Source organism: Bradyrhizobium sp. 76 (assembly GCF_023073025.1).
In the GTDB taxonomy this organism is placed as follows: Bacteria; Pseudomonadota; Alphaproteobacteria; order Rhizobiales; family Xanthobacteraceae; genus Bradyrhizobium.
The window spans coordinates 1-57,671 of record NZ_JADPIS010000149.1 but is presented as its reverse complement, the minus strand read 5'-3'; the positions used below and the strand labels follow the sequence as shown (position 1 = coordinate 57,671).

50 protein-coding genes (1 of these 50 running past the window's edge) are annotated in these 57,671 nt (G+C 64.7%); 29 read left to right on the top strand and 21 right to left on the bottom strand.

The window, feature by feature from the left end; genetic code table 11:
• The 8 genes from IVB48_RS35745 to IVB48_RS35710 form a co-directional block, all read left to right on the top strand.
• On the top strand, positions 1 to 412 hold the end of the coding sequence (locus tag IVB48_RS35745) for a hypothetical protein (protein ID WP_247407649.1). It extends 995 nt beyond the left edge of the window; only the last 412 of its 1,407 coding nucleotides appear in the window; its start codon lies off the left edge, out of view; it ends in the stop codon at positions 410 to 412.
• Between the two features lie 19 nt (positions 413 to 431).
• Positions 432 to 1,190: a hypothetical protein gene (locus IVB48_RS35740; RefSeq protein WP_247407647.1), complete on the top strand. Its 759-nt coding sequence runs from the start codon at positions 432 to 434 to the stop codon at positions 1,188 to 1,190.
• 170 nt (positions 1,191 to 1,360) lie between these two features.
• A complete protein-coding gene (locus IVB48_RS35735) occupies positions 1,361 to 1,561 on the top strand; it encodes a hypothetical protein (protein WP_247407645.1) in 201 nt (66 codons plus the stop codon).
• Positions 1,562 to 1,628: 67 nt separating this feature from the next.
• On the top strand, positions 1,629 to 2,279 hold the full coding sequence (locus IVB48_RS35730; RefSeq protein ID WP_247407643.1) for a hypothetical protein: 651 nt from the start codon (positions 1,629 to 1,631) through the stop codon (positions 2,277 to 2,279).
• A 917-nt stretch (positions 2,280 to 3,196) separates the two neighbouring features.
• Positions 3,197 to 4,192 carry a nitronate monooxygenase gene (locus IVB48_RS35725; RefSeq protein WP_007593350.1) on the top strand — a complete coding sequence of 332 codons (996 nt, stop codon included), beginning with the start codon at positions 3,197 to 3,199 and terminating at the stop codon, positions 4,190 to 4,192.
• A gap of 25 nt (positions 4,193 to 4,217) precedes the next feature.
• The gene (locus IVB48_RS35720) at positions 4,218 to 5,189 is read left to right on the top strand and encodes a zinc-binding dehydrogenase (protein ID WP_247407641.1); all 972 of its coding nucleotides are present in this window, start codon (positions 4,218 to 4,220) and stop codon (positions 5,187 to 5,189) included.
• Positions 5,190 to 5,398: 209 nt separating this feature from the next.
• Complete coding sequence (locus IVB48_RS35715) at positions 5,399 to 6,772, top strand: cation diffusion facilitator family transporter (protein ID WP_247407639.1); 1,374 nt, start codon at positions 5,399 to 5,401, stop codon at positions 6,770 to 6,772.
• A 226-nt stretch (positions 6,773 to 6,998) separates the two neighbouring features.
• The gene (locus IVB48_RS35710; RefSeq protein ID WP_247407637.1) at positions 6,999 to 9,329 is read left to right on the top strand and encodes a PAS domain-containing sensor histidine kinase; all 2,331 of its coding nucleotides are present in this window, start codon (positions 6,999 to 7,001) and stop codon (positions 9,327 to 9,329) included.
• Between the two features lie 3 nt (positions 9,330 to 9,332).
• Here the strand turns inward: IVB48_RS35710 and IVB48_RS35705 are convergent, their stop codons facing one another.
• Positions 9,333 to 10,226: a LysR family transcriptional regulator gene (locus IVB48_RS35705; RefSeq protein WP_027569133.1), complete on the bottom strand. Its 894-nt coding sequence runs from the start codon at positions 10,224 to 10,226 to the stop codon at positions 9,333 to 9,335.
• A gap of 223 nt (positions 10,227 to 10,449) precedes the next feature.
• On the opposite strand from IVB48_RS35705, the gene IVB48_RS35700 reads away from it, so the two are divergent.
• The 5 genes from IVB48_RS35700 to IVB48_RS35680 are packed head-to-tail and all read left to right on the top strand — an operon-like array spanning position 10,450 to position 16,418.
• Complete coding sequence (locus IVB48_RS35700; RefSeq protein WP_247407635.1) at positions 10,450 to 10,926, top strand: formate dehydrogenase subunit gamma; 477 nt, start codon at positions 10,450 to 10,452, stop codon at positions 10,924 to 10,926.
• Positions 10,923 to 12,479, top strand: a complete 1,557-nt coding sequence (locus IVB48_RS35695; RefSeq protein ID WP_247407633.1) for an NADH-quinone oxidoreductase subunit NuoF — start codon at positions 10,923 to 10,925, stop codon at positions 12,477 to 12,479. Before IVB48_RS35700 ends, IVB48_RS35695 begins: the two co-directional genes overlap by 4 nt.
• 10 nt (positions 12,480 to 12,489) lie before the next feature.
• On the top strand, positions 12,490 to 15,363 hold the full coding sequence (fdhF, locus tag IVB48_RS35690; RefSeq protein WP_247407632.1) for a formate dehydrogenase subunit alpha: 2,874 nt from the start codon (positions 12,490 to 12,492) through the stop codon (positions 15,361 to 15,363).
• Positions 15,364 to 15,367: 4 nt separating this feature from the next.
• Entirely contained in the window at positions 15,368 to 16,195 is an 828-nt protein-coding gene (gene fdhD, locus IVB48_RS35685; protein WP_247407630.1) for a formate dehydrogenase accessory sulfurtransferase FdhD, read from the top strand.
• The gene (locus tag IVB48_RS35680) at positions 16,185 to 16,418 is read left to right on the top strand and encodes a formate dehydrogenase subunit delta (RefSeq protein WP_247407628.1); all 234 of its coding nucleotides are present in this window, start codon (positions 16,185 to 16,187) and stop codon (positions 16,416 to 16,418) included. Before fdhD ends, IVB48_RS35680 begins: the two co-directional genes overlap by 11 nt.
• On the opposite strand, the gene IVB48_RS35675 is transcribed toward IVB48_RS35680, so the two are convergent.
• From IVB48_RS35675 to IVB48_RS35615, 13 genes are all read right to left on the bottom strand, one after another.
• Complete coding sequence (locus tag IVB48_RS35675) at positions 16,375 to 19,362, bottom strand: bifunctional [glutamine synthetase] adenylyltransferase/[glutamine synthetase]-adenylyl-L-tyrosine phosphorylase (RefSeq protein ID WP_247407626.1); 2,988 nt, start codon at positions 19,360 to 19,362, stop codon at positions 16,375 to 16,377. The genes IVB48_RS35680 and IVB48_RS35675 overlap by 44 nt on opposite strands.
• Positions 19,359 to 20,819 (bottom strand): ATP-binding protein, encoded by a 1,461-nt coding sequence (locus tag IVB48_RS35670; RefSeq protein ID WP_027569126.1) that lies wholly within the window; start codon positions 20,817 to 20,819, stop codon positions 19,359 to 19,361. The genes IVB48_RS35675 and IVB48_RS35670 overlap by 4 nt, the downstream gene beginning before the upstream one ends.
• On the bottom strand, positions 20,803 to 21,483 hold the full coding sequence (locus tag IVB48_RS35665; protein ID WP_035963061.1) for a response regulator transcription factor: 681 nt from the start codon (positions 21,481 to 21,483) through the stop codon (positions 20,803 to 20,805). Before IVB48_RS35665 ends, IVB48_RS35670 begins: the two co-directional genes overlap by 17 nt.
• 281 nt (positions 21,484 to 21,764) lie before the next feature.
• The gene (locus IVB48_RS35660; RefSeq protein WP_027569124.1) at positions 21,765 to 23,348 is read right to left on the bottom strand and encodes a Do family serine endopeptidase; all 1,584 of its coding nucleotides are present in this window, start codon (positions 23,346 to 23,348) and stop codon (positions 21,765 to 21,767) included.
• A gap of 229 nt (positions 23,349 to 23,577) precedes the next feature.
• Positions 23,578 to 24,060 (bottom strand): cytochrome c-type biogenesis protein, encoded by a 483-nt coding sequence (locus IVB48_RS35655; RefSeq protein WP_027569123.1) that lies wholly within the window; start codon positions 24,058 to 24,060, stop codon positions 23,578 to 23,580.
• A gap of 4 nt (positions 24,061 to 24,064) precedes the next feature.
• Positions 24,065 to 26,047 carry a heme lyase CcmF/NrfE family subunit gene (locus tag IVB48_RS35650; protein ID WP_027569122.1) on the bottom strand — a complete coding sequence of 661 codons (1,983 nt, stop codon included), beginning with the start codon at positions 26,045 to 26,047 and terminating at the stop codon, positions 24,065 to 24,067.
• Positions 26,044 to 26,571, bottom strand: coding sequence for a cytochrome c maturation protein CcmE (gene ccmE / locus IVB48_RS35645; protein WP_247288840.1), 528 nt, complete (start codon positions 26,569 to 26,571; stop codon positions 26,044 to 26,046). Before ccmE ends, IVB48_RS35650 begins: the two co-directional genes overlap by 4 nt.
• A gap of 37 nt (positions 26,572 to 26,608) precedes the next feature.
• Positions 26,609 to 27,724 carry a c-type cytochrome biogenesis protein CcmI gene (ccmI, locus tag IVB48_RS35640; protein WP_247407624.1) on the bottom strand — a complete coding sequence of 372 codons (1,116 nt, stop codon included), beginning with the start codon at positions 27,722 to 27,724 and terminating at the stop codon, positions 26,609 to 26,611.
• A 131-nt stretch (positions 27,725 to 27,855) separates the two neighbouring features.
• Positions 27,856 to 28,125 carry a hypothetical protein gene (locus tag IVB48_RS35635; RefSeq protein WP_007593394.1) on the bottom strand — a complete coding sequence of 90 codons (270 nt, stop codon included), beginning with the start codon at positions 28,123 to 28,125 and terminating at the stop codon, positions 27,856 to 27,858.
• A 99-nt stretch (positions 28,126 to 28,224) separates the two neighbouring features.
• On the bottom strand, positions 28,225 to 29,625 hold the full coding sequence (locus IVB48_RS35630; protein WP_247407622.1) for a hypothetical protein: 1,401 nt from the start codon (positions 29,623 to 29,625) through the stop codon (positions 28,225 to 28,227).
• A 161-nt stretch (positions 29,626 to 29,786) separates the two neighbouring features.
• Positions 29,787 to 31,163 carry a sensor histidine kinase gene (locus tag IVB48_RS35625; protein ID WP_247407620.1) on the bottom strand — a complete coding sequence of 459 codons (1,377 nt, stop codon included), beginning with the start codon at positions 31,161 to 31,163 and terminating at the stop codon, positions 29,787 to 29,789.
• Between the two features lie 121 nt (positions 31,164 to 31,284).
• Entirely contained in the window at positions 31,285 to 31,956 is a 672-nt protein-coding gene (locus IVB48_RS35620) for a response regulator transcription factor (protein WP_027569117.1), read from the bottom strand.
• 230 nt (positions 31,957 to 32,186) lie between these two features.
• Positions 32,187 to 32,342 (bottom strand): hypothetical protein, encoded by a 156-nt coding sequence (locus IVB48_RS35615; protein ID WP_007593402.1) that lies wholly within the window; start codon positions 32,340 to 32,342, stop codon positions 32,187 to 32,189.
• A 232-nt stretch (positions 32,343 to 32,574) separates the two neighbouring features.
• On the opposite strand from IVB48_RS35615, the gene IVB48_RS35610 reads away from it, so the two are divergent.
• The 7 genes from IVB48_RS35610 (at position 32,575) to IVB48_RS35580 (ending at position 38,167) form a co-directional block, all read left to right on the top strand.
• A complete protein-coding gene (locus tag IVB48_RS35610; protein ID WP_247407618.1) occupies positions 32,575 to 33,555 on the top strand; it encodes a Ku protein in 981 nt (326 codons plus the stop codon).
• A 57-nt stretch (positions 33,556 to 33,612) separates the two neighbouring features.
• Positions 33,613 to 33,849: a hypothetical protein gene (locus tag IVB48_RS35605; protein WP_027569115.1), complete on the top strand. Its 237-nt coding sequence runs from the start codon at positions 33,613 to 33,615 to the stop codon at positions 33,847 to 33,849.
• 173 nt (positions 33,850 to 34,022) lie between these two features.
• Positions 34,023 to 34,205 (top strand): hypothetical protein, encoded by a 183-nt coding sequence (locus IVB48_RS35600; protein ID WP_027569114.1) that lies wholly within the window; start codon positions 34,023 to 34,025, stop codon positions 34,203 to 34,205.
• 191 nt (positions 34,206 to 34,396) lie between these two features.
• A complete protein-coding gene (locus IVB48_RS35595; RefSeq protein ID WP_027516964.1) occupies positions 34,397 to 34,561 on the top strand; it encodes a Flp family type IVb pilin in 165 nt (54 codons plus the stop codon).
• Positions 34,562 to 34,745: 184 nt separating this feature from the next.
• Positions 34,746 to 36,308: a hypothetical protein gene (locus IVB48_RS35590; RefSeq protein WP_247407617.1), complete on the top strand. Its 1,563-nt coding sequence runs from the start codon at positions 34,746 to 34,748 to the stop codon at positions 36,306 to 36,308.
• A 171-nt stretch (positions 36,309 to 36,479) separates the two neighbouring features.
• Positions 36,480 to 37,475, top strand: coding sequence for a glycosyltransferase family 2 protein (locus tag IVB48_RS35585; protein WP_247407615.1), 996 nt, complete (start codon positions 36,480 to 36,482; stop codon positions 37,473 to 37,475).
• Positions 37,476 to 37,483: 8 nt separating this feature from the next.
• Positions 37,484 to 38,167: a class I SAM-dependent methyltransferase gene (locus IVB48_RS35580; RefSeq protein WP_247407613.1), complete on the top strand. Its 684-nt coding sequence runs from the start codon at positions 37,484 to 37,486 to the stop codon at positions 38,165 to 38,167.
• A gap of 1 nt (position 38,168) precedes the next feature.
• On the opposite strand, the gene IVB48_RS35575 is transcribed toward IVB48_RS35580, so the two are convergent.
• The gene (locus IVB48_RS35575) at positions 38,169 to 39,614 is read right to left on the bottom strand and encodes a hypothetical protein (RefSeq protein ID WP_247407611.1); all 1,446 of its coding nucleotides are present in this window, start codon (positions 39,612 to 39,614) and stop codon (positions 38,169 to 38,171) included.
• A gap of 195 nt (positions 39,615 to 39,809) precedes the next feature.
• On the opposite strand from IVB48_RS35575, the gene IVB48_RS35570 reads away from it, so the two are divergent.
• The 4 genes from IVB48_RS35570 to IVB48_RS35555 all read left to right on the top strand — a co-directional run bounded on the left by IVB48_RS35570 (position 39,810) and on the right by IVB48_RS35555 (position 46,414).
• Complete coding sequence (locus IVB48_RS35570) at positions 39,810 to 40,229, top strand: hypothetical protein (RefSeq protein ID WP_247407609.1); 420 nt, start codon at positions 39,810 to 39,812, stop codon at positions 40,227 to 40,229.
• A gap of 101 nt (positions 40,230 to 40,330) precedes the next feature.
• Complete coding sequence (locus IVB48_RS35565) at positions 40,331 to 42,076, top strand: thiamine pyrophosphate-requiring protein (RefSeq protein ID WP_256468941.1); 1,746 nt, start codon at positions 40,331 to 40,333, stop codon at positions 42,074 to 42,076.
• Between the two features lie 114 nt (positions 42,077 to 42,190).
• Entirely contained in the window at positions 42,191 to 44,692 is a 2,502-nt protein-coding gene (locus IVB48_RS35560; RefSeq protein WP_247288822.1) for a GAF domain-containing protein, read from the top strand.
• 78 nt (positions 44,693 to 44,770) lie between these two features.
• A complete protein-coding gene (locus IVB48_RS35555; RefSeq protein WP_247408793.1) occupies positions 44,771 to 46,414 on the top strand; it encodes an alpha/beta-hydrolase family protein in 1,644 nt (547 codons plus the stop codon).
• Positions 46,415 to 46,417: 3 nt separating this feature from the next.
• Here IVB48_RS35555 and IVB48_RS35550 read toward each other — a convergent pair whose 3' ends face one another.
• The 3 genes from IVB48_RS35550 to IVB48_RS35540 all read right to left on the bottom strand — a co-directional run bounded on the left by IVB48_RS35550 (position 46,418) and on the right by IVB48_RS35540 (position 49,978).
• Complete coding sequence (locus IVB48_RS35550; protein ID WP_027569105.1) at positions 46,418 to 47,998, bottom strand: MDR family MFS transporter; 1,581 nt, start codon at positions 47,996 to 47,998, stop codon at positions 46,418 to 46,420.
• Between the two features lie 207 nt (positions 47,999 to 48,205).
• Positions 48,206 to 49,297 carry a M12 family metallopeptidase gene (locus IVB48_RS35545; RefSeq protein WP_247407608.1) on the bottom strand — a complete coding sequence of 364 codons (1,092 nt, stop codon included), beginning with the start codon at positions 49,295 to 49,297 and terminating at the stop codon, positions 48,206 to 48,208.
• A 165-nt stretch (positions 49,298 to 49,462) separates the two neighbouring features.
• Complete coding sequence (locus IVB48_RS35540) at positions 49,463 to 49,978, bottom strand: YcgN family cysteine cluster protein (protein ID WP_247407606.1); 516 nt, start codon at positions 49,976 to 49,978, stop codon at positions 49,463 to 49,465.
• A gap of 294 nt (positions 49,979 to 50,272) precedes the next feature.
• Here IVB48_RS35540 and IVB48_RS35535 point away from each other — a divergent pair, with 294 nt between their 5' ends.
• From IVB48_RS35535 to IVB48_RS35520, 4 genes are all read left to right on the top strand, one after another.
• Positions 50,273 to 52,561, top strand: coding sequence for a PBP1A family penicillin-binding protein (locus IVB48_RS35535; RefSeq protein WP_027569102.1), 2,289 nt, complete (start codon positions 50,273 to 50,275; stop codon positions 52,559 to 52,561).
• 9 nt (positions 52,562 to 52,570) lie between these two features.
• Complete coding sequence (locus IVB48_RS35530; RefSeq protein WP_007593444.1) at positions 52,571 to 53,149, top strand: DUF1214 domain-containing protein; 579 nt, start codon at positions 52,571 to 52,573, stop codon at positions 53,147 to 53,149.
• Entirely contained in the window at positions 53,146 to 53,730 is a 585-nt protein-coding gene (locus IVB48_RS35525) for a DUF1254 domain-containing protein (protein WP_247407604.1), read from the top strand. The genes IVB48_RS35530 and IVB48_RS35525 overlap by 4 nt, the downstream gene beginning before the upstream one ends.
• Before the next feature lie 398 nt (positions 53,731 to 54,128).
• Positions 54,129 to 54,272, top strand: a complete 144-nt coding sequence (locus IVB48_RS35520; protein WP_247407602.1) for a hypothetical protein — start codon at positions 54,129 to 54,131, stop codon at positions 54,270 to 54,272.
• Positions 54,273 to 54,308: 36 nt separating this feature from the next.
• On the opposite strand, the gene IVB48_RS35515 is transcribed toward IVB48_RS35520, so the two are convergent.
• From IVB48_RS35515 to IVB48_RS35505, 3 genes are all read right to left on the bottom strand, one after another.
• On the bottom strand, positions 54,309 to 54,704 hold the full coding sequence (locus IVB48_RS35515) for a response regulator (RefSeq protein WP_247288815.1): 396 nt from the start codon (positions 54,702 to 54,704) through the stop codon (positions 54,309 to 54,311).
• Between the two features lie 312 nt (positions 54,705 to 55,016).
• Positions 55,017 to 55,205 (bottom strand): hypothetical protein, encoded by a 189-nt coding sequence (locus tag IVB48_RS35510; RefSeq protein ID WP_027569099.1) that lies wholly within the window; start codon positions 55,203 to 55,205, stop codon positions 55,017 to 55,019.
• Between the two features lie 235 nt (positions 55,206 to 55,440).
• Positions 55,441 to 57,402 carry a PAS domain-containing sensor histidine kinase gene (locus IVB48_RS35505; protein ID WP_027569098.1) on the bottom strand — a complete coding sequence of 654 codons (1,962 nt, stop codon included), beginning with the start codon at positions 57,400 to 57,402 and terminating at the stop codon, positions 55,441 to 55,443.
• Here IVB48_RS35505 and IVB48_RS35500 point away from each other — a divergent pair.
• On the top strand, positions 57,403 to 57,671 hold a 269-nt coding region (locus IVB48_RS35500), incomplete at its 3' end, for a hypothetical protein (protein WP_247407601.1).

Genomic DNA, 57,671 nt, shown 5'->3' with positions numbered 1-57,671 from the left:
CGAGGGCAAGACGCTTGCCGACCGCCAGAATGCGCTGAACGATTTTGTTCTCCAGTCGCGCCAGCGCCTCGGCGCGTTACAGGAAACGCTGGCGACGCTGAACGCCTTCAAGGCGGAGCTGTCGAAGTCGCAGGCTGACCTCGTCCCACTGAAGGCGCCCGTGTTCGGAATCGAGGCCATGATCGCGGACGTCGGCACCACGCGCGACCTCCTCGCCAAAACCGTCGGCGAGATCGAGGCGAGCGGCGACGTCAGCCTCGCCTCGCGCGTCGACGCGCTGACCAAGAGCAAGCGCGAGGTCGAGGACCGCCTCGCCCGCATCTTCGACAATTTCAACGCGCTCGACGGCCTGCGAAAAGACATCGGCGGCATCTTCTCGACCATCAGGAACAGCCTGAACCGGATCGGGTGAAGGCACCCGATCCTTCGGGATGGTTCGAACCGCGATCCCCATCCGCGCGACCAATCCGGACATGCGCTTGATCCTCGGCCTCCTCTCCGCCCTGCTCGGCGCGCTCGCCGGCTGGTCCGCCCTTGCCGCACTGGTGATCGCGCTGGCCGGGCCAGACCGCGATGGCGGCATCGCCATGGGCGCCTTCTTCGACATCGGTCCGATCGGCGGTGTGGTTGGCCTGATCGCCGGCATCTGGCTGTTCGTGCGCTTCGGCCTGGTCCGGAACGCAACGCCACAGCCGCCCACGGAAACCTCCGACACTGCGCCTCACCGCACCACGCAGCTCTCTGCGCCCTTTGCTCTGACCATTCTGCTCATCGCGGCAATCCTTGGCTATTGGGGCTGGTACGAACTCATCCGCTCGCCCTATCTCAGTCACGGCTACATGACGCTCCACATCGAGTTTCGCCTTCCCGCCGGCATGACGCTGCAGGACAAGGCGGAGGATGTGCACATCGAGGTCGAGGAAGCGACAGGTTGTGCCAATGCCAATTTGCCTCCGAACTGGCGCGCGCATGAAGGCGAGCGCAAAGCGATCATTGCCTCCACGTCGTTGACGTACAAAACGCGTCACCGCGCCGTCAGCCTGACGCTTCCGGGTTCGCCGACGCAGAGCTGGCCGATCGATCTCCCCTCCGATCCTGATCCCACCCCTGGCTTTTCACCCTGGCGCGTGGCGGGCGATGCGTCACCCGCGAAGATCGAGATGCATTTCCGCCTCAGCGCCGATCACTGACCAACGAGCGGCGCGAAGGCGAACATTCAGACACATCACGTCTCCGCGCGCCCGGTAGATGCCGCCAACATGTCGCGCGGATGCCGCACTGTGGACGCATTCGGCCGCCCTTCTGTGAGGCGTGTCTGGGGGCACGGCGGTGCCGTGTTTGGACCAAACCTTCTAGGGGTATGACTGTGAAGAAGATTGTATTTGTCGTGGGTGCTACGCTTGCTCTGGCGACGGTTGCGAATGCTGCGGATCTGCCGCGCCGCCAGCCCGTTCCGGTCTATTCGGAGCAGGCGCCGATCGGCAAGATGCCGATTGGCAAGAGCCCGGTTGGAAAGGCCCCGATCGGGAAGGCGCCCGGCCCCGTCGCGGCGCGCTACTGACGTGCAGCGAAATACGCAGAAGCAAGCGTAGACTCTGCGTGAGTGGCCGACATTCGAGGGGCATAGCGTGACGAACAAACCTGATCGATCGGGACCCTGCATCCTTGCGGGATTCGCGCTCGCGGCCATGCTCGCGTGCACGACACCCTCGGCCTCGGCCCACGAAGCGAACAAGCGCGTTGCTGACGCAAACGCGCTTGCCACGACCGAGACCGCATCACGGCCGGCGCCGCAAGCGAATCGACGCGCAGTCGCGCGCGCGGAGAAAGGTCCGTACTACGTCGATTTCCGCGCCCGCACGGCCGCGAGCTGGGGCCACGCCTTCGTCTGGTACGGCAAGACCAGCGAGCGCGCCGTCGAGGTCGCAGGGCTCACGCCGGCCGGCGACACCTGGGCCTATGTGCTCGGTCACCTCACCTGGGTGCCGGCGGAGACCGGCGCGAGCTACGGCGATCTAGACCCCGATTACCTGACCGCGAACTACCGCGTCTATTTGAACGAAGCGGACGCCAAGCGCGTGTTTGCCTATATCAAGAAATTGCAGGCGAGCTCGCCGGTCTGGAATGCCGAGACCACCAATTGCACCGGCTTCATCGGCGACATCGCCGAGTACATGGGATTGAAGGTCCCCAACCGCTGGCAGCGCCCGGAAAACTTCGTCAACAGCCTCAAGGAAATGAACGGCGGCCGCCAGATGGTGCGGCTGTCGACGGAGTAGCTGAAGCCGTCTTGCCCGTCGGGCAAAACACCCGCGCAAATTCCCGCGTCGCGTGTCAATCTCGGCTCGCCAAAATATTCTACTTTACCAAAATTCGGATTTGTCGTACGTGAGCGATACCCTGACCCGGGACAAGGGGCGCATCGCGATCGTCACGAACCGCGGGTTGGGCAGCGATGGACGCGACGGCGTCGGGCGCGGCGAGCCTTGCAGGGCGGGAAACCGTGAGCACAGGCTTTCGCGTCTACGACACGGCGCCGACAGCGTCTTCGCATGGTTTCGGGTGCGAGCACACGCCAGCTCCCGAAGTCCCTGCGAGGACGTGCGCGGACGAACAAGTCGTGTGGTCCTGACGCCCGGGGTCTGTGCGTCAAGTCCTGCGGTGATGTGGCGGTCCAACCGGGCGCGCGCATCGGTCATCTGCATGGCGACGGGGGCAATAGTGCATCGCTCCCCGGGGAGAGCACGAAGGACACGTTAAAACCATCGCGCAGGGAAGGCCGGGCGATCCGGCGAACCTGTGGTCCACCCCGTGTGCATTTCTATCGTGCACGGATCTGCGGGTGCCAGCCGGCGCCCGGCCTTCCCTGCGCCCTTGTCACGACGAGGGCGATGCGATCAGGCAAAGCTCGGGCGAATGCGCAGCGAGAGGGCGGAGGCATGCCTTGCGACGGAAATGCAAGTTGATGGTCTCCGAAAGCCCCTCATCCTCCGTCGGTGTTGAAGCAGCGGCGCACAAAAACCCTCGCGCCACCCGGTGCTATCCCCTCAATTATCCGCCCTGCGGAATCCCCCCACTCCCCGCATGATCGCCCCGCCTCCACCGCACGCCCTTCCAATAGACTTTTCCCGACCCGGGCGGCATCCTGCCGCCATCAAACGATAACAGAGCGCCACACAGGCGGAGGAAACAGACCATGCTGCAGACACGGTTCACCAAGCTCGTCGGTGTCGAGCACCCGATCGTCCAGGGCGGCATGCAATGGGTCGGGCGCGCCGAGCTGGTCGCCGCCGTCGCCAATGCCGGAGCGCTCGGCTTCATCACGGCGCTGACCCAGCCGACGCCGGAGGACCTCAGGAAGGAGATCGCCCGCTGTCGCGATCTCACCGACAAGCCGTTTGGCGTCAACCTCACCATCCTGCCCGCGATCAAGCCGCCGCCTTATGCCGAATATCGCGCCGCCATCATCGAGAGCGGCATCAAGGTGGTCGAAACTGCCGGCAACAAGCCGCAGGAGCACGTCGACGAGTTCAGGAAGCACGGCGTCAAGGTCGTGCACAAATGCACCAGCGTCCGTCACGGGCTCTCGGCCGAGCGCATGGGCGTCGACGCCATCTCGATCGACGGGTTCGAATGCGCCGGTCATCCCGGCGAGGACGACACCCCCGGCCTGATCCTGATCCCGGCCGCCGCCAACAAGATCAAGATCCCGATGATCGCCTCCGGCGGCTTTGCCGACGCCCGCGGCCTCGTCGCCGCACTGGCGCTGGGCGCCGAAGGCATCAACATGGGCACGCGCTTCATGGCGACCAAAGAGAGCCCCATCCATCAGCTCATCAAGGAGAAGATCGTCGCCAATGACGAGCGCGAGACCGAGCTGATCTTCCGCACCATGCGCAACACCTCCCGCGTCGCCAGGAACGAGATCTCGACCAAGGTCGTTGCGATGGAGAAGGAAGGCGCCAAGTTCGAGGATATCCGCGAGCTCGTCGCGGGCGCCCGCGGCAAGATGGTCTACGCGACCGGCAACTCGGACGAAGGCATCTGGTCGGCGGGCCAGGTCCAGGGCCTGATCCAGGACATCCCGACCTGCGCCGAACTGATCTCCCGCATCGTGCGCGAAGCCGAGGCCATCATCCGCAGCCGGCTCGAAGGCATGATCGTTCATCCGACAGCGCAGGCTGCGGAATAATCACTGCAAGAAGCGAGAGCAATACATGAAGGCTTATGTCTACGGCCCTGGCGGCGCTACAATTTCCGACGTCGCTCAACCAAAGCCTGAAGGCACGCAGGTGCTGGTCCGGGTCCGCGCCTGTGGACTCAATCGCGCCGACACCGGCATGCGCAAGGGCCACGCCCATGGCGCGGCCGGCGGCGCCGGCACCGTGCTCGGCATGGAATGGGCCGGCGAGGTCGCCGCACTCGGACCGGATGCCAAGGGCGTCAAGGTCGGCGACCGCATCATGGGCTCGGGCGGCGCGGCGTTTGCCGAATATACGCTGGCCGATCACGGCCGGCTGTTCCGCGCACCCTCGAACATGAACTTCGAGGAAGCCGCCACCCTGCCCGTCGCGCTCGCGACCATGCACAACGCCGTCGTCACCATCGGCGGCGTGCAGCCCGGGCAGGCCGTGCTGATCCAGGGCGCAAGCTCCGGCGTCGGCCTGATGGCGATGCAGATTGCGAAGCTCAAGGGCGCGAGACTCGTGATCGGCTCCTCGACCGATGCCGCCCGCCGCGGCCGACTGAAGGAGTATGGCGCCGACCTCGCGGTCGACTCCTCCGACCCCTCATGGGTCGACGAGGTGCTGAAGGCGACGAACGGCGAAGGTGTCGACCTCATCGTCGACCAGGTCTCGGGCAAGGTCGCCAACCAGAACCTCGCGGCGACCAAGGTCAAGGGTCGAATCGTCAATGTCGGCCGGCTCGGCGGCACCCATGCCGATTTCAACTTCGACCTGCACGCGGCCCGCCGCATCGACTATGTCGGCGTCACCTTCCGCACCCGCACCATCGAGGAGGTCCGCGAGATTTTTGAGGAGGTCCGCAAGGACATCTGGGGCGCGGTCGAGTCGCGAAAACTGCAGCTGCCGATCGACAAGGTGTTTGCCTTCGACGACATCGACAAGGCGTTCGAGCACATGGAGGCCAACAAGCATCTCGGCAAGATCGTCGTGACGGTGCCGTAACATTCCTGGGGCCAAAGACCTAGGTCTAGTAGGGTGGGCAAAGCGAAGAGTGCCCACCATGCGTCAGCATCCCCGAAAGATGGTGGGCGCGGCGCTCCGCGCCGTTGCCGACGCTACAAAACCGGCGGATCCCGCTCCTGCAACTCACTAGCGTCTACGCCTGTGGATCGTCGCTTGATGTTCACCCGTGGCCTGCTAAATCCCCCGCCATGAGCTCCCAACACAACAAGACCTCGGTCGCAGCGATCTCGATCTTCGCCAGTGGCGGCATGGCGGCGGCGAAGTTTGCGGTCGGGATCGCGATCGGCTCGCTAGCGCTGATTTCCGAGGCGCTGCATTCCTCGATCGACCTGGTCGCCACCATCATCACCTGGGCGGTGGTGCGGGTGTCCGACAAGCCGGCGGACGAGGAGCATCATTACGGCCACGGCAAACTCGAAAGTGTCTCGGCATTGGGCGTGACCGCCCTGCTCTACGTGCTCGCCGGCGGAATCCTGGTCCAGTCCTACAGCCATCTCCGAGAGGGAGTTGCGCCGCCGACGATCTCCGCCGTCCCTTTCGTCGTGCTGGTGATCGACATCGCCGTCAATTTCTGGCGCGCCCGTGCCCTGCACCGTGCCGCACGGGAGACCAGGAGCCAGGCGCTCGCCGCCGATGCGCTGCATTTCGCCTCCGACGTGATGGGCTCGTTCGCCGTGATCGTGGGCCTGATCCTCGCCGGCCTCGGCTTCTGGTGGGGCGACGCGGCTGCCGCCGCCGCGGTGGCCGTGATGATCGCCCTGCTCGGCCTGCGCATGGCCGGCTCGACCGTGCAGACGCTGGTGGACCGCGCCCCGGAAGGCGCGCATGAGACGGCCACGGCCGCGATCCGCAGCGTACCGGGTGTGATCGACATCGAGCGGCTCCGTGTGCGCATGGTCGGTGCCACCACGTTTATCGACACGATCGCAAAGGTACCGCGGACTTACCCCATCGACCGGGTCGAGGACATCAAGCGCAACGCGCAAGCAGCCGTCGAGAAGGCCTTCGGCGATACCGACCTCACCTTCACCGCAGTCCCCGTGGCGCGCGACAACGAGACCGTGCGCGACCGCATCATGGTCATCGCCCACAATTCGGGCCTCGCCATCCACCACGTCACCGTGCACGATCTCCGCGCCAAGCTGATCGTCAGCATCGACCTCGAGGTCGACGCCGGGATGCAGCTCCACGCCGCCCATGAGGTCGCCAACACGCTGGAACGCAACATCCAGGAAGAGTTCGGCGCGGACGTCGAAGTCGACGTCCACATCGAGCCGCTGGAACCGGAACTGCCGTTCGGGGTCGATGCCGCGTCGGAACGGGTGCAGGCCATCGCCGCCGCCCTGACAGAGTATGCCGCCGGCGGCGAGATCCACGACATCCACAATGTCCGCGTCCGCAACACCGACGCCGGCGAAATCGTCAACTTCCACTGCCGCGCCGAGCCGTCGACGAGCGTGATCAGGGTGCACGAGCATGTCGACGCGATCGAGCGCGCGTTGCGGCGCGCGTTCCCGAGCGTGAAGCGCGTCATCAGTCACGCCGAACCGCCACGTGCGTGACAGAGAATGTGCGAGGAGTCACACGTTCTCGTTTCGGACTCGCCGCGCACGTAAGTTTGCGGACGCGCGACGCACAAACTGCGCGTTGGATAAGAATAAATTCGCGTTAACGATTCGTTGACTCTCGACAGCCCGCGAAATCTGGATTCAAATCGACCATGATTCGGAAGCGATGTGGGGCTGCTTCCAAAATCAAGTTGCAAGCAGGTTCCAGGGGGCTTTAGGCATGTCGCGTGCAGACGCCGCGAACGCGTGCGTCCAATCCGATTCGATCAAAGGATTGGCGCAATCGATCGCGAAACCTGCCTATCATCGGCTCCTGATCGCGGAGCCTGCGCTGCGCCGTGCCGTGCCGACGCTCATCATCGCGTTCCTGATCACGATCTGCCTCGGCGCGTTCGTGCAGGTCGTCGACCAGACGCGCCAGAAGCGTCTGGTGATCCGCCACGACATCTCGGCGCTCGCCGACCTGCTCGCCGAGCGCATCGACCGCCTCACCTCCGCGCGACAGGAGCGGCTGAAGAACATCGAGAGCCTGCCGGCGCTGCTGCCTGACCTCATTCCATCCTGGGGCACCGCCTCGGGCCGGCACGTCATCGTCACCTCGGCCGGACTCGACCGCCGCATCCTCGCTCGCATCCCGGTCGACAGCGATCCCTCGGGCAACGACCGCCTGCTCGACGCAATCACGACGGCGCAACTGCTGGCGGCGCCGCCGCGCGACGGCAACATCTCCGACATGACGCTGCCGAATGGCAACGCCGCGATGGCGACCTCGCGGCAGATCAAGTCGCTGCCCGGCTTCGTCACCGTGATCCAGGAGCGCAACGAGCCGATCTGGGGCTCGGACGCCGCGCTGTCGGTCACGCTGTCGGCCACCACCGGCTTCGTCGTCCTGATCCTCGGCTTCGCCTTCCACTGGCAGTCCACCCGTGCCCGCGAGGGCGACCTGATCAACGACGCCGTGCGCGGCCGGATCGACACCGCGCTCAACCGCGGCCGCTGCGGGCTGTGGGACTGGGACCTGTCGCGCGGCCGGATCTTCTGGTCACAGTCGATGTTTTCCATGCTCGGCCTCGACGGCCGCAACGAGCTCCTCACCTTCGGCGAGGTCAACGCGCTGGTGAAGTCCGACGACATCGACCTGTTCGAGATCGCCGACCAGCTCATCTCCGAGAAGATCGACCACATCGACCAGACCTTCCGCATGCAGCATGTCGACGGCCACTGGATCTGGCTGCGCGTCCGCTGCGAAAAGACCAGCGGCGCGACGGACTCCAGCGTTCACCTGATCGGGATCGCCGTCGACATCACCGAGCAGAAGAGCCTCGCCGAGCGAACTGTCGAAGCCGATTTGCGCCTGCGCGACGCGATCGAGACCATTCCCGAAGCCTTCGTGCTGTGGGACGCCAGCGACCGCCTGGTGCTCTGCAATTCGCACTTCCAGCGCCTGCACAAGCTGCCCGACAGCGCCGTCATCCCCGGCACCTCCTACGAGACCGTGCTCGAGGTCGGCCGCATGCCCGAGGTCCGCACCCGGCACAACGAGACTGCGAGCCAAGGCCCCGGCGCGCGCACCTTCGAGGCGCAGCTCGACGACGGCAGCTGGCTGCACATCAGCGAGCGCCGCACCAAGGACGGCGGCTACGTCTCGGTCGGCACCGACATCACCCGCATCAAGGAGCACGAGCAGAAGCTGGTCGACAACGATCTACGCCTGCGCGCCACCGTCATCGACCTCAAGCGCTCGCAGGCAGCCCTGGAGCGCCAGGCGGGCGAACTCGCCGATCTCGCCGAGAAATATCAGCGCGAGAAGACCCGCGCCGAGGAAGCTAACCAGACCAAGTCGAAATTCCTCGCCAATATGAGCCACGAGCTGCGCACGCCGCTGAACGCGATCATCGGCTTCTCCGAGATCATGGGCTCAGGCATGTTCGGCGAGCTCGGCTCGGAGAAGTACCAGGAATACTGCCACGACATCCTGACCAGCGGGCATTACCTGCTCGAAGTCATCAACGACATCCTCGACATGTCCAAGATCGAGGCCGGCCGCATGAAACTCGACATGGAAGAGCTCGACCTGGCGCAGACTCTGGCGGAATCCCTGCGGGTCGTCACCGGCCGCGCGCAGGACAAGCACCTGACGCTCGACGCCGACATCGCGAAATCCATCTCCGTCGTCGCCGACCGCCGCGCCACCAAGCAGATCATCGTCAATTTGCTCTCCAACGCCGTGAAGTTCACGCCCGACGGCGGACGCATCCTGGTGCGCAGCCGGCAGCTCGACGACAGGATCGTGCTGATGATTGCCGACACCGGCATCGGCATCGCGCCGCATTCACTGGCGCGGCTCGGCCGCCCCTTCGAGCAGGTCGAGAGCCAGCTCACCAAGACCTATCACGGCTCGGGACTGGGCCTCGCGATCGCCCGCTCGCTCGCGCAGCTTCATGGCGGTTCGATGCGGCTGCGCTCCAAGCTGGAGGTCGGCACCGTCGTGCGCGTCACCCTGCCCCGCGACGCGATCAAGTCGGCATCAGGAATATCGGCCGCGGCCTGAATCCTACGATTGCAGCGACGGCGCGACTTCCCGCGCGACGTTGACCAGCGCCGCGATCAGCGGCGTCATCGGATCACGCTGCGGGATCACCATGCCGATGCTGTAATTGACATCGGGATCGGTGATCGGGATCGAGCGCACCGTATCGGACAGGCCGAGCGTCTCGGCGAGCTTGGCCGGCATCACGCTGGCCCAGCGCCCCGTCTTCACATGCGTGAACAGCACGAGCAGCGAATTCGACGTCAAGGTCGGCGTCGCCTCCGCGCCGACCGAACGTAACGCACGGTCGATGATGCGGCGGTTCTGCATGTCGGGCGTCAGCAGGCACAGCGGCACCTGCCCGACCTCTTTCCACGTCACCGTCTCGCGATCGCCGAACATTCCATCCGGCGCGGTGAGCAGACGATAGCTCTCGCTGTAGAGCGGGATGGTGCGCACCTTGCCGATCGGCTCGTTCTCGATATAGGTCAGCCCTGCATCCACCTCGAGATTCTCGAGCAACCCCAGCACCTCGGACGAGGTGGTGGAGCGGATACTGAAGCGCACCTCGGGGTGCCTGGCGCGGAACGGCGTCGTCAGCGCAGCGACCATGCCGAGCACGGTGGGGATCGCGGCAATACGGATCTCGCCGGAGAGCTGATGCTTCAGCCCGTTGATCTCGTCACGCATCGCGCGGGCATCGCCGACGATCCGGCGCGCCCAATCCAGCGCCCGCTCGCCTTCCGGCGTAAAACCCTGGAAGCGGGAGCCGCGCTGGACCAGCATCACGCCGAGGATCTCCTCGAGCTGCTTCAGCCCGGTCGACATCGTCGGTTGCGTCACGCCGCACATTTCGGCGGCCCGGCCGAAATGCCGCTCCTTCGCCAGCGCCAGCAGCAGTTCAAGCTTGTCGAGCAACCGGTCATCCCCTCGGATTGTGTGGTGGCATACAAGCTAGCATGCCCGCCCCTTCCCAACACGCAAAAACCGCCCGGCGGACGGCTCCAATCGCAAATTCAAATCGAGTGATTGCCGTCGCAAATCGATCTGAATCCGCAATCGCAGCATGAGACAGCTTTATTGATCTTCGAACGATTCCAAATAGTTTGCGATCAGCAGACGCTCTGGTTGAGAACGAAGAATGACAGTGGTTTTTGAGCCTTGGGACGAAACGCGCGGCGCCGAGATCATCGACGAACACAGCAAGCAGGAAGGCGCGACGCTGGTGATCCTGCACGCGCTCCAGGAGGCGTTCGGCTACGTGCCGGAGGCAGCCATTCCCATGGTGGCGCAGGCGCTCAATTTGTCCCGCGCCGAAGTGCATGGCGTGTTCACGTTCTATCATGACTTCCGCCACAAGCCGGCCGGCCGCCATGTGCTGAAGCTCTGCCGCGCGGAGGCCTGTCAGGCGGCGGGTGGCGATGCGCTGGCGACGCGTGTCGAGGCGAAGCTCGGCGTGTTGCTGGGCGGCACCACGGCCGATGATCGCGTCACGCTGGAGCCGATCTACTGCCTCGGATTGTGCGCGACCGCGCCATCCGCGATGCTCGACGGCCGACTCATCGGCCGGCTCGACGAGAAGCGCATCGACGCGCTTGTGGCGGAGGCGCAGCGATGAGCATCCGTCTATATGTCTCTCGCGATGCGGGTGCGCTTGCGGTCGGCGCCGACGAGGTCGCGCTGGCGCTGGAGCAGGTTGCAGCCAAGCGTGGCATTGCCGTCGAGATCGTCAGAACCGGCTCGCGCGGCCTGTACTGGCTCGAGCCGCTGGTCGAGGTCGCGACGCCGCAGGGCCGGATCGCGTTCGGCCCTGTGACTGAGACCGATGTGCCCTCCCTGCTCGACGCGCTCGCGAGCAACACGCCGCATCTGCTGCGGCTCGGGGCCACCGACGAGATCCCCTGGCTCAAGCGCCAGACCCGCCTCACCTTCGCGCGCTGCGGCGTGATCGACCCGCGCTCGCTCGACGACTACCGCGCCCATGGCGGCTACAAGGGCCTCGAACGCGCGCTGTCGCTCGGCTCGGAAGCCATCCTCAATGAAGTTACGGCGTCCGGCCTGCGCGGCCGCGGCGGCGCGGGCTTCCCGACCGGCATCAAGTGGAAGACCGTCGCGCAGGCGAAGGCCGACCGCAAGTTCATCGTCTGCAACGCCGACGAAGGCGACAGCGGCACCTTCGCCGACCGCATGATCATGGAAGGCGATCCCTTTCTCGTCATCGAGGGCATGACAACCGCCGGCATTACCGTCGGCGCGACCAAGGGTTACATCTACATCCGCAGCGAATATCCGCACGCGGTCGAGGCGATGAACGCGGCCATCCAAGCTGCGAAGCGCGGCGGCTATCTCGGCGCGAACATCAGTGGTTCCACGCACAGCTTCGATCTCGAGGTGCGCGTCGGCGCCGGCGCTTACGTTTGCGGCGAAGAGACCTCGCTGCTGGAAAGCCTCGAAGGCCGTCGTGGCCTCGTGCGCGCAAAGCCGCCACTGCCCGCGCATCACGGCCTGTTCGGCAAGCCGACCGTCATCAACAACGTGCTGTCGTTCGCCGCCATCCCCTTCATCCTGGCCGAAGGCGCCAAGGCCTATGCCGATTTCGGCATGGGTCGCTCGCGCGGTACGATGCCGATCCAGCTCGCCGGCAACATCCGCCACGGCGGGCTGTTCGAGACGGCCTTCGGCGTGACGCTCGGCGAGCTCGTCGACGACATCGGCGGCGGCACGTTCACGGGACGCCCGATCCGCGCGGTACAGGTCGGAGGCCCCCTGGGCGCCTACTTCCCTCGCGCGCTGTTCGACACGCCGTTCGACTACGAGGCCTTCGCCGCGCGCGACGGCCTGATCGGCCATGGCGGTATCGTCGTGTTCGACGACAGCGTCGACATGCGCAACCAGGCGCGTTTCGCCATGGAATTCTGCGCCATCGAATCCTGCGGCAAGTGCACGCCGTGCCGGATCGGCTCGACCCGCGGCGTCGAGACCATCGAGAAGATCATCAAGGGCGAGCGCGTGAGCGAAAACCTCGCACTCGTCGAAGACCTCTGCAACACCATGAAATTCGGCTCGCTCTGCGCGCTCGGCGGCTTCACGCCCTATCCCGTGCTCAGCGCACTGAGGCACTTCCGGGAGGATTTCGTCCCGGCCCCGACCACGCTTCAGGCCGCGGAATAGGAGAACGACAATGTCTCTGATCGAAGAAATCGACTTCGGTACGCCGCGCTCGAAATCGGAAACGATGGTGACGCTGACCATCGACGGCAACCAGGTCACGGTGCCCGAGGGCACCTCGATCATGCGGGCGGCGATGGACGCCGGCCATCAGATCCCGAAACTCTGCGCGACCGACATGGTCGACGCGTTCGGCTCGTGCCGCCTTTGCGTCGTCGAGATCGAAGGCCGCGCCGGCACGCCGGCGTCCTGTACCACGCCTGTCATGTCCGGCCTGATCGTGCACACCCAGAGCGAACGGCTCAAGAAGCTGCGCAAGGGCGTGATGGAACTCTACATCTCCGACCATCCGCTCGACTGCCTCACCTGCGGTGCCAATGGTGATTGCGAGTTGCAGGACATGGCCGGCGCCGTGGGCCTTCGCGACGTGCGTTACGGCTACGAGGGGGAGAACCACGTCTTCGCGAAATCCCACGGCGAGATCAACGCCGCCTGGATGCCAAAGGACGAGTCCAACCCGTACTTCACCTACGATCCCTCCAAGTGCATCGTCTGCTCGCGCTGCGTCCGCGCCTGCGAGGAGGTGCAAGGCACCTTCGCGCTCACGATCTCCGGCCGCGGCTTCGACAGCCGCGTGTCGCCGGGCATGAGCGAGAGCTTCCTCGGCTCCGAATGCGTCTCCTGCGGCGCCTGCGTGCAGGCCTGCCCGACAGCGACGCTGACCGAGAAATCCGTGATCGAGATCGGCCAGCCCGAACATTCGGTCGTCACCACCTGCGCCTATTGCGGCGTCGGCTGCGCCTTCAAGGCCGAGATGCGCGGCGAGGAAGTCGTCCGCATGGTGCCGTACAAGGACGGCAAGGCCAATCGCGGCCATTCCTGCGTCAAGGGCCGCTTCGCCTGGGGCTACACCAACCACAAGGAACGCATCCTCAACCCGATGATCCGCGAGCGGATCGAGGATCCCTGGCGCGAAGTGTCGTGGGACGAGGCCTTCTCGTTTGCCGCCGACAGGATGCGCGGCATCCAGAAGAAATACGGCCGCGACGCCATCGGCGGCATCACATCGTCCCGCTGCACAAATGAAGAAACCTATCTGGTGCAGAAGCTGATCCGCGCCGGCTTCGGCAACAACAATGTCGACACTTGCGCCCGCGTCTGCCACTCCCCGACCGGCTATGGCCTCTCGACCACGTTCGGTACCTCTGCCGGCACGCAGGATTTCGACTCGGTCGAGGACACCGACGTCGTCGTCATCATCGGTGCCAACCCCGCTTCGGCCCATCCGGTGTTCGCCTCCCGCCTGAAGAAGCGGCTGCGTCAGGGCGCCAAGCTGGTCGTGATCGATCCGCGCCGTACCGAGATGGTGGAATCGCCGCATGTGAAGGCGCTGCACCTGCCGCTGATGCCCGGCACCAACGTTGCGGTGATGACGGCACTGGCGCATGTGATCGTCACCGAAGGCCTCGTCGACGAAACCTTCGTGCGCGAACGCTGCGACTGGAGCGAGTTCGAGGAATGGGCGGCGTTCGTCGCCCAGCCGAACAACAGCCCGGAAGCCACTGCCATCCTCACCGGCGTCGATCCGAAGGATCTGCGCGAAGCAGCGCGCGTCTACGCCACCGGCGGCAACGGCGCGATCTATTACGGTCTCGGCGTCACGGAGCACAGCCAGGGTTCGACCACCGTGATCGCGATCGCCAACCTTGCGATGGCCACGGGCAATATCGGCCGTCCGGGTGTCGGCGTGAACCCGTTGCGCGGCCAGAACAACGTGCAGGGCTCCTGCGACATGGGCTCGTTCCCGCACGAGCTGCCCGGCTACCGCCACATCTCGGGCGACGCCGTGCGGGACCAGTTCGAAGCGCTGTGGAACGTCAAGCTCAACCCCGAGCCGGGCCTGCGCATTCCCAACATGTTCGACGCCGCGGTCGAAGGCACGTTCATGGGGATTTACGTGCAGGGCGAGGACATCCTGCAATCCGATCCCAACACCAAGCATGTGGTGGCAGCACTCTCGGCGATGGAATGCGTCATCGTCCACGACCTCTTCCTGAACGAGACCGCGAACTACGCCCACGTGTTCCTGCCGGGCTCGAGCTTCCTCGAGAAGGACGGCACCTTCACGAACGCCGAGCGCCGCATCCAGCGGGTCCGCAAGGTGATGACGCCGAAGAACGGGCTTGCCGACTGGGAGGTCACCATCGGCCTCGCCAGGGCCATGGGCTTCGAGATGACCTACAGCCATCCTTCCGAGATCATGGACGAGATCGCGGCGCTGACCCCGACCTTCGCCGGCGTCTCCTATGCCAAGCTCGACGAGCTCGGCTCGGTGCAGTGGCCCTGCAACGACGAGGCGCCCGAGGGCACGCCGGTGATGCATATCGACGGCTTCGTCCGCGGCAAGGGCAAGTTCGTCGTGACCGAATATGTCGCGACCGACGAACGCACCGGCCCGCGCTATCCGCTGCTGCTCACCACAGGCCGCATCCTCAGCCAGTACAATGTCGGCGCGCAAACCCGGCGCACCGAGAACGTAGTCTGGCATACCGAGGATCGGCTGGAGATCCATGCGCACGATGCCGAACAGCGCGGCGTGCGCGACGGGGACTGGGTGCGGCTGAAGAGCCGCGCCGGCGAGACCACGCTACGTGCGGAGATCACCGATCGCGTCGCGCCTGGCGTCGTCTACACCACCTTCCACCATCCAGACACGCAGGCCAATGTCATCACGACCGACTATTCGGACTGGGCAACCAACTGCCCCGAATACAAGGTCACGGCGGTGCAGATCTCGCCGTCGAACGGCCCGTCCGACTGGCAGAAGGCCTACGACGCACAGGCGCGGCATTCCCGCCGTATCGCCCCGGCCGAGGCCGCGGAGTAGCGGCATGCACGTACCGGTCCAGGCCATCGACCGCGAGATCTGGCGCAACGGTGTCGCGTCCGAAGGAGCGCGGCTGATTCCGGAGGAGACGCCGCTGGCGCTGACCTACAATGGCGGCACCTACGCCGTCATGATGGGGACGCCGCAGAACCTCGAAGATTTCGCGGTCGGCTTCAGCCTGGACGAAGGCATCATCAGATCCGTCGATGACGTCAAGTCGCTCGAAATAGTCCGCCTCGACGACGGCATCGAGCTGCGCATGTGGCTGGCACCGGAAAATGCTGCGCGAATCAGCGAGCGCCGCCGCCACATCGCCGGCCCGACCGGTTGCGGCATTTGCGGCATCGACTCGATTGCCGAAGCTGTGCGGCCTGCGGCCGTCGTGCCGCAGGGACAGATGTTTACGCCCGAGCAGGTGATGGCGGCGATGCAGACCATCGCACCGCTGCAATCAATAAATTTGCAAACCCGCGCCGTTCACGCCGCCGCGTTCTGGACGCCTGCCGGCGGTATCGTCGCGCTGCGCGAGGATGTCGGCCGCCACAACGCGCTCGACAAGCTCGCCGGTTCGCTGGCGCGCAGCCGCACGGCTGCAAGCGGCGGCATCGTGCTGCTGACGAGCCGCGTCTCGGTCGAGATGGTGCAGAAGACCGCCGCCATCGGCGCGCCGGTGATGGTCGCCATCTCTGCGCCGACCGCGCTTGCGGTGCGCACCGCGGAGGCCGCCGGCATCACGCTGATTGCCATTGCCCGCCAGGACGGGTTCGAAGTGTTTTCGCATGGCGGCCGGGTTGTCGCCTGTCATGCCACGGAGGTTGCCGATGTCGCCTGACCGCCTGATCTACATGGCCAACCAGATCGGCACGTTCTTTCGGAGCCAGGGCCACGAGAAGGCCGTGCCGGGGATCGCCGACCACATCAAGAAATTCTGGGACCCGCGGATGAAGCGCGCGATCTTCGCCCATCTCGATGCCGGCGGCGTGGGTCTTGAGCCGAATGTACGGGAGGCGCTCACCTCGCTGAAGCCGACGACGTCCATTCCAGCAGCGCCCTGAAGACACGCCGCACCTCGCTCTGCGTCTCCTTCACGCGCGCCTCCAGCGAAGAGAAATGCGGCGCGTCGCCGGCGCGTGCCATCACGCGCAAGAGGTCGGTGCCGGCGGTTTCCGGCTTGAACCGGTCGCTAACGCAGAGCCGCAGGATCTGCGTCAGGTCGTGATAGAGCCGCGCCGCGGCACGCAATATCTCGGTCTCCGATTGCGCGAGCACGCCGAGCCTGCATGCATTGTCCAGCACCTGCGTGGTGCCGACGTCGAGAATCTCCGGTTTCTCGTGAGCATGCACGAGCTGGAGATATTGCGCGATGAAGTCGATGTCGACCATGCCGCCGGCTGCATATTTGAGATCCCAGCAATCGGCCTCGCCCTTCTCCTGGGCAATCGCACGCCGCATGTCGGCAACGTCGTTGGCGATGATTGCGGGATCGCGGCGACGGGTCAGGACATCGCGGATGACGTGTTCGATCCGCTCCCGGAATTCGGGCGAAGCCGACACGACGCGCGCGCGCGTCAGCGCCATGTGCTCCCAGGTCCAGGCCTCGTTGGCCTGGTAGTCCGCGAACGAGACGAGGCTCGAGGCCACAGGGCCGGCACGCCCCGAGGGGCGCAGCCGCATGTCGATTTCGTAAAGCACCCCGTAATTGGTGCGCGTCGTGAACGCGCTGATCAGGCGCTGGGTGAAGCGGGCGAAGTAATGCGCACCTTGCAGTGACTTCGCACCGTCGGAGTCCGGATTGTCGCTGTCGAAATCGTACAGCAGGATCAGGTCGAGATCGGATGACGCGGTCATCTCGCGGCTGCCGAGCCGGCCCATCGCGATGATTGCGCTCTCCTGCCCCTCGATCCGGCCATGCTGGGCGGCGAAGCGGTCGGCGACGAGACCATGCACGGTATGGACGATGCCCTCGGCGACGTCGGCAAAGGCCGTGCTCGCCTGCTGCGCCGAGACGGTGCCGGAGAGAATGCGCGTGCCGATCAGGAACAGGCTCTCCTGCCCGAACAGGCGCAGGCGGTCGAGGAACTCTTCGTAAGAGCCGGCATCCTGCACGGTGGTCGCGAGCCGCCCCGACAATTCCTGCCGGTCGGGCATGGCGCCGAAGAAGCGCGGATCGATCAGGCCGTCCATGAGCTGCGGCTGCCGCGCCAGCATCTCGCCGAGCCGGGGCGCCGCGCCCAGCACCAGGGCCACGAGCGCAACGAGATCGCGATTCTGGCCGAGCAGCGTGATCAGCCGGCCGCCGCGCTGAAGCGCTCCAAGGAAATGGTCGAACGCCACGACGGCTCGATCCGGCTCCTCGGCATGAGCGAGACCGTCGATCAGGGCCGGCACGAATTCGACGAATGCGTTTCGCGTCGCCTCAACGCGGAACACGCGGTACTCGCCGGTGATCCAGTCACGCACGGTCTGCGCGACGGCGGCAGGCTTCTTGAAGCCGAGCGTGGCCAGATACTGAAGCAGCCGCGAATCGTCGGGACCCGCACCGTAGTCGAGCGCCGGCAGCTTGGCCGTGCCGGTCGGATCGTCGCCCTCGAACAGTTTTTCGTAGTGGCCCTGGACGATCTCGAGCTGGCGCAAAAGGTCGCGGGCAAAGGCCTCGCGATCCGGATAACCGAAGAACCAGGCGAAACGCTCGACCGCTTCCTTGTCCTCGGGCAGCGTGTGGGTCTGCTCGTCGGCTATCATCTGGAGGCGATGCTCGACCCGGCGCAGGAATTGGTACGCCGTGGTCAGCTCGTCACGCGCGGCGACCGTGATCCAGTTGCTGGAAGCTAGCACGCCGAGCGCGGCGAGCGTCGGCCGCACGCGCAGTTCGGGATGCCGGCCGCCGGCGATCAATTGCTGGGTCTGGGCGAAGAACTCGATCTCGCGGATTCCGCCGCGCCCGACCTTCACGTTATGGCCTTCGACTGCGACCTCGCTCTGGCCGCGATAGGTCTGCATCTGCCGCTTCATGTCGTGAACGTCGGCAAGCGCGGCGAAGTCGAGATGCTTGCGCCAGACGAAGGGCGCGATCTCCGCGAGCAGCGCCTCGCCCGCCCTGGGATCGCCGGCGCAGACGCGCGCCTTGATCATCGCGGCGCGCTCCCAGGTGCGCCCTTCCCGCTCGTAATAATTCAGCGCGGCGTCGCGCGAAATCGCCACCTGCGTCGAGGATGGATCGGGACGCAGGCGCAGATCGACGCGGAAGACGTAACCGTCATAGGTGCGCTGCTGGAGAATGCGTGCAATCCCCTGCGTCACCCTCACGAAGAATGGCTGGGGTTCGATATCGGCGGCGAGCGTCGTATTGTCGGGATCGAAAAACACGATGAGATCAATGTCGCTGGAATAGTTCAGCTCGCCTGCGCCCATCTTGCCCATCGCAAGCACGATCAGCCCGCAGCCCTCTTCCGGCGCCTCGGGATTGGGCGGCGAGAGCTTGTCGCGTGCGGCTTCCTGCCGCAGCAGGTATTGAAGCGCCGCCCGCACCGAGGACACTGCGACATCGGTGAGCGCTGCGGTCACCCGCATCACCGGCCAGACCCCGCCGATGTCGCACAGTGCGATCAGGAGCGCGGCCTCCGCCTTCATGCGGCGCAGCAGCCGCATCACCTCGGCTTCGTCGGATGCCGCGAGCACCGCGCCGTTCGCCTCCGCGACCAGCGTGGCGAGATGCGCATCCGGATCGCATTCCAGCAGCCGGATCAGACGCTGCGGATCGGCGCGCAGCAGCTCAAACAGATAAGGCGAGAATTCCGCGATGCCGGCCAGGATGTCCCGCGCGAAGCGGTGAGCCAGCAGCGCTTCAAGACGAGTGAATTGCGCGGGCTCGAGCTCGGCCAGCCAGCTTTCAAAACGTCCTTGGTCGGTGACGGAAGCGGCAATATGGGGAGCCTCCGCAAAGCGCGCGGCAAGTCTCTCACCATGCTTGTCCGCGTTTCCCGGCGCGGAATGGTTCATGCCACCTTCTGTGGCACATCCTGCATTGGCGGAGCAACCCTGTCGCCAGCCCCCGCGCGCGCCGGCAGCACCAGCGTGGCGACAAGACCGGGCTGGGCGTCACCCAACCTCAACTCACCGCCATGCAATGTCGCGACCGCGGAGGCGAGACTGAGGCCGAGGCCGGATCCAGGCAGCGTGCGGCTCGCTTCCAGCCGCACGAATCGTTCCACCACATGCTTGCGGTCGGCTTCGGGGATGCCGGGACCGCGATCGGTGACGCTGAGCAGCACTTGATCGCCCTCGCGCCTCGATTCGATCGTGATCTGCCTGCCCTCCATGCTGACCACAGTTCCCGCCGGCTGCGCGGCCGGCTTGCCGTATTTGATCGCATTCTCGACAAGATTGGCGAGGGCCTGGCTGATCAATTCGCGGTTGGCGTGGACCGGGGTCGGCTCGCACCTGACCTTCAAGGTCATGCCATCGTCTTCGGCCAGTGGCTCGTAGAGCTCGTGAATGCCGTTGGCGACATCGGCCGCGTCGAAATCATCCATGTTGCCGCGCGCCTGCCCGGACTCGGCGCGCGCGATCATCAGCAGCGCGTTGAAGGTGCGGATCAGCCCGTCCGATTCCTCGATGGTCCGCTCCAGCGCGGCGCGGTAGTCGGCCTCGCCGCCGGATTTCGCCAGCGCCTCCTCGGCGCGGTTGCGCAGGCGCGTCAGCGGCGTCTTGAGGTCGTGGGCGATGTTGTCGGAGACCTCCTTCAGCCCCGCCATCAGCGCCTCGATCCGCTCCAGCATCGCGTTGAGGTTTTCGGCGAGGCGGTCGAGCTCGTCGCCGCTGCGCCCCACAGGCAGGCGTTCGCTGAGATCGCCCGTCATGATGCGATGGGCGGTGCCGCTCATCGCGTCGATGCGCCTGAGCACCCTGCGCGCCACGAAGATACCGCCGCCAAGGCCGAGCACCACGACGATCAGGATCGACCATTGCGCGGCTTTCGCCACGATGCCGAACAGCCGTCGCCGCTCGGCCAGATCGCGTCCGATCAGAAGCCGGAAGCCGTTTTCCAATTCGGTGACGCGGACCAGCGCAAGATGGTCCCGATCATCGGCATCCTCGATCCGCCGGTAGGCGGTCTCGGACCAGCCGCGCGTCGCCATCACGCCGGGCGCGAGCGAGCCGACATTGCCGGCGATCGACTGGCCGGTCGGCGTCGTCACCAGATAGAGGTTGGCGCCCGGCCGCAGCGCCCGGTACTCGATCGCGAGCACGAGAGCGCGCAAGCCGCGGCGGCCGTAGATCTCGTTAATCTCAGACGTCTCGGCATTGACCGTCTGCGTGATTTCCTCGGTGATCAGCCGCCGCGTATTCCAGGCGAAATAGGCCAGCAGCGAGGCCGCGAACATCGCGAACAACAGCAAATAGACCAGCGTCAGCCGGAATGCCGTGGTGCGGACGAGTTTACCGAATGCCGTCACGAATCATGTATCCCGCGCCGCGGATCGTGTGCAGCAGCGGCCGCTCAAAACCCTTGTCGATCTTGGAACGCAACCGTGAAATGTGCACGTCGATCACGTTGGTCTGCGGATCGAAATGATAGTCCCAGACGTTCTCCAGCAGCATGGTGCGGGTCACCACCTGGCCCGCATGCTTCATCAAATATTCGAGCAGGCGGAATTCGCGCGGCTGCAGCGTCAGCTCGTCCTTGCCGCGTGCGACGCGGTGGGAGAGCCGGTCGAGCTCGAGATCGCCGACCCGGTACAGCGTGTCCTCGGCCGGACCGCCGCGGCGGCGCGACAGCACCTCGACCCGGGCCAACAGCTCGGCGAAGGAATAGGGTTTCGGCAGATAGTCGTCGCCGCCGGCGCGCAGGCCCTTGATGCGGTCGTCGACCTGGCCGAGCGCGGAGAGAATCAGCACCGGCGTCGAATCATCCTTGTCGCGAAGCGCGCCGATCACCGACAGGCCGTCGCGCTTGGGCAGCATGCGGTCGACCACCAACACGTCGTAGTCGCCGTTCTCGGCCATGGCGAGGCCTTCCTCGCCGTCACCGGCGTGGTCGGCAATGTGCCCGACCTCGCGAAATGCCTTCACGAGGTAGTCGGCGGATTCGCGGTCGTCTTCGATGATGAGGAGGCGCATCGTGCGTTCGGCAACGGTCAAGGGAGTGAACCTTCTCTAAACATGGCGCGAGCGGCAATCGCATGCAAGCCGAGTGAGAGACTCTGGCATGGAGAAAAAGGCGGGCGGTGAAGCTGGGGGGACTTCACCGCCCTAGGCCTTCCGACGGAGGGGGGCGTATTCCACCGGAAGGTAGACAGGGGAAGCAAACGTTGCGCTGCTCCCCCGAAGGGCGCCGTCGGCGGGGGCGACTGATGCCGGCGACACCCTTCATCTCGGAGGTCCTGAGGCCGGGCCCTTCGTTACCCCTTGGCGATGGGCACGGCGACGAAGCGCGACTGGCCGCCGCTCTTCACTCGCATCAGGACGCTGTTCTTGTTGTCTGTCCGCGCCGTGTTGATGGCGTCGCGGACTTCGCCGGCGGTGCTCACGCTCTTGCCGCCGACTTCGAGAATCACGTCGCCTTCCTTGAAGCCGCGTTCGGCAGCCGCGCTCTTCGGATCGACCTCGGTGATCACGACGCCTTCCTTGCCGGCGCCGGCCACGGAATCGGCGGGCGCCACGGTCATGCCGAGCTTGGGCACGTCGGTGCCGCGGCTCGCGCCCTTGCCGCTGTCCTTGTCGATGTCGGCCTTGGCCTCGATCGTGTTCGGCAGCTGGCCGAGGGTGAGGTTCACCACCTTGTCCTGGCCCTTGTGCAGCACGTTGAGCTTCACGGTCGCGCCAGGCGCCAGGCCGCCAATGGTACGGGCGAGCTCGCGGGCGTCCTTGACCGATTCGCCGTTGACCGACGTGATCACGTCACCGGACTCGATGCCGGCCTTGGCCGCCGGACCATTCGCCTGCGGCTCGGCAACCAGCGCGCCTTCGGCCTTCTTCATGCCGAGGCTGTCGGCGATGTCGGATGTCACCGGCTGAATCTGCACGCCGATCCAGCCGCGGCTGACCGAGCCCTTGTCCTTGAGCTGCGCCACCACGCTCTTCACGGTGCTCGCGGGAATCGAGAACGCGATGCCGACGCTGCCGCCGGAGGGCGAGTAGATCGCGGTGTTGACGCCCATCACCTCACCGTTGGTGTCGAAGGCCGGACCGCCGGAATTGCCCTTGTTCACGGGCGCGTCGATCTGGATGAAATCGTCGTAGGGGCCGTTGCCGATGTCGCGGCCGCTGGCCGAAACGATGCCGGCAGTCACGGTGCCGCCGAGGCCGAACGGGTTGCCGACCGCGAGCACCCAGTCACCGATCCGCGGCTTGCCGTCGGCAAGCTTCGCGAACGGGAAGTTCGAGCTGCCCTCGACCTTGATCAAGGCGAGGTCGGTGCGCTGATCGGTACCGATCACCTTGGCGGTGTAGGTCTTGCCGTCGTCGGTCGTGACCTCGACCTTGTCGGCGCCATCGACCACGTGGTTGTTGGTCACGGCAAAGCCATCAGCCGAGATGAAGAAGCCGGAGCCCTGGCCCTGCACGACGCGGCCGCGACCGCCACCACCCTTCAGGCCCGGCATGCCATCCGGACCGCCGAAGCGGCGGAAGAACCGCTCCATCGGCGAGCCCGGCTGGAACGGCGACTGCGCGTCATCGCCATCATCATTGCTCGCGGTCTTTTCCTTGATGTTGACCTTCACCGAGATCACCGACGGCTTCACGCGCTCGACGATGTCGGCGAAACCGATCGGGCGTTCGACCTTGCGGACCTCGTTGTTGACCTGTGCATGCGCCGGGCTCGAGAACAGGTCGGCCGGCGAGGTCGACGTGCCGAAGCCGTAGACGGCGGCGCCGAGGCCGGCGACGACCGAGGCCATCAGCGCGATCTTGCGGGCTGAGAAAACGGATCGGCGGGGCTGCCGGTAGGACGGAAGGTGCGAGAGGTCGGAACGGTCGGTCATGCAGAGATCTCCAGGGCCTTGAAATCCATTTGGCGCCTGACGGCGGCGCCTTACGAACCTGAAGATGGGGGCTGCCGCCTTACCGTGCGCTGGCGGCGGGGTTAAACTTTTGTAATGAACGCGGATGCGGATGCGGCAGTTTATCGCGGCCGAAAGTGTTGAACCGGCAGGAACTTAACGAGGTTCCAGGAACGCCCGCGCAGTGCCGGCTCGATGCGCAGCAACGTAGCTAGCGCGATTTGGCTTCATCCGCCATCAATGCGGCGAGCCGCGCTTCCTCGTCGGGCGTGAGCGGCGGAGCCGGTAGGTCTGCACCATTTCGCGAGCGCCGGCGGATTTGAAGCCATAGCGCCAGGCCGCCGCCAAGCAGCAGCAGCGGCGCGAGCAGCCACAGCAGCATGTTCTGGCGCTCGAAGCGCGGCTTGAGCAGCACGAACTCGCCGTAGCGCGCGACCAGGAAATCGAGTACTTGCGAATTGCTGTCGCCGGCCGCGATGCGCTCGCGCACCAGGAGCCGCAAATCGCGCGCGAGCGGCGCATCGGAATCGTCGATCGACTGGTTCTGGCAGACCATGCAGCGCAGCTCGCGCGACAAGTCGCGTGCACGCGACTCCTTCACAGGGTCCGACATGATCTCATCGGGCTGCACGGCATGCGCCGCAGGCAAGGCCAGCAACATCAGTGCGACGAACGCGACCATCATTCGACGCATCAGATCACTCCGCCGGCTGCAGGCGCTGCTTGGCCCGCGCCGGTTTTGGCGCACCGACCCGCAGGCGCCGGTCCGACAGCGACAGCACGCCGCCGAACGCCATCAGCACCGGCCCCCACCAGATCAGCAGCACCAGCGGCTTGTGATAGATGCGCACGGCAATGGCACCCTCGGCAGTGGCGTCGCCGAGCGAGATGTAGAGCTGGCTGGCGCCACGCGTCAGCAGCGCGGCCTCGGTGGTCGAGGAGCCGCGGGTGGTGAAGCTGCGCTTGGACGGCGTCATCACGCTGAGCTTCTCGCCGTCGTGGCTGACGTTGAATTCGGCGATCATCTCGTGGAAGTTCGGCCCTTGGCGCTGAAACAGGCCGTCCAGCTTGACGTCATAGCCGGCGACATGGGCGACGTCGTTCTGCTTCATCGTGGCGATATATTCGCTGTTCCAGGTGGTCTCGCAGACGATTCCGATCAGCGCGACGCCGAGGCCGGCATGCGCGAATACCGAGCCCCAGGCCGAGCGCGGCAGACCGCGGGCACGATGCAGCGTCGTCGCGAACGGCAGGCGGAACAAGCCGGTTCGTTCGGCCAGATCCGTCGCAGCGCCGGCAATGACGAAGACGCCAAGTCCGATTGCCAATGGCGCCAGCGCGCTGCCGCCGAGCGCCCAGCCCCAAACCATGGCAACGGCGACAAGCCCGGCAACGCCGGCCGCGAGCAGACGTTGGGTGACGCCAAGCAGATCGCCGCGTTTCCATGCCAGCATCGGCCCGAACGGCACGGCGAGCAGCAACAGCGTGAACAGCGGGGCGAAGGTCAGATTGTAGAAGGGAGCACCGACCGACATCTTGAAATCGGCGAGCATCTCCATCGCCAGCGGATAAAGCGTGCCGAACAGCACCACCGCGCAGGCGACCGTGAGCAGCAAATTGTTCAGCACCAGCGCACCCTCGCGCGAGATCGGCGCAAACAGGCCGCCTTGCTTCAACGAGGTCGCGCGCCCCGCGAACAGCGACAGGCTGCCCCCGATGAACAGGCAGAGAATCAGGAGAATGAACACGCCGCGGGTTGGATCGGTCGCGAAGGCATGCACCGAGGTGATGACCCCCGAGCGCACCAGGAAGGTGCCGAGCAGCGACAGCGAGAAGGTCAGGATCGACAAGAGGATGGTCCAGACCTTCAGCGCGTTGCGCTTCTCCATCACCAGAGCCGAATGCAGCAGCGCTGTTCCGGCAAGCCACGGCATCAACGAGGCGTTCTCGACCGGGTCCCAGAACCACCAGCCGCCCCAACCCAGTTCGTAGTAGGCCCAGTACGAGCCCATGGCGATACCGAGGGTCAGGAAGATCCAGGCGACCAGCGTCCACGGCCGCACCCAGCGCGCCCACGCGGCGTCGATCCGCCCCTCCAGCAACGCCGCGATCGCGAAGGAGAACGAGATCGAGAAGCCGACATAGCCGAGATAGAGCATTGGCGGATGCACGGCGAGACCGATGTCCTGAAGCACCGGATTGAGATCGCGTCCCTCGATCGGCGGGTTGGCGATGCGCAGGAACGGGTTGGAGGTCACCAGGATGAAGAGATAGAAGGCGCTGGCGATCCACGCCTGTACGGCCAGCACATGCGCGCGCAGCGACAGCGGCAGATTGTTACCGAAGGCCGCGACCAATCCGCCGAACAGCGCGAGGATCGACACCCACAAGAGCATCGAGCCTTCATGGTTTCCCCACACGCCGGTGATCTTGTAGAGCAGCGGCTTCATGGAGTGGGAATTCTCGTAGACGTTCGCGACCGAGAAATCCGACTCTACGTGCAGCATCACCAATGCGATGAACGACGCACCGACGAACAGAAGCTGCGCCAGCGCAGTGGAGCGCGCCACATTCATCAGCGCATCATCGCGCAGCCGCGCACCGATCAGGGGCACGATGGATTGGATCAGTGCCAATCCGAGCGCCAGCACCAGCGCGTAATGTCCTGACTCCGCGATCACCGCACTGCTCCCTGCGGATTGCCCTGCGCGGTCGTGGCCGCGGGCTTGACGCTATCGGAAGCCTTGACGCCATCATAAGTCTTGGCGCCGTAGTCATCCTTCCAGTGCCCCTGCTTCTTCAGGGCATCGGCGACGTCCTTGGGCATGTAGGTTTCGTCGTGCTTGGCGAGCACGGTGTCGGCCTTGAACACGCCATTGGCGTCGAGCGCGCCTTCGGCGACGACGCCCTGCCCTTCCCGGAACAGATCGGGCAAAATGCCCTTGAAGGCGACCGGAAGCTTTGCGCCGCCGTCGGCGACCTCGAAGGTCACTGCGAGATTGTCGCCGCGCTGGAGCGAGCCGGGCTGCACCAGGCCGCCGAGGCGAAACCGCTTGCCGGGCGCAACGTGCTTCTCGGCGACCATGGTCGGCGTCGAGAAGAACACGATGGAGTCGCGCAATGCGTTGAGCACCAGCCCGGCGGCGAGCGCGAGCACGGCAAGCGAGCCGCCGATGATGGTCATACGTCGCTGCTTGCGCGTCATGGCGTATCCATTCCCTGCTCGTCTCGTCCTGACATCATCATCCGTCGAGCCCGAGTGTCTTGAGGCCTTCATCGAGCTGGCGCAACCGCGCTGCATCGTTGGCAACCGCCTGGCGGGCATCGGTCGATGCCCCCACCGCCTTGTCGCGATCACCCATCACGAGATAGGCGCGCACCAGGCGCAGCCAACCCTCGACGTCGTCGCCGTTCTGCTTGAGGCGCGTGGCGAGCCGTTCGACCATGCCGCGAACCATCGCGTTGCGATCGCCCTCTTTCATGTCCTTGGAAGCTGCGAGGGTTTCATCCGACAGCGCCGGCATCGTAGCGCCACCGCCGCCGACCCGGGCGAGCGAGGTCTGCACCAGAGGGCGCCACGGCGCATCCGCCGGCGCTTTCGCCAGCAGCGCGCGCCAGATGTTGGCGGCATCGTCCTTGCGACCGTCCTGCTCGGCGGCGAGACCGAGAAAATAGTTCGCCTTGGGGTCGTCAGCGCTGAGCGCCCGCGCGCGCTCGAACTCGGTCTTGGCCTCGGCGGTCACGACGCCGCCGGCGGCGGCCGAGATCGCTTCGCCGAGATCGGACCGGCGCTCCGCGCTCTCGCCATTGTAGGTGAGCGAGTTGCGATAGGCCCGCACGGCGTCGTCGAAGCGGCCAAGCCGCTCCAGCACGGGCGCGATCACGTTCCAGCCGCGCCCGTCGGTCGGATTCTTTTCCAGATGTTGCTCGACCTGGATGACCAGATTCTCGAGCGACTGCGCCATGCCGGACCCGGATCCGCGCTCCCGCTGCGCCAGTGGAAAGTCCTGAAGCCTGGGCGAGCCGAGCGGCACATAGACGCTGATCGCAACCAGCGGCAGGCCGGCAAGCGCCAGCACGGCCGCCGCGCGGCGCCATTTGAGGCTGGATTTCGGCGCCGTTGCGGGCTCGCTGCCGGCTGCGGCGAGCAGCCTGCGGCTGACCTCGACGCGCGCGGCCTCGGCTTCGGGCGCAGCGATCAGCCCTGCGGCAAGATCACGCTCGATCTCGGCGAGTTGGTCCTTGTAGACCGCGACCTCGCTGCCCTGATTTTGCGCGCGTCCGCTACGGCCGAGCGGCAAAAGCACGGCGAAGATCGCCGCGACCGTCATCAGCGCGAACACGAACCATAGCATCATCTGGCAAGCTTCCGGCAGCGCGCAAGCCGCGCCCACAGGTGGCTTTACACCACGGCCGGACGATGCGGCAATTGACAATTGTCAATTCGGCGCGACCGCGCACAGTCCCGAAATGGTGAAAATCCAACGGCTTAGCCGATCTCGAAGTCCGCGCTTTGAGCGGCGTCCTCGCCATGCCCGTTGAAGGCCTTCAGGAAGTATGTTCCCGGCTCGATAGCGTCGGGCAATCTGATGCGCAACGCCCCGACCGGAACGGGCGATGCAACCCTGGTGACCGTCTCAGGAAGCTGCCGACCGCTTGCCTTCTCGACCAGCACCACCTTCGCGCCGACCATCAGCCTTTGATATTTGGCAACGACGACGCGATTCTCGATTTCGATGGAACTGATAACGGATTTCATGCGCCCACAGATAGAAATATCAAAATTTGCACGGCGACCGTAGGGCCCGACATCGGCATCGTCAACCTGAAATTGTGACTACTGAAATATGCGCCTGGATCAGCTCGCGCGCGACGATTTGCGCTCGCCCGTGGCCGCGTTCTCCGCGGCGCGGCTCATCAGCGAAGCATAATCATCGCCGAACAGCACTTGGCAGAAGCGGATCGCGGCCTGCACCTGCTGCTGCCGATAGGTGCGGACCTTGTGATCGGCGCCGCGCAGCGACTGCACCAGCTGCTCGGTTGAACGCTCGACATATTGCTGCAGGTCGGAATAGGTGCGCAGTGTCACCTCGTTGATCGCAAGCTCGCTCGCATAGTTGCGACAGGTCGCGACGAAATCGATCAGCGCCACGGTTTCCTCGACCTCGGTGCTGTCGATCCGCGCGCCCGGCGGAATGTCCTTCTCGGCGCGCTGGCGCAGGATGCGGCGGACGCGGCCGGGAACGCTGTCGATCTCGGATTGCAGCGCGTTGGAGATGTCGGCCCGGATCGAGGTCAACTGCTTGCCCCAGGCGGAATCGTTGCGCAGGTCGAGTTCGGTACGCAGGCCCCGGACGCCGTCGTGCAGCGTCTTGAGATTGCCGGCGACATTGTCGAAATGGCCGCGCTTGATGTCCATGCGCAGGACGGCGGCCACGCAGGACAGATCATGCAGCGCCATTGTGACGGCGACTCCATAGGGCGTTGCCGCGACACGGATCTCGTCGTCGGACGCGGCAATCTTGATGGCGAGGCGGATGATCTGCCACGGCGCGGTCATCCGTTGCACGACCATCGAGAGCGCGAAGGGCAGCATCTGCGGCGTCTGGAGGACGGGAATGTTGAGCGCGGCAGTCACCGAGGCGATCTGGGCATCGCCGAAGGCGCGCAAAGAGCGCGGCAGCTTCTCGTTCAGGGTGCCGATAGCCTCGCGGACCGCGAGGACCGCCCCGGTCGAATAGAGATCCTCGATCACGTTGGGCGGACCGACGCGGGCGAGCGCACGCGATTTGTCACCCCCGCCCGGCCCCGTCAGCTCGAAGATGGCATCCGCGGCGACCGCCTGGAGCTTCGAGGCCAGCGCTTCGACCTGCCCTGCACTGTCGGCCGGCATGCGCGCCAGCGCCGCCTCGAATTCGCTCAGCTTGGCCGGAGCACCGTCGCGGCCGAGCCATTGCCAGATCGGAGCCAGGGAAGAGCGGCGGATCTGCCCGGCCCGGATCAGGGCGCCTGCTTCGACCAGGAATGGTTCCAGTACCTGGAACAGTAGCCGCGACAGATCGTCCGTGCGCGGCGGTGTTGCTTCCTCGGCTTCCGTCTTGCGGACAATCTTGCGCAGCTGGTCGAGCACGAGGGTCGCCACGGCCGTGTCCTGGCCGCGCTCGAGCGCGCGCTCGAACTCCCGCATCAGCAGTGCCTGCGCCTGCGGCGGGAGCTGCGCGAGATATTCCCTCAGCCGCTCGATCGATGTCTGGCTCATGCGCCCGGGTAATGAACGGTAAATGGCGAACGTGGGATCCGTCCTGCTCGATCATAGGTGGGCCCGCTTAAGAAGCCGTTTAGGAAGTCGCTCCGAATACCCCTGGTTTCTTCCGGATCGGTGTGCTTCTGCAGGTCAAATAGTCGCGTCGGAACAAGGGATTATAGTCCGGGGAGGACCAGCTCCGCCCGCAAGCCCCCGGTCGGCGCGCGACCGAGTGAGAGGCTGCCGCCGTAGAGCGCAGCGAGCTCGGTCACGATCGACAGCCCCAGCCCCGATCCGGGCTTGGACTCGTCGAGCCGTTGGCCGCGCCGTGAGACCTGGGTACGCTCGGCCTCCGACAGGCCGCGGCCGTCGTCGTCGACGATGATATGCAGCCGCGGACCGGCGCTCGCCTGATGCGGCGCCTCCACCAGAACTTCGATGAAGACCCGCGAGGTCGCCCATTTGCAGGCGTTGTCGACGAGATTGCCGACCATCTCCTCCAGATCCTGCCGCTCGCCGCGAAATTTCGCCGACGGATCGGCCTCGGCCTCGACCACGATGCCGCGGCCGCGGTGGATCTTCTCCATGGTCCGCCGCAATGCCTCGATGGCCGGTGCAACCTCCGTCACCGTCGCAACGACCGAGACCCGCGCCGCGATGCGCGCGCGCTCGAGATGATGGGCAACCTGGTCGCGCATCACGTCCGCCTGCTCCATCACCTTTGCCGCGAACGGATCGGCGGGATGCGCGCCGGCCTCGTTCACGATGACCGAGAGCGGCGTCTTGATGGCGTGAGCGAGGTTTCCGACATGGGTGCGGGCGCGCTCGACGATCTCGCGATTGGCGTCGATCAGCGCGTTGGTCTCGCGCGCCAGCGGCGCGATCTCGACCGGGAACTCGCCCTCGAGCCGCTCCGCCCGCCCGGACCGGATGTCGGCGATGGATTCGGAGATGCGCTTGAGCGGCGCGAGACCGAAGCGGACCTGGAACACGGTGGTCAGCAGCAACACGATGCCGAGCGCAGTGAAGGTGCCGCCGAGATAGTAGTCGAAACTGCGCGTCTCGTCGAAAATCTCGGTGTCGTCGCCGGCGACACTGACGAGAAATTTGCCGTCCGCGCCGAGATCGACCGGCCGCTCCACCATGCGCAGGTTCTGTCCCTCCGGACCGTCGACATAAGCGATCCGGATGCCGGCGGCGGTAAGCTCGGTGCCCTGCTCTTCAAGCTTCGGCAGCTTCTTGTCCCAGAGCGAGCGCGACGAGCGCACCTCCGGCTTTTCGGGGTCGGTCCGCGTGATCTGCCAGTACCAGCCGGACAACGGCAGCTCGAACAGAGGCTCGCCGAGCGACTGGAACTGGCGGTCCGGCGGCTCGTCGGGGGTGGCGACCTCGGCGATCAGTGTGCGGAGATAGAGATTGAGCCGGCGGTCGAAGGCGCGCTCGGTGGCGTTCTTGTAGACCGACGACAGCACCACGCCGGTGATGGCCAGGATCACCACGAGCCACGCGGTCGCCGACAGGAACAGGCGGTTCGCGAGCGAGCTGGCGGGCATCGGAATGATCCCGGAGGCGCGGGGTGGCATGGCGTCGGAACTCATGACCCGAACAAGGCCTCTGCCGGGCCGCCCGTCAAGCCAAGATACGTCTAGACAAGATCGTTCGAGACACCACGGTTCAAGCGCCGGGGGGCGGCGGGGTCAGGAGATAGCCGAGGCCGCGGACAGTCTGGATGATGTCGACGTCGAGCTTCTTGCGGATGCGGCCGACGAAGACCTCGATGGTATTGGAGTCGCGGTCGAAGTCCTGGTCGTAGAGATGCTCGACCAGCTCGGTGCGGGACACGACGCGCCCCGAATGATGCATAAGGTAGGCCAGAAGCCGATATTCGTGCGACGTCATCTTGATGGGATTGCCTGATACGCTGACCCGGCCGGTCCTGGTATCGAGCGTGACGGGGCCGCAGCTCAGCTCGCTTTGGGCGTGGCCAGTGGAGCGGCGCAGCAGCGCGCGGATGCGCGCCAGCACCTCCTCCAGGTGGAACGGCTTTGCGACGTAGTCGTCGGCGCCGGCATCGAAGCCCTGGACCTTGTCGCTCCAGCGGTCGCGCGCGGTGAGGATTAGGACCGGCATCGTGCGGCCGTTGCGCCGCCAGGCTTCCAGGACCGAGATGCCGTCCTTCTTCGGCAGGCCGATGTCGAGCACCACGGCATCGTAGGGCTCGTTGTCACCGAGATAATGCCCCTCCTCCCCGTCGAAGGCGCGATCGACGACATAGCCGGCGTCGGTCAGCGCCTTGGTGAGCTGGCGATTGAGATCGGGGTCGTCCTCAACGACGAGCAGGCGCACGCTTCTCTCCAGAATTAGGCCGCATGAACACCCGCACAGATGAGCAATTCCGGCGTGAACTGAATATGAACGCGGGGAACCGGCCGCGTTACTTTTTGGTCATATCCGACCTGTTCGCGCTAAACGCATTGCGCCCGCCAAGCCACCGGACGAACCGACGGCCTGGCGGGCGCAATGTGCCGCGTTATGCGGCGAGTCGGAAGGTGCGAACCGTCCGGTCGATCTGCCGATCAGGTCCGGAAGAACACGAACCAGATGACCGCGAGGATCAGGATCGCAAGCCCGGTGGATATGGCGAGCAGCGCCGCCACCGACGGCCCAGGCTCGCCCTGGCGCGCCTCGGTCGGAGTTTCCACGATCTGACGTTGGTCTCGCGTGGTTGCCATGGTGACCTCAATTCTGGCTGTCGCGTCGGATGGCCGCGACTGCTCGCGGCGGAATGTCTCGTGGCAACGCATGATGGGATATGATGTTCCGGCCTTTGCGGCCTGATCAGGTTGCACCCGCGCACCGGCGGCCGGTTAACGCAGTTGCAAGATTCAGCAATCCGCCTTGCTATGATTCGTTGTTCCCCGATGGTATCTTCGTCTTCTGTCCCCGTTGCGTTTGGAGTAGCCCATGGCCCCCCGCGCCAATTGGAAGGGTTTTCTGCGTTTGTCGCTCGTGACCTGCCCGGTCGCGCTCTATCCGGCCACTTCGGATACCGAGAAGGTCTCGTTCAACCAGATCAACCGCAAGACCGGCCACCGGATCAAGTACCTCAAGGTCGACGCCGAGACCGGTGACGAGGTGACCTCGGAGGACATCGTCAAGGGCTACAAGGTCGACACCGACACCTATATCGAGGTCACCAAGGACGAGCTCGACGACATCGCGCTGGACTCCACCCACACGATCGAGATCGACGAGTTCGTACCGAAGACCGACATCGACAGCCGCTATCTGATCCGCCCCTATTATCTCGTGCCCGATGGCAAGGTCGGCCACGACGCCTTTGCGGTGATCCGCGAGACGATCCGGAGCATGGACAAGGTGGCGATCGGCCGCGTGGTGCTGACCAACCGCGAGCACATCATCGCGCTGGAGCCGCTCGGAAGCGGCCTGATGGGGACGCTGCTGCGCTACCCTTATGAGGTGCGCGGCGAGAAGGACTATTTCGACGACATCCAGGACGTGAAGCTGACCAAGGACATGCTCGACCTTGCTAAGCACATCGTCGAGAAGAAGTCCGGCGCGTTCGAGCCCGAGCTGTTCGAGGACCATTACGAGACCGCGCTGATCGACCTCATCAACAAGAAGCGTAGCGGCGCGCCCATCGCAGCAAAGGCCGCGCCCAAGACCGGCGGCAACGTTATCAACCTCATGGACGCGCTGAAGAAGAGCATCGCGAACGAGAAGGACGCAAGCCCCGTGGCGAAGGTCGCCAAGGACGTGACCAAGGACGCCATCAAGGGCAAGAAGCCGAAGAAGCGCGTCGAAGGCCAGCGCGAGATGCTGCTGCCGATCGCCGGCAAGGGCGGCAAGGACGCTGCGAAAGCCGCTCCCAAGAAGGCCGACAAGCCAGTGCGCGCGCCGGCGCGGGCGAAGAAGGCCGGCTAGAACCATCGCACAGCGACGACGCCGTGATGCCTCCCCTCGTCGATCGGCCGACCTGACATGCCCTGGTCGACCGCGTTCGACGACCCCATTTCGTTACGTGGCGGGCGCAAGCTCCGGACGCTGCAAGAAGCTGCCGATCACATCATGCGACTGCCCGAGGATACGCAGCATGCGAGCCACTGGCAGACCGCGATCGAAACCCTGATCAACGCGGCCGAGACCGGCGGCGGCTGGATGATGTTCGCCCGCATCGCGGTGTTGCGGGCGCTGAATGCGGACGCTCGGCGCGACTGAGCTTTGCACCCCGGTCGAGAACAGGCTCAACAATCCGTTAAGCCAAGCCCGCGCTTTCAGCGTCTGCCCGCAGTCGCGGGGGCGGCACGTAATCCTACGGAAGACAAAATTAACCGACGCTTCCCGCTCAGCGCAGCATGGTCGCCCTCGATTGAACCCGGGGTTGCAGGCTCGTGCAGCAGCAGGACGCCAGAAAGAACTACATCGGCATCGTCAACGACGCGGCCGAGGAAGAAAGCCTCGCCGGCAGCTCCGCGCGGGCGCAGCCGTCCGTGGTCAGCTATCTGGTCGGACGTCTGGCGATAGTGCTGAAACGCCCGGGCAAGGCGGCGCCGAAACGCCAAATATCGTCCTGAGACACCACGACGAAATCGCCAAATGCGTCTGAATTGGGTGACGAAACCTTAAGTCAATCGATGACACCATATCAAACGGCAGGTGAGGACCATCCACCTGCGTTTTGACGCGCCCGCGAAAAATTAGTGAATCAATTTACCATTCCGAAAACGGCACCAGCCTAGGTTGGACGGATGAACAGGAGTTGACGATGACTTTGCTCAAGTCATTTCTTGCCGACGAAAATGGTGCCACCGCCATCGAGTATTGTCTGATCGCCACGGGCATCGCGCTCGCGATCATCACGGCCGTGAACAACACGGGCGGTGCACTCCTGAGCGGCAAATTCAACTCGATCAGCGCGGCGGTGAAGTAGCCGGCATAGCCGGCGCGCCGCAATCTCATCAGCACGAGTCCGCGTGCAGCGCGCCGGATGACGGGCTCCTCCTTCCGATGCGGCGGCGACCCCAGCTTGATTTTCGCGAAGTTCACATTATGGCGTTGTGTCGTGCGGTTGCGCCGTCGTAGAGCGTAAGCTCAAACTCCAGCGGCCCTATGACATGATTCCTTCCGACAAGCCGACCTCGACAATCCGGGCTCGTCTTGGCTCGGACCAATCGGTGGCGATCACCGTTCTTGCTGTCCTGGTGGCCCTGTCGTTTCTTCCGGTGGCGCTGACCCCTATCCCCGCGATGGTCGACTATCCCAATCACCTCGCCCGGATGTACATTTTGAGCCAGAACGGCACTCCCAATGCCAATCCGTATTACGAAGTGGCCTGGGCATTCTATCCCAACCTTGGAATGGATCTGCTGGTCCCGCAAATGGCGCGGCTGATCAGCGTCGAGAACGCCACGCGGCTGTTTCTGCTCCTGAGCCAATTGCTGATCGTCGGAGGCGCGCTTTTGCTCGAATGGGCCCGGAAGGGACGGGTCCATCTCGCCGGCTTTGCGGCGCTCGCTTTCCTTTACTGTCTGCCGTTCAGCTGGGGCTTCGTGAATTTCGAGTTCGGACTGGGCCTCGCTCTCTGCGGCATCGCGCTCTATCTGATGCTCGCGGAACGCCGATGGCCACTGCGTTTCGTCGTCAACATGGTCTTCGTCGCGGCGCTGTTTGCGGCGCATTTCTTCTCCCTCGGCATCTACGGGGCGACGCTCGGCCTTTACGAGCTCTCGCGCATCCGCCATGGGCGAATATCTTACGGTGTCGCCGCCGCGCGGCTCGCTGCGTTGGCCATACCGGCGCTTGCCCTGTTTGGGACCATGCGCATGACCGCGGGATCGATCGGAAGCGAAGGAACGAACTGGTTCTTCGGATTCAAGCCGATCTGGCCGTTGCGCATCATGAACGGCTACAATTTGACGGTCGCGGCGGCGACCGGGCTTACGCTGATGATCTCGCTGTTCTTCGCCGCAAGGCGCGGCGTCCTCAAGCTCGAAGCAGCCGGAATCTGGCTCGCGATCGGCTTCGCGCTGCTCTATGTCGTCATTCCCTCGAAGCTGTTCGGAACCTCGTTCGTCGACCTGCGCGTGATCCCCGCTGCGGCTCTGATCCTGCCGGCTTTCTGCTCGCTGACGCTGCCCAGCCGGGTATGGGGAATGGCAGCGCTCGCCGCGGTCAGTAGCGTCATACTGATCAATCTCGCTGTCGTGCTCGCGGTCTGGCTGCCTTACCGCACCGACTATGCGGCCATCGTCGCATCGTTCCACAAGATCGATCGCGGTTCGCGCATCCTCGTCGCCAGCACGGACGACAATGGAGACCCGCCCTTCGCCGACCTCACCTCGTATCCGATGTATTATGCGCCGACGCTGGCCGTGCACTATGCCAACGCGTTCGTGCCCAATCTATTCACGGAAGCGGGCAAGCAGCCCGTACGGCCCCGCGAGGACGTTCGCCGTCTTGCCATTCCCTACGGGGGGCCGGTGCCGCTCGGCGTGCTTACCGCGATTGCGGCAAGCCGGCCGCCGGCTGGCGTTCCGCCGTTCGTCAGCACCTGGCACCAGGATTACGACTATCTCTACGTCCTCGGGCCGAAGGTCGCAAACCCGCTGCCGGATCTACTGGAAGCGCTGGACACCTCGGAGCGATTTGTTCTCTACAAGATCCGCCGCAAGTCCTAGGCCGAAGTCCTAGGCCGAAGCGCTGCCCAGCGTGGTTAATCGGGTATCACCATCCGCACCCGCCTCATTGGAAGCCGCCACGGCGCCCCATATCCTTAATGGTTGTGGCAAGGCGACCTTAACCACCACCGGCATAGACTTCCGCTCCTGCAACGAGTTGGACTCTCTCGCATGGCGGCCAATTTCCAGTCGATCCGCTACAGCCTCGTCATCCCCGTGTTCAACGAGGAAGCCGTGTTGCCGGTGCTGCTGCGCAGGCTCGACCTGGTCTTGTCCCGGCTCGACGGGCCGGCAGAAGCAATCTTCGTCGACGACGGCAGCAGTGATTCCAGCTCGATCGTGCTACAGGCACTCGCCACGCGCGACCCGCGCTTTCGCTATATCGGCCTGTCGCGAAATTTCGGGCATCAGATCGCCATCACCGCCGGCATGGACGCCGCGCAAGGTGAAGCGATCATCGTCATGGATGCCGATTTGCAGGATCCGCCCGAAGTGATCGAGCAATTGATCGCAAAATGGCAGGAAGGCAACGACATCGTCCACGCCCGCCGCCTGTCGCGCGACGGCGAAAGCCGATTCAAGCGCGCGACTGCGCATCTGTTCTACCGGCTTCTCGGCAGGATGTCCTCGGTCGGCATCCCCGCCGATGTCGGCGACTTCCGCCTGATCGATCGCAAGGTGCTCGACGCGCTTCGGCAGATGCCGGAGCAGGACCGCTTCGTACGCGGCATGATCGCATGGCTCGGCTTCCGGCAGGCCGAGGTCACCTTCCACCGCCTCGAGCGTGCAGCGGGCGAGACCAAATATCCGCTGTTCAAGATGGTGCGGCTCGCGACGAACGCCGCGCTCGGCTTTTCCGATCTGCCCTTGCGGCTCGCAATCTGGTGCGGATTGACCGTCTCGGGTCTGGCACTGCTCTATGGCGGCTGGGTGATCCTGTTGTGGCTCAGCAACGACAGTCATCTCGTGACCGGCTGGTCCTCGACGATCGTCGTCGTGTCCCTGCTGTGTGGAATGAATATGCTGATGACGGGCATCGTGGGGCTTTACGTCGGCCGCATCCATGCCGAGGTGAAACGGCGTCCGCTCTATGTGGTGCAGACACGCGCCGGCTTCGACCGCAACGAGGCGGCAGCCGCACCCGCGATCCACGCCGTCAACGAGTGACCCAGCGCATGACCGAACTCTTCGACGGTTATCACGACAACTACCGTGACGTGGTCCAATCCTCGATCGACTTCTCCGGCTTGCCGCATCATTTCTTCATGCGCGCCAAGGCCGATCTGCTGGGCAATCTGATCGCGCAGCGGCTCGACACGGAGAGGCCCGACATGCTGGACGTCGGCTGCGGCGTCGGCAGCCTTCATCCGCTGCTGCACGGCATGGTCGGCCGCTTGAGCGGCATCGACGTTTCGTCGGCCAGCCTGGCGCAGGCACGCGCTGACAATGGCAGGGTCGACTACCGTGAGTTTGACGGCCGCACCTTTCCATTCGACGATGCCAGCTTCGATCTGGTCACGGCCGTCTGCGTGATGCACCACGTCGTGCCGGCTGAATGGGCGCAATTCATCGCGGAGATGCGGCGCGTGACCCGCCCCGGTGGACTCGTCTGCGTCATCGAGCACAACCCGTACAACCCGCTGACCCGCCTTGCCGTCGCGCGTTGTGAGTTCGATCGGGACGCCGTCTTGCTCGGGGCGGGCAAAGCCCGAAACTTGATGGCTGCCGGCGGCTTGCGCGAGATCGGTGCGCGCCATTTCCTGCTGCTGCCCTGGGACACCAAGCCCGCGCGGCGCCTCGAAGCGACCCTGAGCGGCGTGCCGCTCGGCGGCCAATACGCCGCCTTCGGGACCGCTTGATCTATCTTTGCGGCATATCTCGCCGCTTGTGCACGACCGCCACGTCGTCGCTGTAGACGCGTTGCCATTGGGGTAGCCGGTCCAGCATCGCTATCGCCGGCGTCCCCGGCGCGAGCAGCGTCGCGCCGATGTTGTATTCGTCGAGCAACTTCAGAAAGTCGCCGAGGTCGACCAGCGCCAGAGCGCGATTGTAGCGGTTGATGAACGCTCCCCCGTACAGTTCACCGCGACCGTCGATAAAGGTGGGAATGCCGGCAAAGATCAAATAGCCACCGAAGGAATAGTCGTTGAGCACGTGCCCCGTCGTGGCGAGCTTGGCTTCAGTGACGGCAGCCTGAGGGGTAATGGCCGGAGCCGGCCGTATGTCACGGGCCAGCGTCGCCCCGCTCACCGCGATCAACACACCGAGCGCGGCCAGGTTCAGGCCGCGCGACGAGCCGGCAGCATCTTCCGCAATCGGTCCGCCGAACTTCCGCCCCAGCGGAGCCGCCAGATAGAGCGGCGCCAGCATGGCCAGCAGATCCGCATTGCGGATCTGGGCCAGCGCGAAATGCAGCAAGCCGATCACGACCAAGGCCCGCACGACCGGCAGTGTCACGCCGCGCGAGAGCGCGAAGATGCCGGCCAGCAGCAGCAACTCGAAGAAGCCTATGTGGCTGAAATCCTGCGGCCGCCATTCCGCGATCCAACCGAGCGCGGGGCCGAGGCCGAGCGTGGTCAGGGGCATCAGCAGCGGTTCCGGCCCATAGGGCGTCAGGCAGGACGCCGCGACCGCAAGCGCTGTGAATGGTAGCCAGCGCAGGAATACGCGAGGCCATTCGCTGCGCTTCTCGCGCAGCAGCGCCTCGAGCCCCGCGGGGCCGATCAGACCAAGCGCCAGCACCACACTGCCGTGCAGATTGGCCCACACGACCAGCAGAGGAAGGGCCCAGTACGGCGGAGGCCCTCCACGATCCATGCAGCGTACCAGGGCAGCCGCCCAGGTCACCATCAGCGGCAGCACCAGCACATGTGGCCGCGCCAGCATATGCGGCGCCAACAGGATGACGGCCGCGATCACCATGAGCAGCGTCTGGGTCGGCGACAGCTCGCGCAGCAGGAAGAACGTGAACAGGCCGAAGGAGAGCGCTATCGCCGCGGCGCCGACGACGAGGACGCCCTGCCAGCCGGCAAGCGCGTAGGCTCCGGCGTAGATGATCTCCGAGAGCCATTCGAAGGTGATCCAGGGGGCGCCGTGCCTCGAAAAAGAAAATGGGTCGCTCGCCGGCAGCGTGCCGTGCGCGATGATCCAGCGCCCGACCTCGATGTGCGAATAGGTGTCGGGATCATTGAGCAGCCGCGGTCCTAGGATCAGCAGCAGGACATAGACGCCAAGGCTCACCAGCCAGGGGAGCGCCGCGCGCGCCGAAAACGGTTGAACCTCGCTGTGGACGGCCTGTTCACTCATGGCGAGCGCAAGTTAGGGCCCAAGCGTTAAATTCCTCTTTGACGTTCACGGCGGCTGGGGAGTGCGCGGCGGGCCGGTCACCCTTTGTGAACCATACTCCCAGCTGCGAAATCCGGGCTGCGGCGCTTTGACGACCATGCGGGTCCTGATACCGTTCATACTGTCAATCGACCAACCACAGCTGCAAGGATGCAGATGAGAAGCGTGATGCTCCTGGCTTTCAGCCTCGTCTTTGTCGGCGTCTGGTCGCAGGACGGCGCGAGAGGACAGACTTCGGCCGCACCGCCGGTCTCGCTTTCTCCGCCCAATGGATCGCCGTCGCACGCGGGCGCCAAAAATTCCAGACCTCCGCCGGCAGCATCCATCAAAGAAGCTTCGCCGCCGGTGATCGGCGGGCTTCCATCGGCGCCGAACCCAGCCGCCGACTACGATGGCTTCAGCGTAGGCACTGGCGACGACAACGACACATCGCATCAGGTGGTCCCGCCTGTGAGGTCACGCACGGCGACGGGCTCCAAGGCCGACCCGGGTGCTAAAGGCGCCGCTGAGCAATTGATCGATCAAGAAGACGAGGCGTTGAAACGCAAGCTGAGGATCTGCCAAAGCTGCAAGTAGCAGACGGAGCGGATGGAGCGCGGCGAAATTCGTCGCGGGGATATCCGGTGGCACGGCCCCGGATTGCGCTGCGCTCCATCCGGGCTACGGCAGCTCGCTGCATGGCAGACCTACCGCAGTTCTCACGCGCTCACGCTTTACCCTCCGCCAATTTCCTGATCCTCTATCCCCAATCAGCCGGAGCAACCGGCCCGCCCAGGGAGAGAGACGCCATGAAGCTCGGCACCGCGATTGCGGAAATCATGAAGCGCGAGGGGATCGAGATCCTCTGCGGCTATCCGGTCAACCATCTGATCGAGCATGCGGCCAAGGCCGATATCAGGCCGGTGATGGTGCGGCAGGAGCGCGTCGGCATCCACATGGCGGATGCGATCTCGCGGGTGACGTCGGGACGCTCGATCGGCGCGTTCTGCATGCAGCATGGGCCCGGCGCGGAGAACGCGATGGGCGGCGTCGCGCAATGCTACGGCGAATCCGTTCCCGTGCTGGTGCTGCCGATGGGTTATCAGCGCAGGCTTGCGCATATCGAGCCGAACTTCAATTCCAGCGAGGCGATGAAGGCGTTTTCGAAATCGTCCGAACCGATCATCCTTGCCGCCGAGGTCGCCAACATTTTTCGGCGCGCCTTCACCAAGCTGAAGAACGGCCGAGGCGGGCCTGTCATCGTCGAGATCCCCGCGGACATGTGGAACGAAGATGTACCGGAGCCGCTGAACTACACGCCTGTGCTGCGCACCCGCTATGGGGCGGACCCTGTTCATGTGAAGGAGGCCGCCCACCTGCTCGTCAACGCCAAGCGCGCGGTGATCTATGCCGGCCAGGGCGTGCATTACGCGCAGGCGTGGCCACAACTGAAACGGCTGGCCGAACGGCTCGCCATTCCCGTCACCACCAGCCTTGGGGGCAAATCGTCCTTCCCGGAGACGCATCCGCTCTCGCTTGGCTCCGGCGGCCTTGCGGTGCCGCGCGCGGTGCCGAAGTTCCTGGCCGAGGCCGACGTCATTTTCGGCATTGGCTGCTCCTTCACCGAAACAAGCTTCGGCATCGCGATGCCGAAAGACAAAACCATCATCCACTCCACACTCGATCCGAACCATCTCAACAAGGACGTCGAAGCCAGGATCGGCCTCGTCGGCGATGCCGGGCTCGTGCTCGATGCGCTGCTGGAGGAGATCGGCAAGACCGTCACCGCGGATCGCGACGCCTCGGTGGTCGCGGCCGAGATCGCGGCCTCGCACAAGGAGTGGCTGGCGAAATGGATGCCGAAGCTCACCAGCAATGACGCGCCCTTGAGTCCCTATCGCGTGCTGTGGGACCTGCAGCACACCGTCGACATCGGCAACACCATAATCACCCACGATGCCGGCAGCCCGCGCGACCAGCTCTCGCCGTTCTGGAAGTCGGTCGAGCCCCTCACCTATCTCGGCTGGGGCAAGACGACGCAGCTCGGCTACGGCCTTGGGCTGGCCATGGGCGCCAAGCTCGCAAAGCCCGACAAGCTCTGCATCAATGTCTGGGGCGACGCGGCGATCGGCTTCACCGGAATGGATTTCGAGACCGCGGTGCGCGAGCGCATCCCGATCATGTCGATCCTGCTGAACAATTTTTCGATGGCGATCGAATTGAAGGTGATGCCGGTCTCGACCGAGAAGTATCGGTCGACGGACATTTCCGGCGACTACGCCGCGATGGCGCGCGCCTTCGGCGGCTATGGCGAGCGGGTGACAAGACCTGAGGACATCATCCCCGCGATCAGGCGCGGCATCCAGAAGACGCAGGAAGGCGTTCCCGTGCTGCTGGAGTTCATCACCAGCAAGGAGACCGAGGTGTCTCGGCCGGGCACATAAAGCTGGCCGGATTCAGGCAGCAAAACTCGCTGTCGCGGACGCTGGCTCCGGCCGCAGGAGATGTGATAATCCGCCCTGGTGCCGCGCTTGTCGCAGCATCAAGCCGGATTGCGAATGACCGCCCCTTCCAACGACATCGCGGAACTCAAGCGCCTGTTACAGGTGGCCACAGCCGAGAACGCGCAGCTTCGCAGCGAGCTCGCGATTGCGCGCGATCGTCAGAACGCCAGCGCCGGGATTCTGCGCACCATCGCGGCCTCTCCCTCCGATGCCCGGCCGGTCTTCGAGGCGATTGCGTCCAGCTCCAGGCGTTTGCTCGGCGGCTTCTCCGCCACCGTGCTTCAGTTCATCGAGGACGAGCTCCACCTCGTGGCGTTCACACCAACCAGCCCCGAGGCGGACGAAGGGCTCAAGGCGTCGTTCCCGCGCAAGATTGCCGACTTTCCGACCTTCGCGCTGGTGCGCGGCGGCGAGACGATCCAGTTTCCAGATAGCGAAGCCGCGGAGGTCCCGGAGCTGAACCGGAATCTCGCGCGGCTGCGCGGCTTCCGCAGCGTGCTGTTCATGCCGTTGATGAACCGGGGGACGCCAGTCGGCATGATCAGCGTCACGCGCGCCGAGCCCGGCGCGTTCGCAACCGACCTCGTCCAGCTGCTCCAGACCTTTGCCGATCAGGCGGTGATCGCGATCGAGAATGCGCGCCTGTTCAACGAGACGCGCGAGACGCTGGAGCGCCAGACCGCCACCGCCGACATCCTGAAAGTGATGGCCGCCTCGCCGTCCGACGTACAGCCGGTGTTCGACGCCATCGCCGCCAACGCCAACCGGCTGATCGGCGGCTTCTCCACGGCGGTGCTGCGCTACATCGGCGGCGCCGCGCACCTTGCGGCGTTCACGCCGACCGATCCGGCCGGTGATCGCGTGCTGCAGTCCTCGTTCCCGGTGCCATTCGCGCAGTTCCCGCCCTACCGGCTCGTGGCCGGTGGGGTGGCGGCGCAATTGCCCGACACCGAGGTCGAACCGGCGGCCCGCGACATCGCGCGCGCCCGCGGCTACCGCAGCATGCTGTTCGCGCCCTTGATGAGCGACGGTGAGGCCATCGGCGTCATCATCGCCACGCGACGCGCGACCGGCGCGTTCGGCGAGCATCACGTGCGGCTGCTGCAGACCTTCGCCGACCAGGCGGTGATCGCGATCAAGAATGTCAGCCTGTTCAACACCACGAGGGAAGCGCTGGAACGGCAGACCGCGACCGCCGACATTCTCAAGGTGATCGCGGCCTCGCCCGCGGATGTGACGCCGGTGTTCCAGGCGATCTCCGATAGCGCCAAGTCCCTGGTCGGCGGCCATTCCTCCACCGTCACGCGCGTCATCGACGGCCTGCTGCACCTGGCCGCCTTCAGCACCGACAACGAAGCCGGCAATGAAGAGCTGCTCAGCTCGTTCCCGGCGCCGCTGTCGGCATCCGGCATTCACAGCCGGGTGGCAAGAAGCGGAGAGTTCGCATCCCGCAGCGACATGCAGAACGAGCCCGACCTCACGGACGCCATGAGAGAGCTGGCGCGGACGCGAGGTTATCGCAGCATCCTCGTGATCCCGATGCTGCGCGACGGCGTCGCGATCGGCACCATCGGCGTGACGCGGCCGGAGGCCGGTCCTTTCCCGGACAAGGCGATCGCCCTGCTCAAGACCTTTGCCGACCAGGCCGTGATCGCCATCGAGAACACGCGCCTGTTCAACGAGGTGCAGGATCGCACCCGGGACCTCGCCAAATCGCTCGACGATTTGCGCGCAGCCCAGGACCGGCTGGTCCAGACCGAGAAGCTGGCGTCGCTCGGCCAGCTCACGGCCGGCATCGCGCACGAGATCAAGAATCCGCTCAACTTCGTCAACAATTTTGCATCCCTGTCCGCCGAACTGACGGACGAACTGAACGAGGCGCTCGCGCCTGTCCCGCTCGCGGACGACGTCCGCAGCGAGGTCGACGAGCTGACTGGACTGTTGAAGGACAATCTCGCCAAAATCGTGCAGCATGGCAGGCGCGCCGACTCCATCGTCAAGAACATGCTGCTGCATTCCCGCGAGGGCGGCGGCGAGCATCGGCTGAGCGACATCAACGCGCTGGTCGAGGAGAGCCTCAACCTTGCCTTTCACGGCGCCCGCGCCGAGAAGCCACAGTTCGACGTGACGTTGAAGCGCGAGCTCGATCCGGCGGCCGGGCAAGCGGAAGTGTTTCCGCAGGAGATCACCCGGGTGCTGCTGAACCTGATCTCGAATGGCTTCCACGCGGTCGCCAAGCGCAAGTCGGATGACGGCGCTGCCGATTACGAGCCGGTGGTGATCGCCGCGACGCGCGATCGGGGCGACAGTATCGAGATCAGCATCCGCGACAATGGCACCGGCATTCCGCGCGAGGTGAAGGAAAAGATGTTCGATCCGTTCTTCACCACCAAGCCCGCCGGCGAAGGTACCGGCCTCGGATTGTCGATGAGCCACGACATCGTCGTGAAGCAGCACGGCGGCACCATCGACGTCGCGACGGAGCCGGGCAAGTTCACGGAATTCACGATCGGGCTGCCGCGACAGAGCAGTTTTTCAGACAAGAACAAGAGATAGACTCGCCCGGAGGATGCCGTGACGAATCTGGCTTGGCTCGTTCGACGGCAATTGCTCTCGCTGTCCGGTGTCGGCCTCATGCTGGGCGCCCTGTTCTTTGCTGCCGCGCTTACGCCGACGCTGATTCCGCGGAGCTATCTCACGCAAGGCGCGCTTGCCGGCGGCTGTTTTGCGATCGGCTATTTCGCCGGCGTGCTGTGGCGCCGGCTATGGCACTATCTCGAATTGCCCGAACCTTCGCCGCGGGCGAGATCGATTGCGAATGCGCTGGTCACGGCCGGTTGCCTGCTGGTCGTCGTTATCTTCCTGCGGCGAACCGCCGAATGGCAGAATTCGATCCGCACAGTGATGAAGATGACGCCGGTCGAGACCGCGCATCCGCTCAAGGTCTGCGTCATCGCCCTGATCACGTTCGCCGTTCTGCTGGTGCTGGGGCGGCTGTTCGCGTTTGTCGCCCGCTTCCTCGCCGTACGCACAAAGCGCGTCATTCCGCGGAAGCTCGCCAATGTCCTCGGTGTGCTGATCGCAGGCTTGCTGTTCTGGTCGATCGCCAGCAACGTCCTGGTCCGGACCGCGTTCAACGCGCTCGACTCCTCCTTCCGCGAACTCGACGCCCTGCAAGAGCCCGAGCGGCCGCAACCGGCCGCCCCCGATCGAACCGGGAGTTCTGCGTCGCTGGTGAAGTGGCAGGAACTCGGGCGCATGGGGCGCCGGTTCATTGCCTCGGGCCCGAACGCGACAGAGATCAGCGCCGTTACGGGACAGCCCGCGCAGGATCCCGTGCGCGTCTATGTCGGTCTCGGCAGCCGCGACACGGCCCAGGCGCGCGCCAAGCTTGCGCTCGAGGAGCTCAAGCGCCAGCACGGTTTTCAACGCAAGGTCCTGATCGTCATTACGCCGACCGGCACCGGCTGGGTCGATCCATCCGCGATGGATACGGTGGAATATCTCCACCACGGCGATGTCGCGAGCGTCGCGATGCAATATTCGTATCTCAACAGCCCGCTGTCGCTGCTGTTTCAGCCCGAATACGGAGCGGCGGCGTCGCGTGCGCTGTTCGCCGAAATCTACGGCTACTGGACGAGCTTGCCCAAGGACAAGCGGCCAAAGCTGTATCTGCACGGGCTCAGCCTCGGCGCCATGAACTCGGAAAAATCCGCAGAATTGTTCGAAACAATCGGCGATCCCATCGCCGGCGCACTATGGAGCGGAGCGCCATTCGAGAGCCGCATCTGGCGCTCGATTACCGATAACCGCAATCCAGGATCACCGGCGTGGCTGCCAAAATTCCGCGACGGCCGCTTCGTACGCTTCATGAACCAGAACGGGCCGACGGTGCCGCCGGATACGCCCTGGGGCCCGATGCGCGTGGTTTATCTGCAATATGCCAGTGACGCGATCACATTCTTCGACTACGGCGACGCCTATCAGGCGCCGGCCTGGATGGACGCGCCGCGCGGGCCTGACGTATCGACGGAACTGCGATGGTACCCCATCGTCACGATGCTGCAGCTCGCTCTCGACATGGCGATCGCAACCAACACGCCGATGGGTTTTGGTCATGTCTACGCGCCCGAACACTACGTCGATGGCTGGGTCGCGGTCACAGATGTCGGCGATTGGTCTGCCGAAGCGCTCGCACGGCTCAAGCAGCAGCTCGCGGCGAAAGCGCGGAAGACGGGCGCGGGCAATGGCGACGATGATCCCGACCGCGGTGGCTAACCCTTACTCCGCCATCTCCACCTGCTGCGTGACGGAGGGACCGGCCAGCGGGCGCTCCTCCATCATGATCAGGCAGAGCGCGGCGCCGGCCATCAGCGCCGTGGCTGCGCCGAACACGTAACGGAACGCATGCCGCATGTCCTCGGCGGGGATCGCATTGACGGCGCCGTGATGCTCGCCGGCGAGTGGAACGTCGGCACCGAGTGCGATGAGCAGGATGGCCGCGAACGCCGCGACCGTGAACGAGGACATCAGCGAGCGGAAGAAGTTCAACGCGCCGGTGATGGTGCCGACCTGCGGACGGGCGACCGAATTCTGCACCGAGACCACGCAGACCGGAAAGGTGGTGCCGAGGCCAAGCGCAAACGCAGCCATCAGCGTCAGCAGCGCCCAGAGCGGCAACGTCGTCAACGTCAGGCCGAGGCCGCACAGCGCAGCCCAGGACGTTCCGACGATGGCGACCCGCTTGTAGTGCTTGGCGCGCGCCATGGTGCGGCCGGCGACGGCCGCGCCGACGGTCGAGACCGCCGCGAGCGGAATCAGCGCAAGGCCCGCTTCGCTGGCGCTGAGGTGATAGACCGCCTCGTAATAGAGCGGCAGCTGCACGGTGAGGCCCGTGATCGCACCGAGCGCGCAGCCGCCGGCCGTCAGCCCGAACGGCACAACCGATCCTCCGAGCAGCGGCAGCGGCAGGAACGGTTCGTCCGCCCGTCGCGCGTGCCAAACGAAGGTGACCGCGAGCGCGACCGCGCCGCCCACCATCGCAAGAACGGTCGGCGAGAGCCACGGGAAGCGCGTGCCGCCCCAGGTCAGCACCAGCATGAAGACGACGGCGGAGGCCATCAGCAGCACGCCGCCGAGCCAGTCGACCTTGCGCTTGCGGTGGAACACCGGGATCTTTTTCATCCGGGGCAACAGCAGCGCGATCGCCGCGGCCGCGAGCGGCACATTGATCCAGAAGATCATCGACCAGTGCAGATGCTCGGCGAACACGCCGCCGATGACCGGGCCGAGAATGCCGCCGACCATCCACACGCTGGAGAAATAGGCCTGGTACTGGCCGCGCTCGCGTGGGCTCACGACGTCGGAAATCACGGTTTGCACGACAGGCATGATGCCGCCGCCGCCCAGTCCCTGGAGACCGCGTGCGAGAATCAGCATCGGCAGGTTCGGCGCGATCGCGCACAGCACCGAGCCCGCGACGAACAGGCTGAGCGAGATGATGATCATCATGCGGCGGCCGTAGATGTCGCTGAGCGTGCCGAACACCGGCGCGACCGCGGTCGACGCGAGCAGATAGGCGGTGATGACCCAGGAGAGATTGGAGACATCGTGGAACTGGCGTCCGATGGTCGGCAGCGCGGTGGCAACGATGGTCTGGTCCAGTGCGGCCAGGAACATCGTCAGCATCAGGCTGATGACGATGGTGCGGACCTCGTCCTGCGACAGCGGCGCCGGCGGCGCAAGCGAGGGAGCGTCATCGACGCTCAAGACCTCGCTCGGAAGGCGGGACAATTCCTCGGCGATGTCGTCGGGCAATGTCTGGGTGTCGGCAGAACTGCTCTGCCGCTCGAACTTGTTCATCTCGACCGGAAGCCATGGGGCGGCGCAACGCCGCGAAGGATTCGTTCTATGCAGTCCAATGTAGACAGCAAAGTTCTTCCCAGGCAGGCACCGCGGCGCATGGGTGCATCCCAAAGTCGGGCCATCGCGACGATTGGCGTACGGACCCAGGTGAGAGTCGCAGGACCCCCGTCGCTGCTGGCAGCCCTGCGACGTCCCAGGGCACCTTTAGGAAAACATCAGTGCCGTCTTGCCCGAGGGGCCTGGATGCACCAGTCGCAGCCGGGCAATATAGCTTCGGCCGGCGAACAATTTGTAGGAAATCCTCGCGTTTCGATCCTCGCCGCTATCATCGTCGCCCACGAGAAACCGCGGCGTTCCGTTCACCTCCTCGAACAGGACCAGCGTTGCGTCAGACGGCCCTTTGGTCTCGATGGTATATTTGCGTGAGGCGCTGGGTTTGATCGCATAGTCCATCTGCTGACCAGCGGCGAGATCGACCACGGCCGGATGGAAGGGCTGAAGCGTCGTCAAGGCCGGCTGTAGCGGCGGATACCAACGGCGGATCCACTGCTTGTCTCCGGCGGAGAGCGTCCCCGGAGGAACCAGACCATTGGCCTCGTAAGGCTTCGGCTCCGCAATCAGCCCCGGCTCAAACTCGTATTCCATGATGGAATCCGGGTCCCATGTTGAACCCTGTACCTGCTGCGGGGTGAGCTTCTCCAGGATGTTGTGAAACGTCGTCGAGCGGCTCCACTTGTTGGGCGGGGCGCCCAGCGACTTGTAAACAGCCTCGTCATGCCACCTGATGCCGGCGAAGGGGTTTTGATGCTCGTGCTCCATGCCAAGCACGTGTCCGAGTTCGTGCAGTGCAGTGCCGCTGCCATATTGCGAGGTCAGATCCCAACCATACACGGTGGTCGGCTCGGTCTGGGATACCTGCAGCACGTCCCTGCCAACCTGCGAGGCCGACGATCCGTCTGGCACTGAATAGCCAACTCGCACTTCGGCTTCAGCGAGTTGGGAGACCTCCTGGAATTCGAGGCCGATGCCTACCGCCTTCCATTTCGCGAAGGCCTTGCGTACCGCGTCCGCCTGGGCCCTGGGAACTTCAAAGTGACCCGAGGTGAAAAAGCAGTAATGCAGGACCGTGCCGTTCACCCACTTGGATCGGCTCGAGATAATCGCACGTGCGCGAAGGGTGTCCGCCATGACAGCCGGACTGAGCTGCGGCAGGACTCTTGGGCCGTTCTGACAAAATGGCCGGGCCTGACCTTTGACCACGGGAGATTTCTTCGCCTGCTTTTGCGACTTTGCCATATGGCTCTCCAAAAGATTTGCGCCCCAAGTGGGGACTGAAAACAGAAGCCAAGAGAAAAACGGCAGCGTAAAACGGCGCCAGTCTATCACAATCTCAGATTGTATCAATATGCTGCGCCAGGGGCTGGGCGTCCGCGCCGGCGCGACGTCGATCTCGCAGGCGGATCAGTCCTTCGGACGTCGCTTCAGCCGGGCCCGTTTCGGCAGCTGCGCCGGCCACTGCACGATGTGGTTCTCGAGCTCATCGTCCGGGATCTCCACCTCGCTGCCTTCGACCCGTCCGCGCACGGAGACGCCCGCCTCATGCACGGTGTCGGGGTCGCCTGACACCAGCGGATGCCACCAATAGAGGTCGCGGCCTTCCGCGACGAGCTTGTAGCCGCAGCTCGGCGGCAGCCAGTTCAGGGTGCGGACATTGGCCGGGGTCAGGCGGACGCAGTCCGGAACCTTGTCGGAACGATTCGCATAGTCCTTGCAGCCGCAGGTCACCCCATCGAGCAGCTTGCAGCCGACATGGGTGAAATAGATGTCACCGGTGCCATCTTCCTCGAGCTTGTTCAGGCAGCAGCGGCCGCAGCCGTCGCACAGGCTCTCCCATTCGGGCCCCGACATCTCTTCCAACGTCTTGGTTTTCCAGAAGAATCCTTCCTGGCTTGAAGGTCGTTTGGGAGCTGCGGTCATGCGCCTCAACAAAAGTTCGAAAGAGCTACGGCTGGTGCCATCTAGGGCGTGCGGCCGCTGGGCTGCAAGCAACGCCCGCGTGAGGCCCGTAATGAACCGGGGTCAATTAGGCCTGTTGTTCAAAATCGCAAGCGTGACCATTGGTTTATAGGCCCTGCTCGGCTAGAAGGAACAGCAAGTCCCCACCGTCGCTGGCCGGGCGCCTTGGGTTTGCCGCAACACTCCCGCAAGACGTCTCGATGCCGCCCCGGCCGGGTGCTTGAACGCTTTCGAACCAAGCCGCAAGGGTTCTAGGTGCGCCAGATCATACCACCGCATTGGAAGGCCCGGATCCGGAATTTCTTCCTGGATCTCGATGCGCGCATCGACTCCTCGCTGTTCTCCTCGGCCAAGGGCATCCGCGAGCTCTACGAGCGCTACTCGACCTTCATGGACCGCTTTTATGTCGGGCGTTGGAAGCGCTGGGTGTTCATCGAGCCGCTGTCGGAGGCTGCGACGCTGGGCCTCGGCGGCCTGGTTGTGATGCTGACCCTCGCCATCCCCGCCTTCCGCGAGACCGCGGACGAGGACTGGCTGAAGAAGTCCGACCTCGCGGTGACCTTCCTCGACCGCTACGGCAACCCGATCGGCAGCCGCGGCATCAAGCACAACGATTCGATCCCGCTGGAAGATTTTCCGGACGTGCTGATCAAGGCGACCCTCGCGACCGAGGACCGCCGCTTCTACGAGCATTTCGGCATCGACATCGCCGGCACCGCGCGCGCGCTCGTCACCAACGCCCAGGCTGGCGGCGTCCGCCAGGGCGGCTCCTCGATCACCCAGCAGCTCGCCAAGAACCTGTTCCTGAGTAACGAGCGCACCATCGAACGCAAGGTCAACGAAGCCTTCCTCGCGGTCTGGCTGGAATGGCGCCTGACCAAGAACGAGATCCTCAAGCTGTATCTCGACCGCGCCTATATGGGCGGCGGCACCTTCGGCGTCGACGGCGCCGCGCATTTCTACTTCAACAAGTCGGCACGTGACGTGACGCTCGCCGAAGCCGCGATGCTCGCCGGCCTATTCAAGGCGCCGACCAAATACGCGCCTCACATCAACCTGCCCGCCGCACGCGCCCGCGCCAACGTCGTGCTCGACAACCTCGTCGACGCCGGCTTCATGACCGAGGGCCAGGTGTTCGGCGCCCGCCGCAATCCCGCCTTCGCGGTCGACCGCCGCTACGAGGCCTCGCCGAATTACTATCTCGACTACGCCTTCGACGAGATGCGCAAGCTGGTCGACACCTTCCCGAAATCCTACACCGAGCGCGTCTTCGTGGTCCGGCTCGCGATCGACACCAATGTGCAGAAGGCCGCGGAGGACGCGGTCGAGAACCAGCTGCGCCAGTTCGGCCGCGACTATCACGCGACCCAGGCAGCGACCGTCGTCTCCGATCTCGACGGCGGCATTCGCGCCATGGTCGGCGGCCGCGACTACGGCGCCAGCCAGTTCAACCGCGCCACCGACGCCTACCGCCAGCCGGGCTCGTCGTTCAAGCCTTACGTCTACACCACCGCGCTCCTCAACGGCTTCACGCCGAATTCGATCGTGGTGGACGGACCGGTCTGCATCGGCAATTGGTGCCCGCAGAACTATGGCCATTCCTATTCCGGCGCAGTGACGCTGACACAGGCGATCACGCGTTCGATCAACGTCGTGCCGGTCAAGCTGTCGATCGCCATCGGCCAGAAGAACGAGCCCAAAGCGCAGAACCCGGCCAAGGTCGGCCGCGCCAAGATCGTCGAGGTCGCCCGCCGCTTCGGCCTCAAGGCGCCGCTGCCCGACACGCCGTCGCTGCCGATCGGCTCGGACGAAGTCACCGTGCTCGAGCACGCGGTGGCGTATGCGACCTTCCCCAACCGCGGCAAGGCGGTGACGCCGCATTCCGTGCTCGAAGTGCGCACCGGCGCAGGCGATCCGGTCTGGCGCTGGGACCGCGACGGGCCGAAGCCGCGCCAGGCGATCCCCGCCTCGGTGGCCGCCGACATGGCCGGCATGATGAGCCACGTCGTCAGCGAAGGCACCGCGCGCCGCGCAGCCCTTGACGGCATTCCGACCGCGGGCAAGACCGGCACCACCAATGCCTATCGCGACGCCTGGTTCGTCGGCTACACCGGCAATTTCACCTGCGCGGTCTGGTACGGCAATGACGACTATTCGCCGACCAACCGCATGACCGGCGGCTCGCTGCCGGCGCAGACCTGGCACGACATCATGCTCGCGGCGCATCAGGGCGTCGAGGTCCGGGAAATCGCCGGCATCGGCATGGGCCAGAAGCTGCCGCCCGAGCGGATCGCCAACGCGCAGGCGAATGCGGCGCCGAAGGTGCTGGAGACCAAGCCCGGTCCGCCGCCGGTGTTGACCAAACGCGGCGCCGACGTGTTGGTGCGGGTCGAGAAGCTGCTGGATGACGCGGCCCGGACCGCGACCAAATCGGCGGCCACCGATCCCAAGCAAGCCAAGCCGGCATCGTCCACGAGCGCGCTCGCCTTCCCGCAGAACTATGCGGAAGAGAATGCGAACGCATCCGCCCCGCGCAAGAACTGATCGAAACAAGTGCGGCTGATCCTGATCACATTGACGGCTCTTCTGCTCGCAACCGTGGTGGGCGTCGGCGCGACCTGGATGACGACGACGCGCGGCACCGAGATCGGCGCGCTGACCATCGGCCCCTGGACCGCGCGTCCGCGCACCGGCACCGCCGATGTCGATCCGTATTCGCGCGCCACCATCGTGCGCAACGGCGAGCTGCCGATCGGCACCGGCGACGGCGTCGCATTCACCGCAACCGCCGACGACAAGAAGAAGGTGCTCGACGGCCGCTGCGACGTCGTTGTCTCCGGCGTGACGCCGCCGGCACGGTTCTGGACGCTGACGCTTTATGACCGCAAGGGTCATCTCGTCCCGAATTCGCTGCAGCGCTACGGCTTCACCAGCCAGGAGATCGTGCGGCAGTCCGACGGCTCGTTCGAGATCCGCATCGCCTCGCGCTCGCGCGCCGGCAACTGGCTGCCGACCGGCGGCATCGAGCGTTACGCGCTGATGCTGCGGCTCTACGACACCCCGGTCGGCGTTGCCACGCGTACTCAGCGCGATGCGCCGATGCCCACGATCACGACGGCGGGCTGCTCATGATCCGGCTGTTGTTCACCATCGTTGCCGGCGTGGTGCTGGGCCTCGTGGTTCATCTCGTCAGCGTGCTGGCGCTGCCGCGGATCGCGACCCAGGACGCCTATTCGCGGCTGACGCCGATGACCAGGCTCAACGCCGTCACCCAGCTTCCGCTCGCCGATCCGCAGACCTCGCCGATGCCGTTCATGGACCCGGCCTTTGCGCTGGCAATCTGCCGCTACGATCTGTCGAACGGACCGATCAAGCTGACGGTGCCCGTCAGCCAGGCCTACACCTCGGTGTCGTTCTACACCCGCAACGAGATCGCCTATTACGCCATCAACGACCGCTCGGCCGGCAAGAAGGTGATCGAGCTCGATTTGATGACCGAGCCGCAGCACAACGAGCTGCCGGAGGACGAAGAGATCACCGCCGCCGATCGCCTGATCATCGATTCCCCGAGCACCACCGGCCTGATCGTGATGAAGGCGCTCGCCCCCGAGCCCGGCCTGATGCCGCAGGCGCAAGGTTCGCTTGCGGCCGCGAGTTGCGGCCCGCAGACCGAGGCGCCGGCCAAGGCGGAAGCACCGCGCGGACGGCGCTGAGGCGCGCCGCTTTGGCGGCGCATAAACAAAAAGTCGAAAAACAACCCCATGCACAGTAGCGCGGGCATTGAAATCATTAGCCATTTTTGTTGCGCCTAATAGGCGTTTGCCGGACCGATACATCCCTGCCCGTCGCGCTGTTCAGCTTTGACACGTCGGGCAAAACACTGGCAGAATGCCATCGTCGAAAGTTCCCCCGCGCGGAGCAATCCGCCGCGGGTTTTTTCATGCCGGAGCAGCTTGCGCTTAGAATGGCGGGGCTCGTTCGAGATTGTCCCCGCCTGAATTCGGAACGAACATTCGACCCTTGAATCATTCCACGTCGGCTGAGTGTCGGATGTCCAACCGTGTCGCGCTTAAATCAGTTCGCCCGTGAGGCCGCAGCGGAATTGCTGCGCATGGCAAAAACCACAAAGGATCCCACGGTCGCTGCTGGCTTCGTACAGCGTGCCGCAGACCTGAAAGACGGCACCGGCGAGCTTCCTGCCATCGATGTCGAGGCCATGGCCGAAGAGCCGCCCAAGCCCTTGGCGAAGAACTAAGGCTACCTCGGTCGGCGAAGGCTTCGTCCACTCCCCTCAGGACTGAGCGGGCGGAGCTCCGGTATTCAGAAGTTGAGCTACGGCGGTCACGATTTGCGCAGGTGCAAATGGCTTGGTCAGCAAGATGCTGTTGGGCACGCCGTGGGCGGGCCATTGATCGGCCGCCGCGCCTGTCATGTAAATCACAGAGATGTCCGGATTTAGCTCCCTGGCGCGATGGCCGACTTGCCAGCCATCGAGCTTTCCGAACAAATTTATATCGGTAACGAGTGCGCGATACTTGGTTTGGTTGCCCTGCAGAAGACTAACTGCATCCTCCCCACTGACGGCGACTTCGGCTTCAAAGCCGCCATCTGACAATGCGTCGGCCACCATGTCGCGGATAAGCTGTTCGTCTTCGACGACGAGGATAGTAACTCCCGCCCCTTGCATGCTGGCCCCCCTGCGCACCCCGCTGTGCGATCGGGGAAGGAACTCGCGATAAAGAGTTATGTTCCATTTTGAACACAGCGAGCAAGGGTCCCCCGCCCAACGAATGTCAGCTCGACTTCAGGAGTGCAGCTTCTTGCGCAACTTCCCGATCAATTCGCGAAGGCCGGCGACATGCTCGTGGAGGATGCGCCGCCGGGCCTAGTCGCCCTCGCGGACTTTCACTTTTGGCTTGGCCGGCGGCTTATCGCGCCTGACATCACACCAGCCGCACGGCCGCAGGCGGCCTGGTTCTAGATAGATCTTTTCACGCTCTCAGGGCTGCGGCGGTTCTTCTGGCGGGCTTGGTGGCGGCAGTCCGTATTCCAAGGCGCGCTTTGCCGCCAGCTTTCTGTAAGCCGCCGCCTGGTTCAACAGCTGAGTTTTGAAGGTCGAATCCTGCTCGCCCGCCGCCAATTTCTCCAGACTGACGGCGCGCTCCAGGTATTCGGTCAACAGTTTCATCGCCGCCCCCGGCTTTTCTCGGACCCGTAAAAATCTCACGGCGCGAAAAAAGGTCAAGCGGGGAAGGTCCGGCTACCGATCCACTCCCTCAGGGTGAGCGCAGTACGGGAATCTTGGTGCCCGTTGAGGCACCAGGCAGACAGGGAGGGATGACGGCTAAGGCCCAGAGAGCGGACGGTGCTACAGTGACCGCCGCCGGCCAGCGGTCAGGATACTACCGCTGGTTAGACCTTGGTCATTCGAACTGATCCAGAATCTCTCGCACCTTCAGCGCTAGTTTTGCTTGCGAGATTGGCTTCTCCAGCAGGTTGACGCCTTCATCAAGCCTTCCCTGATGGACCACGGCATTGCGCGAATAGCCGGTCATGTACAGAATCTTCAGTCCAGGTCTAATTTGATGCGCGCGCCTGCCGAGTTCGCGACCATTGATCCCCGGCATGACCACGTCAGTGAGAAGAAGGTCCACCTTCGAGTCGTCTTGCAGGAGAATGGTCAGAGCGGCCTGGGCGCTGCGGGCCGAGAGGACGCGATAGTTGAGCTCCCGCAGGACGTCAGAGATATAGACGCGCAGATCTTCATCGTCCTCGACGACGAGAACGGTCTCGGATAGCTCACCCTCGGCAATTTCTTCGGGTGCGATTTCCTCGCGCGGTGTGCTTCCGGAAAAGCGCGGAAAGTACATCTTGATGGTGGTGCCTTGCCCCACCTCGCTGTAGATTTTTGCGTGGCCTCCGGATTGCTTGACGAAGCCGTAGACCTGGCTCAGGCCAAGCCCGGTGCCGTGGCCCGGCTCCTTTGTCGTAAAGAAGGGCTCAAAGGCGTGACTGAGAACGTCCCGCGACATTCCGCCTCCGGTGTCAGTCACGCAAATGGCGACGTACTGACCGGGCGCCAGTTCAGGATTGAGCCGGCAGTAATCATCGTCGGCGGAGATGTTGGCTGCTTCCAAAGTCAGCTTTCCGCCGTCGGGCATGGCGTCACGAGCGTTGATTGCCAGGTTGACGATGGCTGACTCCAGATGATTGGCGTCGGCTTCGATTTCCCAAAGACCCGCACTTCCGACGGTCTGGACTTCGATGCGCTCTCCGAGCGTGCGCTGAAGGAATTCCTGCAGGCTATTGACGTAGTTGTTTATGTTGATTGGTTTGGGATCAAGCGCTTGTCGGCGCGAAAATGCCAACAAGCGACTGGTCAACGCCGCGGCTCTCTGCGCGCCTCGTTTGGCGTTTGCGAGCGCCCGGTTCAGATTGGCTCCGGGCGCCTTGGCGTGCCGTTCAGCTGTCTCGAGATTGCCAAGGACGATCATGAGCAGATTGTTGAAGTCGTGCGCGATCCCGCCGCTGAGTTGCCCCACCGCCTCCAGCTTTTGGGATGCGGCGAGTTGCTCCTGAACGTGCTTGAGCTCGTCCTCGGCGCGCTTCCGGTCCGTAACGTCGCGCGTGACTTTGGCGAACCCGACGATGTTTCCGGCCTCGTCCGTGATGCGATCGATGATGACCGACGCCCAAAAGCGGGAGCCGTCTTTTCGCAGGCGCCAGCCTTCCGCTTCGAAGCGACCATGCTCCGCCGCCTCTGAAAGCGCACGCTTGGGCACACCGAGTTCTATCTCTTCAGGCGTGTAAAAAGCGCTGAAATGCCGACCGATGATCTCCGGCGGCGCGTAGCCCTTGATCCGCTCTGCTCCGGGATTCCAGGTTGTCACGTTGCCGAGTGGGTCGAGCTGAAAGATCGCGTAATCGACCACGGCCTCGACCAGCTGGCGATAGCGCCGCTCACTATCGAGAAGCTCTTCATGGGCTTCCTGACGTTCGGTAACGTCTCGCGTGACCTTGGCGAAGCCGATCACTTCACCGGCTTGATTGCGGACGGCATCGATGATGACCGATGCCCAGAAACGGCTTCCGTCCTTGCGGACTCTCCATCCTTCGGCGCTGAAGCGGCCTTCTCGTGCTGCGACGCTCAAGGCGCGCTCTGGTAGCCCATTGGCGCGATCATCTGGCGTATAGAAGGATGCGAACGACTTGCCGATGATTTCGTCAGGCGAGTAGCCCTTCAACCGCTGGGCACCGGAGTTCCAGCTGCGGACTGTGCCGTCGAGGTCGATCATGTAGATGGCGTAATCAACGATTGCGTCGATGAGCAGTTGAAGGCGCGCAGTATCGTCGATCCCGTCAAGTTTTGACTGGTGGGCTTGCAAATGGTCGACTCCGGTGTCGGGGGAAACCGTTTAACCGCGAAGTCTTTCTATTGTTCCGTAGTGCTGCTCCGTGCCAGCCTCGGATGGCATGACCTCTGTCGGGGTCTGAAGTCCGTTAAGGGCGGTTATCGGATTCCAGAAAAAGCGCTGGTGGCATCTCTGCTAAGGGTCAACAAGAGACCACTCGCAAGGTCACCGACGACTTGGCAGCATTCGTTGCATGACGCCGTCGCGGTAAATGAAAATGTGGGCGAAGGCTGCGGCCACAT

What these genes read in the sequence shown, in the direction of transcription:
- IVB48_RS35740 (WP_247407647.1), top strand. Translation starts at nt 432, where the DNA reads ATGGTTCGAACCGCGATCCCCATCCGCGCGACCAATCCGGACATGCGC.
- IVB48_RS35735 (WP_247407645.1), top strand. Translation starts at nt 1,361, where the DNA reads ATGACTGTGAAGAAGATTGTATTTGTCGTGGGTGCTACGCTTGCTCTG.
- IVB48_RS35725 (WP_007593350.1), top strand. Translation starts at nt 3,197, where the DNA reads ATGCTGCAGACACGGTTCACCAAGCTCGTCGGTGTCGAGCACCCGATC.
- IVB48_RS35720 (WP_247407641.1), top strand. Translation starts at nt 4,218, where the DNA reads ATGAAGGCTTATGTCTACGGCCCTGGCGGCGCTACAATTTCCGACGTC.
- IVB48_RS35715 (WP_247407639.1), top strand. Translation starts at nt 5,399, where the DNA reads ATGAGCTCCCAACACAACAAGACCTCGGTCGCAGCGATCTCGATCTTC.
- IVB48_RS35710 (WP_247407637.1), top strand. Translation starts at nt 6,999, where the DNA reads ATGTCGCGTGCAGACGCCGCGAACGCGTGCGTCCAATCCGATTCGATC.
- IVB48_RS35700 (WP_247407635.1), top strand. Translation starts at nt 10,450, where the DNA reads ATGACAGTGGTTTTTGAGCCTTGGGACGAAACGCGCGGCGCCGAGATC.
- IVB48_RS35695 (WP_247407633.1), top strand. Translation starts at nt 10,923, where the DNA reads ATGAGCATCCGTCTATATGTCTCTCGCGATGCGGGTGCGCTTGCGGTC.
- fdhF (WP_247407632.1), top strand. Translation starts at nt 12,490, where the DNA reads ATGTCTCTGATCGAAGAAATCGACTTCGGTACGCCGCGCTCGAAATCG.
- fdhD (WP_247407630.1), top strand. Translation starts at nt 15,368, where the DNA reads ATGCACGTACCGGTCCAGGCCATCGACCGCGAGATCTGGCGCAACGGT.
- IVB48_RS35680 (WP_247407628.1), top strand. Translation starts at nt 16,185, where the DNA reads ATGTCGCCTGACCGCCTGATCTACATGGCCAACCAGATCGGCACGTTC.
- IVB48_RS35675 (WP_247407626.1), bottom strand. Translation starts at nt 19,362, where the DNA reads ATGAACCATTCCGCGCCGGGAAACGCGGACAAGCATGGTGAGAGACTT.
- IVB48_RS35665 (WP_035963061.1), bottom strand. Translation starts at nt 21,483, where the DNA reads ATGCGCCTCCTCATCATCGAAGACGACCGCGAATCCGCCGACTACCTC.
- IVB48_RS35660 (WP_027569124.1), bottom strand. Translation starts at nt 23,348, where the DNA reads ATGACCGACCGTTCCGACCTCTCGCACCTTCCGTCCTACCGGCAGCCC.
- IVB48_RS35655 (WP_027569123.1), bottom strand. Translation starts at nt 24,060, where the DNA reads ATGCGTCGAATGATGGTCGCGTTCGTCGCACTGATGTTGCTGGCCTTG.
- ccmE (WP_247288840.1), bottom strand. Translation starts at nt 26,571, where the DNA reads ATGACGCGCAAGCAGCGACGTATGACCATCATCGGCGGCTCGCTTGCC.
- ccmI (WP_247407624.1), bottom strand. Translation starts at nt 27,724, where the DNA reads ATGATGCTATGGTTCGTGTTCGCGCTGATGACGGTCGCGGCGATCTTC.
- IVB48_RS35635 (WP_007593394.1), bottom strand. Translation starts at nt 28,125, where the DNA reads ATGAAATCCGTTATCAGTTCCATCGAAATCGAGAATCGCGTCGTCGTT.
- IVB48_RS35630 (WP_247407622.1), bottom strand. Translation starts at nt 29,625, where the DNA reads ATGAGCCAGACATCGATCGAGCGGCTGAGGGAATATCTCGCGCAGCTC.
- IVB48_RS35625 (WP_247407620.1), bottom strand. Translation starts at nt 31,163, where the DNA reads ATGCCCGCCAGCTCGCTCGCGAACCGCCTGTTCCTGTCGGCGACCGCG.
- IVB48_RS35615 (WP_007593402.1), bottom strand. Translation starts at nt 32,342, where the DNA reads ATGGCAACCACGCGAGACCAACGTCAGATCGTGGAAACTCCGACCGAG.
- IVB48_RS35610 (WP_247407618.1), top strand. Translation starts at nt 32,575, where the DNA reads ATGGCCCCCCGCGCCAATTGGAAGGGTTTTCTGCGTTTGTCGCTCGTG.
- IVB48_RS35605 (WP_027569115.1), top strand. Translation starts at nt 33,613, where the DNA reads ATGCCCTGGTCGACCGCGTTCGACGACCCCATTTCGTTACGTGGCGGG.
- IVB48_RS35595 (WP_027516964.1), top strand. Translation starts at nt 34,397, where the DNA reads ATGACTTTGCTCAAGTCATTTCTTGCCGACGAAAATGGTGCCACCGCC.
- IVB48_RS35590 (WP_247407617.1), top strand. Translation starts at nt 34,746, where the DNA reads ATGATTCCTTCCGACAAGCCGACCTCGACAATCCGGGCTCGTCTTGGC.
- IVB48_RS35585 (WP_247407615.1), top strand. Translation starts at nt 36,480, where the DNA reads ATGGCGGCCAATTTCCAGTCGATCCGCTACAGCCTCGTCATCCCCGTG.
- IVB48_RS35580 (WP_247407613.1), top strand. Translation starts at nt 37,484, where the DNA reads ATGACCGAACTCTTCGACGGTTATCACGACAACTACCGTGACGTGGTC.
- IVB48_RS35575 (WP_247407611.1), bottom strand. Translation starts at nt 39,614, where the DNA reads ATGAGTGAACAGGCCGTCCACAGCGAGGTTCAACCGTTTTCGGCGCGC.
- IVB48_RS35570 (WP_247407609.1), top strand. Translation starts at nt 39,810, where the DNA reads ATGAGAAGCGTGATGCTCCTGGCTTTCAGCCTCGTCTTTGTCGGCGTC.
- IVB48_RS35565 (WP_256468941.1), top strand. Translation starts at nt 40,331, where the DNA reads ATGGCAGACCTACCGCAGTTCTCACGCGCTCACGCTTTACCCTCCGCC.
- IVB48_RS35560 (WP_247288822.1), top strand. Translation starts at nt 42,191, where the DNA reads ATGACCGCCCCTTCCAACGACATCGCGGAACTCAAGCGCCTGTTACAG.
- IVB48_RS35555 (WP_247408793.1), top strand. Translation starts at nt 44,771, where the DNA reads ATGCTGGGCGCCCTGTTCTTTGCTGCCGCGCTTACGCCGACGCTGATT.
- IVB48_RS35550 (WP_027569105.1), bottom strand. Translation starts at nt 47,998, where the DNA reads ATGAACAAGTTCGAGCGGCAGAGCAGTTCTGCCGACACCCAGACATTG.
- IVB48_RS35545 (WP_247407608.1), bottom strand. Translation starts at nt 49,297, where the DNA reads ATGGCAAAGTCGCAAAAGCAGGCGAAGAAATCTCCCGTGGTCAAAGGT.
- IVB48_RS35540 (WP_247407606.1), bottom strand. Translation starts at nt 49,978, where the DNA reads ATGACCGCAGCTCCCAAACGACCTTCAAGCCAGGAAGGATTCTTCTGG.
- IVB48_RS35525 (WP_247407604.1), top strand. Translation starts at nt 53,146, where the DNA reads ATGATCCGGCTGTTGTTCACCATCGTTGCCGGCGTGGTGCTGGGCCTC.
- IVB48_RS35520 (WP_247407602.1), top strand. Translation starts at nt 54,129, where the DNA reads ATGGCAAAAACCACAAAGGATCCCACGGTCGCTGCTGGCTTCGTACAG.
- IVB48_RS35515 (WP_247288815.1), bottom strand. Translation starts at nt 54,704, where the DNA reads ATGCAAGGGGCGGGAGTTACTATCCTCGTCGTCGAAGACGAACAGCTT.
- IVB48_RS35510 (WP_027569099.1), bottom strand. Translation starts at nt 55,205, where the DNA reads ATGAAACTGTTGACCGAATACCTGGAGCGCGCCGTCAGTCTGGAGAAA.